The sequence below is a fragment of the Streptomyces sp. NPDC021096 genome (assembly GCF_040641275.1).
Lineage (GTDB): Bacteria > Actinomycetota > Actinomycetes > Streptomycetales > Streptomycetaceae > Streptomyces.
Genome location: NZ_JBFADG010000005.1, coordinates 114,704 through 170,539, shown reverse-complemented (window position 1 = coordinate 170,539; position 55,836 = coordinate 114,704). Strand labels below are relative to the sequence as shown.

52 protein-coding genes and 2 pseudogenes (2 of these 54 only partly in view) are annotated in these 55,836 nt (G+C 71.3%); 29 read left to right on the top strand and 25 right to left on the bottom strand.

Translation table 11 applies throughout. The features are described 5' to 3' along the window. From AB0G59_RS11190 to AB0G59_RS11150, 9 genes are all read left to right on the top strand, one after another. Positions 1 to 325, top strand: the 3' end of a protein-coding gene (locus AB0G59_RS11190; RefSeq protein WP_360910285.1) for an aspartate/glutamate racemase family protein. Its footprint begins 464 nt before the window's first position; only the last 325 of its 789 coding nucleotides appear in the window; its start codon lies off the left edge, out of view; its stop codon occupies positions 323 to 325. Between the two features lie 141 nt (positions 326 to 466). Continuing rightward, positions 467 to 988 carry a hypothetical protein gene (locus AB0G59_RS11185; protein ID WP_071963248.1) on the top strand — a complete coding sequence of 174 codons (522 nt, stop codon included), beginning with the start codon at positions 467 to 469 and terminating at the stop codon, positions 986 to 988. A gap of 81 nt (positions 989 to 1,069) precedes the next feature. Beyond that, positions 1,070 to 1,549 carry an NUDIX domain-containing protein gene (locus AB0G59_RS11180; protein ID WP_360910283.1) on the top strand — a complete coding sequence of 160 codons (480 nt, stop codon included), beginning with the start codon at positions 1,070 to 1,072 and terminating at the stop codon, positions 1,547 to 1,549. A 278-nt stretch (positions 1,550 to 1,827) separates the two neighbouring features. Continuing rightward, entirely contained in the window at positions 1,828 to 3,552 is a 1,725-nt protein-coding gene (locus AB0G59_RS11175; RefSeq protein ID WP_360910484.1) for an MFS transporter, read from the top strand. 258 nt (positions 3,553 to 3,810) lie between these two features. Continuing rightward, positions 3,811 to 4,710, top strand: coding sequence for an LLM class flavin-dependent oxidoreductase (locus tag AB0G59_RS11170; protein ID WP_360910281.1), 900 nt, complete (start codon positions 3,811 to 3,813; stop codon positions 4,708 to 4,710). Between the two features lie 101 nt (positions 4,711 to 4,811). Beyond that, on the top strand, positions 4,812 to 7,016 hold the full coding sequence (locus tag AB0G59_RS11165; protein WP_360910279.1) for a bifunctional SDR family oxidoreductase/aminotransferase class I/II-fold pyridoxal phosphate-dependent enzyme: 2,205 nt from the start codon (positions 4,812 to 4,814) through the stop codon (positions 7,014 to 7,016). A 16-nt stretch (positions 7,017 to 7,032) separates the two neighbouring features. Next, positions 7,033 to 7,470 (top strand): NUDIX domain-containing protein, encoded by a 438-nt coding sequence (locus AB0G59_RS11160; protein ID WP_360910277.1) that lies wholly within the window; start codon positions 7,033 to 7,035, stop codon positions 7,468 to 7,470. Between the two features lie 9 nt (positions 7,471 to 7,479). Further along, positions 7,480 to 8,241 carry an inositol monophosphatase family protein gene (locus AB0G59_RS11155; RefSeq protein ID WP_360910275.1) on the top strand — a complete coding sequence of 254 codons (762 nt, stop codon included), beginning with the start codon at positions 7,480 to 7,482 and terminating at the stop codon, positions 8,239 to 8,241. Positions 8,242 to 8,254: 13 nt separating this feature from the next. Beyond that, entirely contained in the window at positions 8,255 to 9,490 is a 1,236-nt protein-coding gene (locus tag AB0G59_RS11150) for an MFS transporter (protein WP_360910273.1), read from the top strand. 102 nt (positions 9,491 to 9,592) lie between these two features. On the opposite strand, the gene AB0G59_RS11145 is transcribed toward AB0G59_RS11150, so the two are convergent. Both AB0G59_RS11145 and AB0G59_RS11140 read right to left on the bottom strand, forming a co-directional pair. Further along, positions 9,593 to 10,363, bottom strand: a complete 771-nt coding sequence (locus tag AB0G59_RS11145) for a hypothetical protein (protein ID WP_360910271.1) — start codon at positions 10,361 to 10,363, stop codon at positions 9,593 to 9,595. Positions 10,364 to 11,003: 640 nt separating this feature from the next. Next, positions 11,004 to 12,887 (bottom strand): NHL repeat-containing protein, encoded by a 1,884-nt coding sequence (locus AB0G59_RS11140; protein WP_360910269.1) that lies wholly within the window; start codon positions 12,885 to 12,887, stop codon positions 11,004 to 11,006. A 279-nt stretch (positions 12,888 to 13,166) separates the two neighbouring features. Between AB0G59_RS11140 and AB0G59_RS11135 the strand changes: the two genes are divergently transcribed. The 7 genes from AB0G59_RS11135 to AB0G59_RS11105 all read left to right on the top strand — a co-directional run bounded on the left by AB0G59_RS11135 (position 13,167) and on the right by AB0G59_RS11105 (position 21,540). Continuing rightward, a complete protein-coding gene (locus AB0G59_RS11135; protein WP_360910267.1) occupies positions 13,167 to 14,096 on the top strand; it encodes a polysaccharide deacetylase in 930 nt (309 codons plus the stop codon). A 418-nt stretch (positions 14,097 to 14,514) separates the two neighbouring features. After that, complete coding sequence (locus AB0G59_RS11130) at positions 14,515 to 16,032, top strand: MFS transporter (protein WP_360910265.1); 1,518 nt, start codon at positions 14,515 to 14,517, stop codon at positions 16,030 to 16,032. A 310-nt stretch (positions 16,033 to 16,342) separates the two neighbouring features. Further along, positions 16,343 to 17,440, top strand: coding sequence for a pyridoxal-phosphate dependent enzyme (locus AB0G59_RS11125; protein ID WP_360910263.1), 1,098 nt, complete (start codon positions 16,343 to 16,345; stop codon positions 17,438 to 17,440). Continuing rightward, positions 17,440 to 18,366 (top strand): diiron oxygenase, encoded by a 927-nt coding sequence (locus AB0G59_RS11120; RefSeq protein ID WP_360910261.1) that lies wholly within the window; start codon positions 17,440 to 17,442, stop codon positions 18,364 to 18,366. Before AB0G59_RS11125 ends, AB0G59_RS11120 begins: the two co-directional genes overlap by 1 nt. An 89-nt stretch (positions 18,367 to 18,455) precedes the next feature. Further along, positions 18,456 to 19,415, top strand: a complete 960-nt coding sequence (locus tag AB0G59_RS11115) for an ornithine carbamoyltransferase (protein ID WP_360910259.1) — start codon at positions 18,456 to 18,458, stop codon at positions 19,413 to 19,415. Positions 19,416 to 19,468: 53 nt separating this feature from the next. After that, a complete protein-coding gene (locus AB0G59_RS11110; protein WP_360910257.1) occupies positions 19,469 to 20,392 on the top strand; it encodes a methyltransferase domain-containing protein in 924 nt (307 codons plus the stop codon). Positions 20,393 to 20,412: 20 nt separating this feature from the next. Continuing rightward, a complete protein-coding gene (locus AB0G59_RS11105) occupies positions 20,413 to 21,540 on the top strand; it encodes a hypothetical protein (RefSeq protein WP_360910255.1) in 1,128 nt (375 codons plus the stop codon). Here the strand turns inward: AB0G59_RS11105 and thpD are convergent. The 4 genes from thpD to AB0G59_RS11085 all read right to left on the bottom strand — a co-directional run bounded on the left by thpD (position 21,497) and on the right by AB0G59_RS11085 (position 25,159). Beyond that, entirely contained in the window at positions 21,497 to 22,435 is a 939-nt protein-coding gene (gene thpD / locus AB0G59_RS11100; RefSeq protein WP_360910252.1) for an ectoine hydroxylase, read from the bottom strand. The two genes, AB0G59_RS11105 and thpD, sit on opposite strands and share 44 nt — an antisense overlap. A 137-nt stretch (positions 22,436 to 22,572) precedes the next feature. Beyond that, a complete protein-coding gene (locus tag AB0G59_RS11095; RefSeq protein WP_360910249.1) occupies positions 22,573 to 23,487 on the bottom strand; it encodes an amino acid ABC transporter permease in 915 nt (304 codons plus the stop codon). Then, the gene (locus AB0G59_RS11090; RefSeq protein ID WP_360910247.1) at positions 23,484 to 24,131 is read right to left on the bottom strand and encodes an amino acid ABC transporter permease; all 648 of its coding nucleotides are present in this window, start codon (positions 24,129 to 24,131) and stop codon (positions 23,484 to 23,486) included. The genes AB0G59_RS11095 and AB0G59_RS11090 overlap by 4 nt, the downstream gene beginning before the upstream one ends. A 113-nt stretch (positions 24,132 to 24,244) precedes the next feature. Continuing rightward, positions 24,245 to 25,159, bottom strand: coding sequence for a glutamate ABC transporter substrate-binding protein (locus tag AB0G59_RS11085; protein WP_360910245.1), 915 nt, complete (start codon positions 25,157 to 25,159; stop codon positions 24,245 to 24,247). Between the two features lie 146 nt (positions 25,160 to 25,305). Here AB0G59_RS11085 and AB0G59_RS11080 point away from each other — a divergent pair, with 146 nt between their 5' ends. After that, positions 25,306 to 26,721: an NADP-dependent succinic semialdehyde dehydrogenase gene (locus AB0G59_RS11080; RefSeq protein ID WP_360910243.1), complete on the top strand. Its 1,416-nt coding sequence runs from the start codon at positions 25,306 to 25,308 to the stop codon at positions 26,719 to 26,721. Between the two features lie 12 nt (positions 26,722 to 26,733). Here AB0G59_RS11080 and dhaK read toward each other — a convergent pair whose 3' ends face one another. Together dhaK and AB0G59_RS11070 are read right to left on the bottom strand one after the other, a co-directional pair. Continuing rightward, positions 26,734 to 27,726, bottom strand: coding sequence for a dihydroxyacetone kinase subunit DhaK (gene dhaK / locus AB0G59_RS11075; protein WP_071964473.1), 993 nt, complete (start codon positions 27,724 to 27,726; stop codon positions 26,734 to 26,736). A 298-nt stretch (positions 27,727 to 28,024) separates the two neighbouring features. Next, positions 28,025 to 28,696, bottom strand: coding sequence for a hypothetical protein (locus tag AB0G59_RS11070; RefSeq protein ID WP_360910241.1), 672 nt, complete (start codon positions 28,694 to 28,696; stop codon positions 28,025 to 28,027). A 220-nt stretch (positions 28,697 to 28,916) separates the two neighbouring features. Between AB0G59_RS11070 and AB0G59_RS11065 the strand changes: the two are divergent. Further along, positions 28,917 to 30,025: pseudogene (locus AB0G59_RS11065) on the top strand (IS630 family transposase). 768 nt (positions 30,026 to 30,793) lie between these two features. On the opposite strand, the gene AB0G59_RS11060 reads toward AB0G59_RS11065, so the two are convergent. Continuing rightward, complete coding sequence (locus AB0G59_RS11060; protein WP_360910239.1) at positions 30,794 to 31,981, bottom strand: nucleotide disphospho-sugar-binding domain-containing protein; 1,188 nt, start codon at positions 31,979 to 31,981, stop codon at positions 30,794 to 30,796. A 166-nt stretch (positions 31,982 to 32,147) separates the two neighbouring features. Between AB0G59_RS11060 and AB0G59_RS11055 the strand changes: the two genes are divergently transcribed. After that, on the top strand, positions 32,148 to 32,585 hold the full coding sequence (locus AB0G59_RS11055) for a cupin domain-containing protein (RefSeq protein ID WP_360910237.1): 438 nt from the start codon (positions 32,148 to 32,150) through the stop codon (positions 32,583 to 32,585). 25 nt (positions 32,586 to 32,610) lie between these two features. Here the strand turns inward: AB0G59_RS11055 and AB0G59_RS11050 are convergent, their stop codons facing one another. Then, the gene (locus AB0G59_RS11050) at positions 32,611 to 33,600 is read right to left on the bottom strand and encodes a Gfo/Idh/MocA family oxidoreductase (protein WP_360910235.1); all 990 of its coding nucleotides are present in this window, start codon (positions 33,598 to 33,600) and stop codon (positions 32,611 to 32,613) included. Beyond that, a complete protein-coding gene (locus AB0G59_RS11045) occupies positions 33,597 to 34,952 on the bottom strand; it encodes an NDP-hexose 2,3-dehydratase family protein (RefSeq protein WP_360910233.1) in 1,356 nt (451 codons plus the stop codon). The genes AB0G59_RS11050 and AB0G59_RS11045 overlap by 4 nt, the downstream gene beginning before the upstream one ends. A gap of 203 nt (positions 34,953 to 35,155) precedes the next feature. On the opposite strand from AB0G59_RS11045, the gene rfbB reads away from it, so the two are divergent. Further along, positions 35,156 to 36,145: a dTDP-glucose 4,6-dehydratase gene (rfbB, locus tag AB0G59_RS11040; protein ID WP_360910231.1), complete on the top strand. Its 990-nt coding sequence runs from the start codon at positions 35,156 to 35,158 to the stop codon at positions 36,143 to 36,145. 80 nt (positions 36,146 to 36,225) lie between these two features. Here the strand turns inward: rfbB and AB0G59_RS11035 are convergent, their stop codons facing one another. The 12 genes and pseudogenes from AB0G59_RS11035 to AB0G59_RS10980 form a co-directional block, all read right to left on the bottom strand. Continuing rightward, complete coding sequence (locus AB0G59_RS11035; protein ID WP_360910229.1) at positions 36,226 to 37,308, bottom strand: NAD-dependent epimerase/dehydratase family protein; 1,083 nt, start codon at positions 37,306 to 37,308, stop codon at positions 36,226 to 36,228. Then, positions 37,278 to 38,033, bottom strand: a complete 756-nt coding sequence (locus AB0G59_RS11030; RefSeq protein ID WP_360910227.1) for a class I SAM-dependent methyltransferase — start codon at positions 38,031 to 38,033, stop codon at positions 37,278 to 37,280. Before AB0G59_RS11030 ends, AB0G59_RS11035 begins: the two co-directional genes overlap by 31 nt. 190 nt (positions 38,034 to 38,223) lie before the next feature. Next, positions 38,224 to 39,132 carry an amidohydrolase family protein gene (locus tag AB0G59_RS11025; protein WP_360910225.1) on the bottom strand — a complete coding sequence of 303 codons (909 nt, stop codon included), beginning with the start codon at positions 39,130 to 39,132 and terminating at the stop codon, positions 38,224 to 38,226. Between the two features lie 29 nt (positions 39,133 to 39,161). After that, the gene (locus AB0G59_RS11020; RefSeq protein WP_360910223.1) at positions 39,162 to 39,470 is read right to left on the bottom strand and encodes an antibiotic biosynthesis monooxygenase; all 309 of its coding nucleotides are present in this window, start codon (positions 39,468 to 39,470) and stop codon (positions 39,162 to 39,164) included. Continuing rightward, entirely contained in the window at positions 39,467 to 39,787 is a 321-nt protein-coding gene (locus AB0G59_RS11015; protein ID WP_360910221.1) for an antibiotic biosynthesis monooxygenase family protein, read from the bottom strand. The genes AB0G59_RS11020 and AB0G59_RS11015 overlap by 4 nt, the downstream gene beginning before the upstream one ends. 1 nt (position 39,788) lies before the next feature. Then, positions 39,789 to 40,520, bottom strand: coding sequence for an SDR family NAD(P)-dependent oxidoreductase (locus AB0G59_RS11010; RefSeq protein WP_360910219.1), 732 nt, complete (start codon positions 40,518 to 40,520; stop codon positions 39,789 to 39,791). 33 nt (positions 40,521 to 40,553) lie between these two features. Beyond that, a complete protein-coding gene (locus AB0G59_RS11005; RefSeq protein ID WP_360910217.1) occupies positions 40,554 to 41,015 on the bottom strand; it encodes a DUF1772 domain-containing protein in 462 nt (153 codons plus the stop codon). Then, positions 41,016 to 41,489, bottom strand: coding sequence for an SRPBCC family protein (locus tag AB0G59_RS11000; RefSeq protein ID WP_360910482.1), 474 nt, complete (start codon positions 41,487 to 41,489; stop codon positions 41,016 to 41,018). It abuts the gene before it with no gap. 9 nt (positions 41,490 to 41,498) lie between these two features. After that, positions 41,499 to 41,735 (bottom strand): annotated as a pseudogene (locus AB0G59_RS10995) (acyl carrier protein); the annotation flags it as partial. A 12-nt stretch (positions 41,736 to 41,747) separates the two neighbouring features. Further along, positions 41,748 to 42,932, bottom strand: coding sequence for a ketosynthase chain-length factor (locus AB0G59_RS10990; RefSeq protein ID WP_360910481.1), 1,185 nt, complete (start codon positions 42,930 to 42,932; stop codon positions 41,748 to 41,750). After that, the gene (locus AB0G59_RS10985; protein ID WP_360910215.1) at positions 42,932 to 44,206 is read right to left on the bottom strand and encodes a beta-ketoacyl-[acyl-carrier-protein] synthase family protein; all 1,275 of its coding nucleotides are present in this window, start codon (positions 44,204 to 44,206) and stop codon (positions 42,932 to 42,934) included. Before AB0G59_RS10985 ends, AB0G59_RS10990 begins: the two co-directional genes overlap by 1 nt. Positions 44,207 to 44,273: 67 nt before the next feature. Continuing rightward, positions 44,274 to 44,597 (bottom strand): TcmI family type II polyketide cyclase, encoded by a 324-nt coding sequence (locus AB0G59_RS10980; protein ID WP_360910213.1) that lies wholly within the window; start codon positions 44,595 to 44,597, stop codon positions 44,274 to 44,276. A 186-nt stretch (positions 44,598 to 44,783) separates the two neighbouring features. Here AB0G59_RS10980 and AB0G59_RS10975 point away from each other — a divergent pair, with 186 nt between their 5' ends. The 3 genes from AB0G59_RS10975 (at position 44,784) to AB0G59_RS10965 (ending at position 47,760) form a co-directional block, all read left to right on the top strand. Further along, positions 44,784 to 45,926, top strand: coding sequence for a cytochrome P450 (locus tag AB0G59_RS10975; protein ID WP_360910210.1), 1,143 nt, complete (start codon positions 44,784 to 44,786; stop codon positions 45,924 to 45,926). 25 nt (positions 45,927 to 45,951) lie between these two features. Next, a complete protein-coding gene (locus AB0G59_RS10970; RefSeq protein ID WP_360910208.1) occupies positions 45,952 to 47,139 on the top strand; it encodes a cytochrome P450 in 1,188 nt (395 codons plus the stop codon). Positions 47,140 to 47,262: 123 nt separating this feature from the next. Continuing rightward, the gene (locus tag AB0G59_RS10965; RefSeq protein WP_360910206.1) at positions 47,263 to 47,760 is read left to right on the top strand and encodes a pyridoxamine 5'-phosphate oxidase family protein; all 498 of its coding nucleotides are present in this window, start codon (positions 47,263 to 47,265) and stop codon (positions 47,758 to 47,760) included. Between the two features lie 79 nt (positions 47,761 to 47,839). Here AB0G59_RS10965 and AB0G59_RS10960 read toward each other — a convergent pair whose 3' ends face one another. Then, complete coding sequence (locus tag AB0G59_RS10960) at positions 47,840 to 48,862, bottom strand: LLM class flavin-dependent oxidoreductase (RefSeq protein ID WP_360910204.1); 1,023 nt, start codon at positions 48,860 to 48,862, stop codon at positions 47,840 to 47,842. Positions 48,863 to 49,067: 205 nt separating this feature from the next. On the opposite strand from AB0G59_RS10960, the gene AB0G59_RS10955 reads away from it, so the two are divergent. The 6 genes from AB0G59_RS10955 to AB0G59_RS10930 are packed head-to-tail and all read left to right on the top strand — an operon-like array spanning position 49,068 to position 55,217. Then, positions 49,068 to 50,297, top strand: coding sequence for a nucleotide disphospho-sugar-binding domain-containing protein (locus tag AB0G59_RS10955; protein ID WP_360910202.1), 1,230 nt, complete (start codon positions 49,068 to 49,070; stop codon positions 50,295 to 50,297). Beyond that, complete coding sequence (locus AB0G59_RS10950; protein WP_360910200.1) at positions 50,297 to 51,496, top strand: nucleotide disphospho-sugar-binding domain-containing protein; 1,200 nt, start codon at positions 50,297 to 50,299, stop codon at positions 51,494 to 51,496. Before AB0G59_RS10955 ends, AB0G59_RS10950 begins: the two co-directional genes overlap by 1 nt. A gap of 58 nt (positions 51,497 to 51,554) precedes the next feature. Further along, positions 51,555 to 52,616, top strand: coding sequence for a ketoacyl-ACP synthase III family protein (locus AB0G59_RS10945; RefSeq protein ID WP_360910198.1), 1,062 nt, complete (start codon positions 51,555 to 51,557; stop codon positions 52,614 to 52,616). Between the two features lie 49 nt (positions 52,617 to 52,665). Further along, positions 52,666 to 53,121: a DUF1772 domain-containing protein gene (locus tag AB0G59_RS10940; protein ID WP_360910196.1), complete on the top strand. Its 456-nt coding sequence runs from the start codon at positions 52,666 to 52,668 to the stop codon at positions 53,119 to 53,121. Positions 53,122 to 53,161: 40 nt separating this feature from the next. After that, positions 53,162 to 54,196 (top strand): methyltransferase, encoded by a 1,035-nt coding sequence (locus AB0G59_RS10935; protein ID WP_360910194.1) that lies wholly within the window; start codon positions 53,162 to 53,164, stop codon positions 54,194 to 54,196. 31 nt (positions 54,197 to 54,227) lie between these two features. Then, positions 54,228 to 55,217, top strand: a complete 990-nt coding sequence (locus AB0G59_RS10930; protein ID WP_360910192.1) for a medium chain dehydrogenase/reductase family protein — start codon at positions 54,228 to 54,230, stop codon at positions 55,215 to 55,217. Positions 55,218 to 55,358: 141 nt separating this feature from the next. On the opposite strand, the gene AB0G59_RS10925 is transcribed toward AB0G59_RS10930, so the two are convergent. Next, positions 55,359 to 55,836 carry the 3' portion of an NAD(P)/FAD-dependent oxidoreductase gene (locus tag AB0G59_RS10925; protein ID WP_360910190.1) on the bottom strand. It continues 731 nt past the right edge of the window, so 478 of the gene's 1,209 nt are visible here — the last part of the coding sequence; its start codon lies beyond the right edge, outside the window; it ends in the stop codon at positions 55,359 to 55,361.

The following is a 55,836-nucleotide window of genomic DNA, read 5'->3' as shown; positions in this document are numbered from 1 at the left end:
CGAGATCGCTGTGAAGGCGGCGGCCGCCGCCACCCCCCGCCACGTAAGGGGCGTCGTCCTGGGTTGCACCCATTACGAGCTCGTCGCGGAGCGCATCCGCGCGGCCGTCCAGGACCCCTCGCAGCCGCCCATCGAGCTCTACCACTCCGCCACGGCCGTCGCCGCCCAGGCGCTGCGCCGCATCGGCGCCTACCCCGCCCCCGACGCCGAGCCGTCGGGCAGCCTGACCGTTCTCTTCGGCGGCCGCGAGACGGAGCTGGAGCCGGCCTCGCTGACCTACGCCGAGGGCCGTTCGCTCCCCGCCGTCGGCGCCGCGCGCCCCTGACGCACCTCGTCCGGGTCGGTCTGCCGCGCACCCCTGCCGCGGTGGCGGAACGTGAGTAGGCTGCCCGGTATGAGGGACCACTCCGAGGGCCCGCGGGGTCACGAGGGCTCACAGAACTCCGAAAGCGACCAGCAGGGCGCGATGCCGCCAGCCGTCTGGACCGGCCGAGCGACCAACCGGGCGCAGTGGCTGCTGGCCGGCGCCGGCGCCGCCTGCCTGGCACTCGGCATCGAGCTGGCCGTCGACAGCACCTGGACCTCCGGCCTCGCCCCCCTGCTGATGGCGGTCGTCGGCTGCGTCGCGGCCGGACTGCTGATGCTCTACGGCACCCTCGCCTTCGTGCACGTCGCCGTCCGCGTCGACAAGGACACCCTCGAGGTCCGCTGCGGCCACATCGGCGTTCCCCGTACGCGCATTCCGCTCAGCCACGTCGTCGGCGCCGACTTCGACCCGCGCGTCACCCCGCGCCAGTGGGGCGGCTGGGGCTACCGCTGGCGTCCGGAGAAGGGCACGGCCGTGGTCGTACGCCGTGGCGAGGGCCTGGTGGTCCGGCTCGGCGACGGCCGTACGTTCACGGTCACGGTGGACGACGCCGAAGCGGCCGTCCGCGTGATCCGCGCGCGCCTGCGCCTGCTCGGCGGCGGCCGCGCCGCCTCCGCCTGACCGAGCCCGCCCGGGGGCCCTCGCGGCCCTGCTTCCCCGGGCTCGTCATTCCTCCTGCCCGGGTCCCATTAGGCTCGCCGCATGCCGATTCCCGACTTCATCCGCGATCTGCGCGCCATCGCGGGCAGCCAACTCCTCTGGATGCCCGGCGTCAGCGCCATCGTCCTCGACGACGAGGACCGGGTCCTGCTCGGCCGCCGCGCCGACACCGGAGGCTGGTCGATCATCGGCGGCATCCCCGAGCCCGGTGAACAGCCCGCCGCGGCGATCGTGCGCGAGGTCTTCGAGGAGACGGCGGTCCGCTGTGTCCCGCAGAAGGTCCTGCTGGTGGAGGCCCTGAAGCAGATCACCTACCCCAACGGTGACGTCTGCCAGTTCATGGACATCTGCTTCCTGTGCCGCGCGGTGGGCGGCGAGGCGCGCGTCAACGACGACGAGTCGCTGGAGGTGGGCTGGTTCGAGGTGGACGCGCTGCCGGAGATGGAGGACTTCGCGGTGACCCGCATCAAGCAGGCCGCGGCCGGCGGACCCACCTGGTTCGACGGCATCGGCGAGAGCTGAGCCGGCGCCGACGCACCTGCCGGGCGGCCATATTGGATGGCCCACCCAATAGTTTCCTTGTACACATTGCGTGTTAGCGTCGAGGACCGCCTTCGGCACGGCCTGCCGTGCCGGGCTCGTGGGGCGGTGACGACGGTGTCGGGGAAGGCAGGGGGAGAGCCGCAGTGACGACTCTGAACGAGGGCGCCGCCGAGGAGAGCGACTTATCCTTACGGCGCCCGCCGGCGACGGCGGGCCGCGAGGAGCGGCCCGGCAGCCGGCGCGAACGGGTCCGGGCCCTGGCGCTGCACCCCGTGCTCGCCTCGCTGGCCCTGGCGGCGGTCCTGCACCTGGTGTGGGTGCTGCTGATCGCCAACAGCGGCGGTGACCTCGCCGCGCAGGACGCGTGGGCGGAATTCGCGCTCCAGCACCCGGACTCGGCGTACAACCTCGCCTGGTACGGCGGGATGCACCCGGTCTCGTACAGCGTCATCTCACCGTTCGTGATGGCGGCCGTCGGGGTCCGCACGACCATGGTGATCGTGGGCACGCTCTCCGCCGGGCTGCTGGCCGTGCTCCTGATGCGCAGTCACGCCGTGCGCCGACCGCTCTGGCCCTCCCTGTACGGCGCGTTCGCGCTGTTCTGCAACGCGGTCTCGGGCCGGGTCACGTTCGGGCTCGGCCTCATGTTCGGGCTCGCGGCCGTGGCCGTGATCTTCTCCTGGCCGGCGAAGCGGCGCTCGCGCAGATGGTCGCACCGACTTCCCCGGGCCGGGCTCGCCGCCCTGCTCTCGGCGCTCGCGACCGCCTCGAGCCCGGTGGCGGGCCTGTACGTCGGGATCGTGGCCGCGGCGCTGTGGCTGACCGGGCGGCGCCCCGCCGCCTACGCCCTCGGAGTCTCGCCGGTCCTCGTGGTCGGCCTCTCGTCCTGGCTCTTCCCCTTCTCGGGCACCATGCCGATGGACCTCACGATGGTGATCCTGCCCGTCCTGAGCTCCCTGGCGGCCCTGGCCTTCGCGCCGCAGCAGTGGCGTACGGTGCGGTTCACCTCCGTCCTCTACGCGGTCGGAGTGGTACTGGTCTGGCTGATCCCCTCGCAGATCGGCTCCAACATGACCCGCTTCGGCCTGATCTTCGGCGGGGTGGTGCTGGTCGCCGCACTGCCGGCGGTCAAGGTCCCGTCCCCCGCCCGGATGCCCACCACCGGCCGATGGCGGACCGTACTGGCCCTGTCCGTCGTGGTGGTGACGGTGTGGCAGGGCGCGCAGGCCGCCAACGACGTCATCAAGACCACGCCCTCCGCGTCATGGGCACGCGAACTCGCACCGTTGCTGGACCAGTTGGACCGGGTGAAGGCGGATCGCGGCCGGGTCGAGGTGGTCCCGGTGCGCAGCCACCGCGAGGCTTCTGCGCTCGCCCCGTACGTCAATCTGGCACGCGGCTGGAACCGCCAGGCCGACATGGAACGCAACCCGGTCTTCTACGACCGCGACAAGCCGCTGTCGCCGGCCGGCTATCACCAGTGGCTGCGCCACTGGGCGGTGCAGTACGTCGTACTGCCCAAGGGCGACCCCGACGGCGCGGGCGAGGCGGAGGCCGAGCTGGTGGCGCGCGGACTGCCCTATCTGGACCGCTTGTGGTCCGACGCCAACTGGAAGCTCTACAAGGTCCACGACCCCGTGCCGCTGGCAGAGCCCGAGGCCACGGTGACGCGGGTGCGGGCCGAGGAGGTGATCCTCCAGGTGCACAAGCCGGGCCGGGTGCTCATCCGCATCCCGTACTCGCCCTGGCTCGGCCTGATCGACAGCCGGGGCAACAACGTGAAACGGCCGCAGAAACCCGACAAGGGCGCACCCGCCGTCAACGTACAGGGCTGTCTGACCAAGGCCGCTCAAGAGGCGAACGAGGGCCAGTCGCACGGTGAATGGACGGTGCTGCAAGCGCCGCGCGCCGGCGAGTACCGGATCGGGGCGCGCTACAAGCTGCCGCGCGGCACGCCCTGCCCCGACGAGCTGACGGAGTAGGACCGGAGCCGGGCCCCTGGTGGTCCGTAGCCGTCCGCAATAGCGCGGTGCCGGCCTTCCGCGCGGCGGAATTCATGCCGCGGCGGACGGTCCATTTCGCCCTGCCGTCGCACCGAATTCATCCTGAAAACCCGATGGCGCCACGTGTCCCATGTCACGCCGTCGGATTACGTAAAGAGTCGTTCCCTTCGGTCCGAGTTCCTGCCTAGGATCTTCACCCGGCCGTGCCCCTATTCCCTGGAAAGGTTAATTCGGTCCATGCCTCAGGAAAGCCGTAGCTCCAAGCGCATAGGCGTGATGTTCCACCGGGACCTCCCCCCTGAGGAACTGGTTCCGTTCGCGCGCGAAATCGATGCGTCAGGAGCCGACGACATATGGGTGGTCGAGGACCTGGGCTGGTCGGGATCCATAGCCGCCGCGGCCACCGTGCTGAGCACGACCGAGCGGATCCGGGTCTGCATCGGCATCGTGCCCGCCCCGCTGCGCAACCCCGCCCTGCTGGCCATGGAACTGGCCACGCTGGCCAGGCTCCACCCCGGCAGACTGCTCGTCGGCATCGGTCACGGCGTGCAGGAGTGGATGGCGCAGGTCGGCGTCAAGGCGGCGTCGCCGCTGGCGCTCCTCGAGGAGACCATCGTGGCCGTGCGCGGCCTCCTCGCAGGGGAGACGGTGCGCATGGACGGCCGCGCCGTGCACATCGACGGCGTGAGCCTGGTGCACCCGCCGGCCGTCGTGCCGGCCATCGTGGCCGGGGTCGTCAAGCCGAAGTCCCTCGAACTGTCCGGGCGGGCCGCGGACGGGACCATCATCATCGAGGGCCGCAGGCCGCAGGACGTGCGCGAGGCGTGGGCCTACATCGAGCGCGGCCGGGCGGCCGCCGACGAGGCGCGGGCGCACGAACTCATCGCGATCACCCATCTCTACGTCGACGACGACCCGGCGCGCACCCAGGAGGTGATGCGGCCGTACATCGACGAATTCGCCGAGTTCCTCGGGGTGGAAAAGGCGGATGTCAACGTGGCGGCCGGAACGCCCGAGTCGGTCGCGGAAACCGTCGAGGCGTTCTGGGACGCCGGTGCGACCACGGTGATGTTCCATCCGGTCGGTGACGACCCGGTGCGCAGCGTCAAGCGCGCCCTCGCGGCGCTCGGCCGCTAGGAAGAAGCAACCCCCGGAAGAAGCAACCCCCCGGAATAGGCAAACCCCACTGCTGCCGCAGGGCGGCGAATCACCCCCACCGAGACCTTGGAGAGTGCGGTATGACTGGCTTATCGACGGCGAATTCCTCGGAGCGTTCGGAAAGCGTGCTGGTCACCGGCGCCGGCGGATATCTGGGTGCGGTGCTCGTCCCGCTGCTGCTGGAATCGGGATACCGGGTGACCGCGGTCGACACGTACTACTTCGGCACCGACGTGCTGAAGCCGGTGCTCGACCACCCCGGGCTGAACCTGGTCCACGCCGACGTACGCGACCTCGACCCCTCGCTCCTGGACGGCGTCGACGCCGTCGTCGCCCTGGCCGCCCTCAGCAACGACCCCGCCGGCGACCTCCACCCCGGCTGGACGGAGGCGGTCAACCGCGACGCGGTGATCGAACTGGCCGAGGCCGCACGGGAACGCGGGGTCGGCCGCTTCCTCTTCGCCTCCTCGTGCAGCGTCTACGGCCCCGCCGGCGACGAGCAGCGGACCGAGGACGACGCCGTCAGCCCGCTGACCGTGTACGCACGGACCAAGCTGGAGGCGGAGAAGGCCCTGATCGCCCTGGCGACGGAGACGTTCCACCCGGTGTCGCTGCGCAAGGCCACCCTCTTCGGCCTCTCGCCTCGCATGCGCTTCGACCTGGTCGTCAACATCATGACGATGTCCGCCGCGACCAAGGGCTCCTTGCAGGTCCACGGCAACGGCGAGCAGTGGCGCCCCCTCCTCCACGTCGCGGACGCCGCTCGGGCCTATCTGCGGTGCCTCGGTCTGCCGCAGGAACGGATCGCCGGCGGCCGGGTGTTCAACGTGGCCGGCTCCAACTACCGGGTGAGCGACATCGCTCAGCAGGTGGTGGAGGCCTTCGACGACGTGGAACTGCGCTTCGTCCCCGACCAGGTCGACCGGCGCAGCTACCAGGTCTCCGGGCAGCGGTTCGAGCGGGCGACCGGATTCACCCCGCTCTACACCACGCGCGACGGCGTCCTGGAGATCCAGAAGGCGCTCGCCGACGGCGTGTTCCCGGACGCCGGCGACTCCCGCTACCACACCGTCAGGGCCCTGCAGGAGGTACTGGCGAAGCCCGCGCACCTCGGCGGGGAGCCCGTGCGCCGCTCCTTCCTCCCCCTGGCGCTGCCCGACCTGGGCACGGCGGAGGAGAACGAGGTCCTCGACACGCTGCGGTCCGGCTGGCTGACCACGGGACCCAAGACCAAGCGCTTCGAGGAGCTGTGCGCGTCCTACCTCGGGGTCAAGCACGCGGTCGCCCTCAACTCCTGCACGGGCGCCCTGCACGTGGCGCTCGCGGCCGCCGGGGTGGGCCCCGGTGACGAGGTGATCACCACCCCGGTCTCCTGGCCCGCGACCGCGAACGTCGTCATCCACCTCGGCGCGACCCCGGTCTTCGTCGACGTCGAAGCCGACACCCTGAACATCGACGCCTCTCTCATCGAGGCCGCCATCACCCCGCGCACCAAGGTCATCCTGCCCGTCCACATGACGGGCCAGCCGTGCGACATGACGGCGATCAACGCCATCGCGGAGCGGCACGGACTGACCGTGATCGAGGACGCGGCGCACGCCCTGGGCGCCGAGCACCGCGGCGTCAAGGTCGGCAAGCTCAGCACGGCCGCCGCGTTCAGCTTCTACCCCACCAAGAACATGACCACCATCGAGGGCGGTCTGCTCGTCACGGACGACGACGAGCTGGCGGACCAGGCCAGGGTGCTCAGCCTGCACGGCATCACCAAGGACGCCTGGAAGCGCATGGCGAGCGACGGCTCTCCGCACTGGCAGCTCGTCCAGCCCGGCTACAAATACAACATGACCGACGTGCAGGCGTCGGTCGGCCTCCACCAACTGCCCAAGCTGGAGGGGTTCATCGCCGTACGCGAGCGCTACGTACACCGCTACGACGAGGCGTTCGCCGATCTGACCTGCCTGCGCCCGCTCGCCAGGCGGTCCGACTCCCGCCATGTCCACCACCTGTACGTGCTCGAGCTGCGCACCGACCGGCTGACGATCACCCGTGACGAGTTCATGGCCGCCCTGAAGGCCGAGGGCATCGGCACCGGAGTCCACTTCGTCTCGATGCATCTGCAGCCCTACTACCGCGACGAGCTGGGCTTGCGGCCCGACGACCTGCCGGTGGCCAAGGCCATGTCGGAGCGCATCCTCTCGCTGCCGCTCTTCCCGAAGATGACTCCCGCCGACGTCGAGAGCGTCATCGCGGCCGTCCGCAAGACGGCCCTCGCCGTCCAGCGCTGAAGGGCGGGCGACCGACATGCCCGAGCCGACCAACGGCACCAACATCATCCTGGTGAACGACCGTGGCGAGGTCCTGCTGTACCTGCGCGACGACAAGCCGTCCATCCCCTTCCCGAACCGGTGGTGTTTGCCCGGCGGCCATCTGGAAGCAGGGGAAAGCCCCGGGGAATGCATACGGAGGGAGATCGAGGAGGAGCTGGGCGTCGCCCTCGACCCGGCCGACGTCCACCCGCACTGCTCCGTCGTCCGTTCCTACGGCACCGAGCACACCTTCTGGGCGAAGGCGGCGTTCGACCTCGACGACATCGTTTTGACGGAGGGGCAGGACATCGCCTGGTTCACCCCTGCCCAGGCGGCCGGCCACGAGCTGGCGTACGAGGACAACGCCATCCTGCGGGAGTTCCGCGCACAGCACGCGGAGCTCTTCGCCCAGCACGTGCACGGCGCCGGATAGGGGCCCGCGATGGACGACTTCATGGCGGACGTCGCACGCCGCGCCGGCGCGCTCCTGTCCGGCCTCTTCCACAGCGGCGCCTACCGGCAGGAGAGCAAGTCCGGCTGGGACCTGGTCACGGAGGCGGACGTCCGCTCCGAGCGGCTCATCGTCGCGGCCGTCCGGGAACGCTTCCCCGGCCACGGCATCCTGGCGGAGGAGAGCGGAGCCCAAGGGGACTGCGACGAGCACCTGTGGCTGATCGACCCCCTCGACGGGACGCTCAACTTCGCCCGTGGGTACGGACCGTGGGGCGTGAGCATCGCCTACGCCCACCGTGGCGAGGTCCGGCTGGGGATGTTCTACGACCCCGGGACGGACGAGCTGTACCACGCGCGGCTCGGCGAGGGCGCGTATCTCAACGGCTCCCCCCTGCGCACCAGCGGGGAGGAGCGGCTGAGCGCGGCCGTCGTCGTGTGCTCCGCCTCCCACGAACCCTGGCAGGAGGAGGCCCAGCGGATCGCGCTGACGCTGTGGCCCTCCACCCGTTCCCTGCGGATGACCGGGTGCGGGGCCGGCGCCCTGTGCGCGCTGGCCGCGGGCCGGGTGGACGCGATGGTCGAAGTGGACGGCGGCCCCTGGGACTACGCGGCCGGGGCGCTCATGGTGCGCGAGGCCGGGGGAGCGGCGACCACGGTGGACGGGACCGCGATGGCCGCCCGGTCCCGGACGGTCGTCGCGGCGGCGACGGACCGGCTGCACACGTCACTGACCGACGCCTTGCGGCACTGAGGGAAGGGGTGCCATGGGTACGGCCCTCGGCGCGGGAGGACAGGGCTGCTCAGCGGGGCGACTGCGGCGGGCGCGATGGGCCATCGCGCTGGTGTTCGCCGTCCACGGCGCGGTCACCGGCAGCTTCGCCACCCGCGTCCCCTGGATCCAGGACCACACGGGCGTCAGCGCCGGAGAACTTGGGATCGCGCTCGCCGCTCCGGCGATCGGCGCCTCGGTGGCGATGCCGCTGGCGGGGCGGATCACCCACCGCTTCGGTGCGCTGGCGGCGCTGCGCGGGCTGCTCGTCCTGTGGTGCCTCTCGCTCGCCCTGCCCGCCTTCTGTCCCGGCCTGTACGCGCTGTGCCTCGCCCTGTTCGCGTACGGCGCCACCTCCGGGATGGCGGACGTCGCGATGAACGCGCTCGGGGTCGAGACCGAGCAGCGCCTCGGCCGTTCGATCATGTCCGGTCTGCACGGTATGTGGAGCGTGGGGGTCCTGGCCGGGTCCGCGGTGGGCACGGCCGCCGCGCACGCGGACGTCGACGCCCGGCTGCATCTGCCCCTCGTCTCGGCCGTCCTCACCGTGCTCGGCGTCCTCGTCTGCCAGGGGGTGCTGGACCTGCGGAGCGCTCCGGACGAGCAGCCGCCGCCGCGCTTCGCCCTGCCGCCGCGGTCGGCGCTGGCCATCGGTGCGGTCGGGTTCTGCGCGATCTTCGCGGAGGGGGCGAGCCTGGACTGGTCGGCGGTCTATCTGCGGGACGTGGCGGGCACTTCGCCCGGGGCCGCCGCGGTCTCCACCACCGCGTTCGCCTGCACCATGGCCGTGGCCCGGCTGGCCGGCGACCGGCTGGTGGAACGCTTCGGGCCGGTACGTGCCGTACGCGCGGGCGGCCTGCTCGCGGTGCTCGGCGGGGCGGTGGTGGTGACGGCCGTGCACCCGGCCGCGGTGGTGGGCGGGTTCGGGCTGATGGGGCTGGGCGTCGCACTCGTCGTGCCGCTGGCCTTCGCGGCCGCCGGGCGGAGGGGGCCCGTGCCCAGCCAGTCGATCGCGGGCGTGGCGACCATCGTCTACACCGCGGGGCTGATCGCCCCGTCGGCGGTGGGCTCGATCGCGCAGGCGACCTCGCTGACGGTGTCGTTCGGCCTGGTCACCGTGCTGGCGAGCGCGCTGGTCGCCGCCGCGGGCGTCCTGGGGCCCGCACAGGGGCAGCCCGGATCGGCCGCGGCCCGGCCGGCACGCGTGGGGCGCCGGGGCGGGCGGCGGTGACCGCGGCACGAGGCGCGGCGGCCGGTCCGCTCCACCGGGCAGCACAGACCGAACCCCCCGTCCCGGCCGAGGGGCCGGGACGGGGGGCGGGGTTCAGTGGGATCAGCCGAGCTTGGCCAGCTGGGCGTCGATGACGGCCTTCGGCAGCTCCGCCTTGCCCATGACGCTCTGCGCGTAGAAGGACGCGAGCGTGCTTCCCTTGCGGACCACGACCAGGTGGGCCGTGCCGGCCGTGCCCTCCAGCTCGGTGCTGAGGGTGAAGGAGACGGCCTCGTCCCCACCGCTGAAGGTGGCCGGGGCGACCTTGGTGACCTTCGGCAGGTCCCCGCTGGCGTTCGTGCTGAAGCCACCGGCGCAGGCCGTGCCCGCCGCGCGCACCTTGGCGAGCGAGTCCGCGGCACCCTTGTCGTCGTACGAGCCGAGCACGTCGGCCGTGATCGTGCCGGCGAACATGGCCTGGGCGGCCTTCATCTTCTCCTCGGGCGAGGCGTTCTCGGCCGGCTTCTGGGGAACGGACATGATCTTGAGCGCCGTGGACGCGGCGGGCGTGCCCACGGGCCGGAGCGTCATGAGGTCGAGGACCGGCTTGCACTCGGCCTTGTCGGCGTTCACGTTCTTCACCGAGGCCATGTCCGCCTCGGTGGCCTTGCCGACCTTGTGGTCCTTCAGGTCGCTCTCGGTCAGGGCGCGCTTGTCGAGCTCGGCCTGGGAGAGGGCCTTGCCGGCGGGCGCGGCCGCCGCGCTCTCCTTGCCCTTGTCCTTGCCCTCGGGCTTGGCGTCGGCGGCCTTGTCGGAGCCGCAGGCGCTGACGAGCAGGGCCAGCGAGAGCGCGGAAGCGGCGACGGCGGTACGGCGGACGGTGTTGCGGCGCATGGGAAAGGCTTTCTTCTGGTCGGTGAACAACGTCTTCTGCGCGCAGTTCACTCAGCCGTGACAACGCCGATTCCGTTGGGAGCACCGAAAATACGGCCTTTACCCGCCCTTTGATCAAGGGAGAGGGCTTTTTGTCATGATCGTGACTTCCATGCAATCCCGGATCCATCCAATCGAGATGCATTCGGCTACAACCTTCGCCGAAGTGACGGAGGCCACCCTGCGGTGTCCGGGCACCAGGGTCATCGGGGCCGGCTCGCAGTGCCGCAGCACCGGTTCGTAGGAGGGCAGCGGCTTGCCCTGGTCGTACGCCCTGACCGGCGGCATGGGCGGTGCGTCGGCCCGGGCCGGGGGAGTCGTGGCCGTGAAGGTCGCGAACGTGACGGCGGACACCAGGAGGGCGCGGCGTGCCGTCACCCTCCTGGCCCTCCTGTGTTTCGCCGCCGAGTGTCTGGGGCGCTTTCTCCGGGACAAGGCACTCTCCTGTCATGTGGTGACGCATCGACTTGTCGCCTGTCGTATGGTGCCTATTCATCATCTTCCGGGGCATATAAGCGGGCGAATGGGCAGAGCGAATGCATCCGCCATTTGATGACAAGTCGACAGAAGAGGGTGCCCAGCAGTCCGATCGGCCTTCCGGTCAGTGCGCCCCGGCCGTCACCACCGTCGCCACCAGAGGCACCGGTGCCAGGCCGCCGACCTCGGCCGAGCCGTCCTCGTACCGGCCCGGCGCCGCGTCCGGCAGGGCCCGCAGCGGCAGTGTGCACACCAGCCGGCCGCTGTCGGCCGCGACCGTGTTGATGTGGGGGTTGGCCCATACGACGAGCGTCCTGCCGCTGTCCTCCATCCGGTATCCCACCCGCTTGGCGACCGTGCCGCCGAGCGCGTGCGGGTAGCGGAACAGCGGCCGGCCGTCGAAGGCGAAGCCGGTCGGGGCGGTGAAGCGCTGAGCGATCCGCCCGGGGTTGACCGGCCGGCCCGCGGGGGCGAGGTAGGCGACGTCGAGGACCGCCGCCGCACCGGGCGCGGCCTGGGGGACGTTCTCCTGCAGGACGGTCAGCGCCTGCTCGTCGGAGACCGGCAGCGGGGTGGCCACCACGACGGAGAGGGCGAGCTCCGTGCGGTGCGCCGCCGGGCCCTTCCCCCGGAGCACCGTGAGCGTGGCGTCGTAGCGCCCGGGCGGTGTGGTCTCGGGCGCCCGCACCCGGAAGACCCCGTCGGCCGTGGCGCCGGCCGGACCCGCCTCCGGCCCCGGATACGTACGCCGCAGGGGCCCTCGCGTGCCGTCCGCCGCGCCGACCAGGCCCTCGGGCAGGGCGAGTTCGACGGTCAGCCCCTCCGTGGCCGCGGCGGCCCCGATCCTCGCGCCCAGGGCGAACTCGTGGTTGCGCTGCACGGTCGCCGGGGTGACCGGCTCGAGAGGCACCTCCTGCGCGCCGCCGCCCGTGCGGGCCGGGTCCGACAGGCCCGCGACCGTGAAGATCCGGCGCACCCGGTGGCTGTCGCACTCGGCCACGAGGAGGTCGTCGCCGGCCACCGCGACCGCGCGCGGGAAGTACAGCTCCGCGCCGAGCGCCCGCCCGCCGTCCTCGTCGTGCTCCGGGGCGCTGCCGCCCGCCACCGTGGAGATCAGGCCGTCCGGCGTGACCACGCGCACCCGCTGGTTGAGGGAGTCGGCGATGTACAGCCGCCCGGCCGCGTCGAGGTCGACGCCGCGCGGCTGGTCCAGGCGGGTCCGGGCGGCGGGCCCGCCGTCACCGTCGTAGCCGGGCAGGCCCGTGCCGGCGATCGTGGTGATCACGCCGTCGGGGGACACCGCGCGGACCCGGTGGGTCCAGCAGTCGGCGATGTAGAGGACGCCGTCGCCGCCGACCGCCACGTCGATGGGGTTGCGCAGCGCGGAGGCGGTCGCCTCGACGCCGTCGCCGCCGAAGCCGGGTTCGCCGGTGCCGGCGACGGTGGTGATGGTGCCGTCGGGGGCGATGCGGCGCACCCGGTGGCCCTTCCACTCCGCCACGTACAGGTTTCCCGCGCCGTCGAGGGCCAGGCCGCGCGGCTCGGCGAAGCGGGCCAGGAGGGCGGGCCCGCCGTCGCCGCCGTGGCCCGCGAAGCCCGTGCCCGCGACGGTGGTGATGACGCCGTCGGGGGAGATCCGACGGATGCGGTGATTCCAGTAGTCGGCGAGATACAGGCCGCCCTCGGCGTCGACGACGAGGCCCCCGGGCTCGTGGACCAGGGCCTCGACGGCCGGTCCGCCGTCGCCGCCGAAGCCGGGCTTGCCGGTGCCGGCGACGGTGGTGATGGTGCCGTCGGGGGCGATGCGGCGTATCCGGTGGCCCTTCCACTCCGCCACGTACACGCCTTTGGCGGCGTCCGCCGCCAGGGCCCGCGGCTGGTCGAGGCCCGCGCGGGACGCGGGCCCGCCGTCGCCGTCGGAACGGGCCTCGCCCGTGCCCGCGATGGTGGTGATGATGCGTACGCCGGTGGGCGCGGCACCCGCGCCCGGACCGTCGATGGCCGTCATGGTCGACCCTCCTCGTGGGGCGGCCGCTGCGGGGACGCACCCAAGGGATCGCCGCGGCGTCGCGGCGGGCCGGGCGCGCGTCGAATTCCGGCCGCGTCGCCCCACGTTAGGCTCCGGCGCCGCGCGGCCGACAGGCCGTCAGGAACGGGCGACGGGACTTCCGGCCAACGTCGGGGTGGCGCGTTCACCCCCGTGACCGTCGACTGACGGGCTGTCAGGATGGCGGGGCCCGGCGCCGCCGGCCCGTGCGTGAGCGAGCCCGAGAGCGAGGAGTCGACCATGGCCGCACCCGACCGTCGCGAACCCTCGCCGCAGCGCCACCCCTGGCAGTGGGAGGAGCGCGAGTGGCGCGGGCACGTCGACCGCGTCCGGGCGGGCCGCAGCCTCAAGCCCGACGGATGGCCGCAGGGCGCCCGGGCGGCCGTGGCGCTGTCCTTCGACACCGACCACGAGACCATCCCGCTGCGCGACGGCCAGACCGGCCCCGGCAAGCTCTCGCAAGGCGAGTACGGCGCCCGCAGGGGAGTGCCGCGCGTGCTCGCGCTGCTGGAGCGGCGCTCCATCCCCGCCACCTTCTTCATGCCGGCCGTCTCCGCCCTGATGCGCCCTCAGGAAGCCCGCGGCTATACGGAGCGCGGCCACGAGGTCGGCATCCACGGCTGGATCCACGAACGCAACATGGAGCTCGAACCCAAGGACGAGCGCGACCTCGCCTTCCGGTGCGCGGACACCCTGGAACGGCTCAGCGGCACGCGACCCGTCGGAATACGCACCCCCTCCTGGGACTTCAGCGACCACACCCTGGACATCAGCCGCGAACTCGGCCTGCTCTACGACTCCTCGCTGATGGCCGACGACGACCCTTACGAAATCCTCGCCGACGGGGAACCAACCGGCATCGTCGAACTCCCACCGGAGTGGATCCGAGACGACGACATCTACTTCGAGATGGACCGGTACTCGCCGCTGCGCCCGCACGGCATGCCGCGCCAAGTCATCGGCGGAATATGGCGTGATGAGTTCGACCTCGCCTATGCGGAGGGCGGGCTCTTCCAGTTGACGATGCATCCGCATGTCATCGGGCACCGCTCGCGCATCGTGGTCCTGGACGAACTGCTGGAGCACATCGCCGGCCACGACGGCATCTGGTTCGCCACGCACGCGGAAGTCGCCCGGTACGTAAAGGAGTGCTCGGAGGCCAGTTCGTAAGCACGGTCGTTCCAGCGCTCGAAGAAACAACCGGAAGCAATTCGGTGCCGACGCTTCGAGCCCCGTGGTGATACCGCACGTCTTCCCGCACTGTTGGGAAACAGGTTGCTTTGCTAAAGTGTCCTCTGCTCATCTTCCGAGAGCAATCGGGGGTCAGTGAGGATGCACCGCAAAAGCATATGATCGACCGCCCACTCAAAAGTCAGCGTGTGCGGCCGTTCCTGCGAACGGACAAGCGAGCCGACGAGCTGGATACCGGGGCGCTCTGACCCTTGATCAGGCTTCTGATCAGGAAGAAGCCTGAGGTCGACCCGGTCGCCGTCCCCGCCGCTTGGCGCACCGTCAAACCCCCCGGTCGTATGGCGCGCCCTTGGTTCCAGGGTGCTCTCGCCTGCCCGGGCTGGATCCAGGAACGCGCATGAGAAACATTCGGGCGACCCGCGACTTCTCCCTCGCATTGCGATTGCTATTGTTCAACCAGTTTGGAATCGACATCGGGTTCTATCTCCTGATGCCGTTTCTGGCGGCATACCTGGAACAAGGTCTGGGAATGTCGGCCGCGCTTGTCGGCCTGGTGCTCGGAGCGCGGAATCTCAGCCAGCAGGGCCTGTTCATCCTGGGCGGCTCCGCGGCCGACCGGCTGGGCCCGCGCGTGGTGATCATCACCGGGTGCGCGCTACGGACCGTGGGCTTCGCCCTCTTCGCCTTCGGGAGCTCGCTGTGGCTGCTGCTGTGCGCCTCCGTGCTCACCGGCCTGGCGGCGGCCCTGTTCTACCCGGCCGTACGCACCTACGTCGCGCTGGAGTCGGGCGAACGCAAGGCCGAGGCCTTCGCGCTCCTCAACGTCTACGCCACCAGCGGCTCCCTCATCGGACTCCTCCTGGGCAGCGTGCTGTTCCTCGCCGACTTCCGGCTGTGCGCCCTGGTGGCCGCCGCGGTCTTCGGGCTGCTGACCATCGCCCAGGCCATGGTCCTGCCCACGCGCGGGGCTCCGCCGCGCGGCCCCTCCGCCACGGTCCTGGCGGACTGGCGCGAAGCGTGCTGCAACCGCAGGTTCCTGCTGTTCTCCCTCGCCACCACCGGCATGTTCACCATGGAGAACCAGCTCTACCTGCTCCTGCCGGAAGGGGCGCTGGACGCCTCGGGCTGGAAGGGCGCGGCAGGCGTGCTGCTGGCCGCGGGGGCCATCGCCAACATGATGTTCCAGCTGCGCATCACCAGAGCCCTGGAACGCAACGGCGGCGGCACCCGGTGGGTGAGCTCGGGGCTCGTCATCATGGGGGTGAGCTTCCTGCCGCCCCTGCTGGTGTGCGGCAGTGAGCCGCCGGGCAGCACGAGCGAGGCGATGGCGCGGACGCTCGTCATGGTGACCGGATCGGTCATGCTCTTCTTCGGCATCATGGTGGCTCACCCGACGGCGATGGAGCTGATCCCGCAGTTCGGCCGCGAGAGCCTGACCGGTACGTACTTCGGGCTCTTCTACGTCTTCTCCGGCATCGCCGCCACCGGCGGCAACGCCGTGGTCGGCCGGGCCATGGACATCGGCAAGCAGGCCGGCCTCTACTGGCTGCCCTGGGTGTGCTGCCTGTCCTTCGGGCTGGCCTCGGCGGGCGCGGTGGCCATGCTCTACCGTGCCCGGATGCTGCCCGGCGTGCCCGTGCCGTCCAGCACACCCGTGGCCGAGGGCCCCGTGGTGGGCACGGCGACGATGGGCAAGGTGATGGGCACCGCCGTCGTCAAGCGGGCCGCGGCCCCCGTCGTCCCGATGGCCCCCGCGACGCCGGGGACCCCCTCGGCGGCGAAGGGCCCCCAGCGCCCCACCCCCGCCCTGGAGTCGACGGCCAACGCGAGCGAAGGCATCAGGCCCCCGGACACGGCCCGGCTGCCCGGCCCGGCCAGAGCCACCGACGACACCTCCGACCAGCCACCCCGCTGACGGCGGCGGGCCGCGGGGCGAGCGGTGCCGGACGCGTCCGGCACCGCTCGCCCTCGCCCTCCCGGGAGATCCGGCCACGGAAAAGACCGCGCACCGCGCGGTCGCCGGACTCCCGGGCCGTCGGCGGAAGGCGCTGACTTCCCTTCCAGGGCAGGCAATTATGCGGCTGTCATGGAATCCTCCCCGGTGAACCTGGCGCGTTCACTACCTTGCAGTAGGTGCGGCCCGCCCCATAAATTCGAAGATCCGGGGGCAGGTTTCCCGGGTCGGCGAAGGGGCCGGTGCCGGGCAGTCTCGGGGAGGCGTCTTGGTGGGCCTTGCGACCGGACCCGCGAATCCGCCAAGGGAAGGCGGATCTCCGGTGCCGCTCACCCCGGTTGTCGCTTTACACCTGTCCGTCGACGGATATCCGACCGTCCTGTGGCTCAAATTGGAGTCACACAATCCGCACGGATCCGTAAAGGGCCGTACCGCGCTCGCCCTGTGGCAGGATGTCGCCGACCGGGTGGACCCGGAATTCGGCATCATCGAATCGACCTCGGGCAATCTCGGCCTCGCCCTCGCCGCCGTCGCGGCGACCAACGGGGTGCCGTTCACCGCCGTCGTGGACCCCCGGAGCAGCGCGTCCCTCGTGGACGCCGTACGCGCGCTCGACGGACGCGTGGTCACCGTCGACGAGCCCGACGGCGCCGGCGGCTACCTGCTCAGCAGGCTCGCCCTGATCCGGGAACGGCTGTCCGTCCAGCCCCGGCTGGTCTGGCCCGATCAGTACGCCAACCCGGCCAACCCCGCGGTGCACGCCCGCGAGACCGCCCCCGAGCTACGCGCGCAGATACCGGAGGGGCCGACGAGCGTGCTGGTGGCGGTCTCCACGGGCGGCACCCTGGCGGGCTTCCGCGACTACGCGCTCGCGGCCCGGCCCGACTGGGAGCTGGTCGGCGTCGACGTCGTCGGCTCGGCGGCCCTCGGCGCCGGCTCCGGGCGGCGCGTCCTGTCCGGCATCGGCGCCAGCCGCCGCTCGGCGTTCCTGCCCGACGGCCACCGCCCCACCGTCTGGGTCACGCCCCAGGAGGCGGTCAGCGCCTGCCTGTGGCTCGCGGAGTCCACCGGCGTGGGCGTCGGCGGCAGTTCGGGCGCGCTGATCGCGACGGCCCTGCGGCTCTTCAGGGCCTCCTCCCGGCGCACCAGCGTGGCGTGCCTGTGCCCCGACGGCGCCGACCGCTACCTCGACAGCGTGTACTCCGCCTCCTGGAGGGACCGCCAGGGCCTGGCGCCCGTGGACGTGGGCCGAGGCGTCGAGATCGTCGCCGTGCACCATCCGCCGCGCGACCCCGCCGCCTCGGGCGCGGCCTGGTCCGCGGCCCGCAGAGCGCCCGCACCCGGCGAACCCCCGAAGGGACGGTCGTGATGACCGCGGCCGAACCCCGTCGCGAGTGGGACGAACGCGCCGGCGTACGCTCCTGCCCGCGCCGCGTCCTCGGCGACGAACTGGAGCGCGGACAGCTGTTCTTCCCGCCCGCGCTCGTCCCCTACCTCGACCATCCGCTGGTACGGGCCCTGCCCGCCGACCGGCGGCGGGCCCTGCTCGCCCGGCACCTCTACCACTACCTCGGATTCACCGCGCAGTTCGAGACCCGGGTGGTCAACCGGGCCACCGACCGCATCGCCGGCGGCCGCAGCGGACTGCGGGCCTCCACCGCGACCCGCCTCGACGCCTACCGCATCTACGTCGACGAGGGGTACCACTCCCTCTACAGCCTCGACGTCATCGACCAGGTCTCCCGGGCGTCCGGAATCCCGCCCGCCCCCTACGACTTCGGGCCCTTCCTGGCCCGGCTGGACGCGGTGGGGGAGCGGGCCCTGCCGGACGAGGGCCCGCTGGCCCAGCTCCTGCAGGTCGTGGTCTTCGAAACGCTGATCACGTCGATCCTCAACGACGTGCCCAAGGACGCCGGCGTCCTGACGGTCGTCCGCGACATCGTCCGCGACCACGCGCGGGACGAGGGCTGGCACCACGCCTTCTTCTCCGCGCTCTTCCGCGAGCTGTGGGCCCAGCAGCCCGCACCCCTGCGGGCCCGCGTCGCCCGCTGCCTGCCCGGCCTGATCCGCTCCAGCCTGCTGCCCGACCTGCGCCCGGTGCGGGCCTCGCTGGCCGCCGCCGGCCTCGGCCCGGCCGCGGTGGCCGACGTCGTGGCGGACTCCTATCCGGCGCGGCGGGTCGACGAGGACGTCAGGAGGGCTTCCCGGCACGCTGTACGGCTGTTCGAGGAGACCGGGGTGCTGGACGTGCCCGGAGGCCGGGACGCCTTCGCCACGGCCGAGTTGCTGCGCTGACGAGCGGTCCGGGGCCGGCCGCGGCCGGCCCGCCACGGGGTGCGGCCAGGAGCCGGGCCCTCCACCCGACCCGAGGAGTGAGGTTTTCGATGGGCGACACCCCCATCCCGCGAGGCCCCGGCCAGGAGTACGGCCTGTTCTCGCTGGCCGAGCTGCCACCCCCGCTCATCACGGGCCTCACCGCGCGCTCGGTCGAGCTCTTCCACGACGCCAGGGCCCACGACCGCCCCCTGGACGGCCAGGTGGCGGGCGTGCTGTTCACCAGATCCTCGACCCGTACCCGTACCGCCTTCACCGTCGGCGCCATCCGGCTGGGCGCGGCCCCCGTCGCCTTCGGCCCCGGCGATCTGCAGCTGAACACCGGGGAGTCGCTCGCCGACACCGGGCGGGTCCTCGGCTCGATGCTCGACCTCCTCATAGCCCGCACCGCCGGCCCCCTCGACGAACTGCGGCAGCTCTCCCGCCAGGGCGGGCTGCCCGTCGTCAACGCGATGGCGGCGCAGGAGCACCCCAGCCAGGGCGTGTGCGACCTCGCCACCCTCGCCCTCACCTTCGGCGACCTCACCGGTATCCGGGTGCTCTACGTCGGCGAGGGCAACAACACCGCCGTCGCCCTCGCGCACGGCCTCGCCGCCGTCCCCGGCGCCCACGTCACCTTCGCCACCCCGCCCGGATACGGCCTGCCACGGGACGAACTGCGCACGGCCGAGCGCCGGGCGGGCACGGTCGGCGCGGTCGTCGAGGAGGTCCACGCCCTCGAGCCCGCCCCCAGCGACGTGGACGTCGTCTACACCACCCGCTGGCAGACCACCGGCACGCTCAAGCACGACCCCGACTGGAGGGAGGCCTTCCGGCCCTTCCACGTCGATGAGGCGCTGCTGGACCGCTGGCCCCGGGCGTCGTTCATGCACGACCTGCCCGCCCACCGGGGCGACGAGGTCGCCGGCCGCGTCCTGGACGGCCCCCGGTCGCTGGCCTGGACCCAGGCGGCCATGAAGCTGTCCAGCGCGATGGCGGTGCTGGAGTGGGCCGCCGCGCCGCACGGCTGACACCCCCGAGCCCGCCCGACCGAGCCCATACCACTTCACCGACAGGGGTCCTCATGCCGAACGTCTCCCGTGTCCTGTCCTACGCGCACCTGACCGGGACCGACCTCGTCCCGCCCAGCTGCCCGCAGGTCTTCTTCGAACCGGCCGACACCGAGATCGGGGTGTGGGTGGCCCAGGACCTGTTCACCGAGGGCTGCTCCGTCCTCGACCTGGGATCGGGCAGCGGTGCGGCGGCCGCAGCGATGGCCCGCGCCGGGGCCGCCCGCGTCCACGGGGTCGACTCGGGCGCGGAGACGGTGGCCTGGGCGAGCGAGCACTACGCCTCCCGCAACGGCGACGGCCGCGTCACCGTGGCCCGCGGCGACTTCGCGCGCATGACCACCGGGGAACTGCTGGCCACCGCCCCCGCCCCGCTGCCCCGGCCGCTGGTGGTCACCAGCAACCCGCCCTACGTCCCGCTCACCCCGCAGGCCGACGTGCGGCGCCGCTCCATCAGCGGGGGCCCCGACGGACTGAAGTGGGCTCCGGCGATCATCGGGCACGGCCGTGCGCTCCGCAGCGACCTGGGGCTGACGATCGGCAGCTACTCCACGCCCCGCAAGGCCGTACAGCTGCTGGAGGCGGCCGGCTACCGCGTGCACGCCGTCACGCTCTGCCCGCTGCCGCTGGGCGAGTTCACCCTGGCCAACATGGAGCAGGTGCTCGCTTTGGAAGAGGCGGGCGAGGCGGTCCTGTGGCGCCCGGGCGACGGCGTGCCCGCCTACTTCATCGTGGGCCTGGCCTGCCGCTGGACGGGGCCGGGCACGGCCACCGCGCACGACAGGCTCTCCGGGGACGGGCTGCTCGGGCTGCTGCGCATCGCCGCCCGCTCACGCACCTCCCGCCTGGAGGCCCTGGACGGACCGCGCCCGGACGGCTGGAGAGGCCCCCTGCGGGTCCTGGACCTGCCGGCGGCCGCGGTCCGCCACCACTGGTGAGCCGAAGGAGACGAGGACACGTGAACGACGACGCAGCGCATCCGGCGCTCCCGGCGCTCGTCTCGCCCGTCAGCGTCACCGCCGGCGCGGTGCTGCACAGCGCCGACTTCATCCGCCCCCGGCTGCTGGCCTCGGGCCACGACCGCGTCGTGCTGTACGCGGGCGTCCAGATCAACGGCACCCCCCACCTGGGGACCAACGTCATGCAGACCGCCGCCTTCCTGCTCGCGCGGGCGGCGCGGGAACGCTTCGGGGTGCGGGTCCTCGTACGCTTCGGGGCCCTGGACAACGCCCCGTACGAGACCCGCCGCTGCCCGGAGACCGGCAGCCTCTACGAGCGCTCCTTCGGGTACGTCCTCGGCGCGGCCCACGTCGGGGAACTGGTCGGGCGGTACTACGGCGGGCTCTTCGACGAGCTGTCCGCGGCCACGGGCGTCCCGTACGAGGTGGAGACGTACACGGACCAGCAGTCGGGGCGTGGCTTCCGGGAGGAGTTCCTGGCGTCGCTGGAGCTGATGGACCGGCTGCGCTGGGTGCTCGCGCCCTCCAGCGGCACGGTGCCGGTCAGCTTTCCGTGCCCGCGCTGCGGCTGGTCGCAGAAGCACGGCGAGCAGACCGAGCTGCTCTCGGCCGGTGCCCGGGAGGCCCACTTCGCGGCGGTCTGCCTCGAGCACGGCAAGTACCGGGTGGAGGTCGCGCCGGGGACGGAGGCGTTCATAGGGCTGACGACCCTGCACCGCAACCTCGTCAAGGAACGGGTGGCCGACCGCGAGGACGCGCTGCCCGTGATCGTCAAGGGGGCGGACTGGGCGCCGGGCTGCCGCCTCGTGGACGAGGCGTTCCTGTGCTACCCGGGCGCCCTGCCGCCGCCGCGGGTCTTCACACCGGTGGTGCTCTCCGACTCCGGCGCCAAGCTGTCCAAGACCCTCATCCGCCAGGGCACGGCCGACCTGTCGGAGGCGACCGAGCCCTGGATGCTGGACGCCTCGGCGTGGCCCGGCCCGCAGCGGGAGTACGCGCGGATGCTGCTCGGCCTCGTGGCGCGCATGCTCTCCGAACCGCGCCACTTCGAGCGCGGCTATACGACGCGGGAGGTGGCCCGCCTCATCGGCCGCCGGGCCCCGAATCCGTCCGGGGGACCGGGATGACGTCGCGGTTGGCCAGATAGCGGGGGCGCGGCCGGGGGGCCGCGTAGGGGACGCCGAGGGGGTTGCGCACGCTGTTGTAGACCACGAAGAGGTTGGTGCGCGGGAAGGGCGAGACGTTTCCGCTGGAGGCGTGGAGGCAGTTGCAGTCGAACATGACGGCCGAACCGGGCGCCCCCGTGAACTGCCGGATGCCGTGCCGCTCGGCCAGGGCCGTCACACCCGCCCGGTCGGCCGAGCCGGCCGGCAGGTTCTTCCCCAGCAACGACAGCTTGTGGTAGTCGGCGGGCGTTTCGCCGACCGAGGGGACGAACGTCCGGTGCGAACCCGGAATGATCATCAGGGGGCCGTTGAACGGCATGTTCTTCGTGAGCGCGATGGACAGGCTCAGCGCCCGGGGCGCGGGCATGCCGTCCTCGGAATGCCAGGTCTCGAAGTCGGAATGCCAGCCGAACGGCGAACCCCCGAAGGCCGCTTTGTAGTTCACCCGGCTCTGGTGGACGTACACCTCCGAACCGAGGATCTGGCGCGCCAGCGAGGCGAGCGGATCGGAGCGGATGACGGCGCCGAACACCTCGGACAGCTCGTGCACTTCGAAGAGCGAACGGATGCCGTCGGAGTCGGGCTCCATCACCATGCGCTCGGTGCCGCGCAGGGAACTGTCGGCGGTCATCCGCCCGATTTCCGCCCGGCATCGCGCGACCTGCTCCTCGCTGAGCAGCGCGTCGAAGGAGAGGAAGCCGTCGCGCTCGTACGCCGCCAGCCGCCCGGCGTCCAGCGGCCCGTCCGTGCCGTCTCCCCAGACGACGGGGTGGCTTCGCTCGACCGGGACCGACTCGGTGACATAGCGGGTGGGATAGGGGTCGTGCGCGGTGCCGGGCGCGGGGGAGGAGGACATCGCCGCAACTCCTGAAGTATCGGGGATACCGGGACGAAGGGCTGTGAAATTTCCGAGGACACCGTGGAAATCCGCTGCATGGCTTCCCGTGCGGACGGTCCCGAAAACGCGGCCGCCTTGCGCGCGGGGGGTTTCGGTCAAGGTCGCGGAACCGGGCGGATCCGTATCCCGTTACGGCGCCGCCTGCCACGCCGCGCCAGCCACCTGGCGCAGGCGGACAGCGCCAGGCACATCCCGATGTACATCGGGCCGACGACGAGGAGAACGGGTATGTAGGGATAGCCGGAAGGCGTCGCCGTGTTCTGGGCCAGGAGCTTTCCCGCGTAGAGGAGTTCCTCGTAGGTGATGATGAAACCGAGCGAGGTGTCCTTGAGGGTCACCACGATCTGGCTGACGATCGCGGGCAGCATCGACCGTACGGCCTGGGGCAGGACGACCGTCAGCATCACCTGGGTCTTGCGCAGCCCCAGGGCGTACGCCGCCTCCCGCTGCCCCCGGGGCACGGCCAGCGCCCCGGCCCGCAGGATCTCCGCCTGCACGGACCCGTTGTACAGCGCGATGCCGATGACCAGGGCCCACAGGGTGGGGCTGGCGAAGTTGTCCGCGAGCCAGTTGCCCGTACGGCCCAGCTCCGTCCGCAGGAAGCGCCCGACGGTGGCGACGCAGGACCGCAGCCAGCCCGTGTTGTACAGCGCGAAGATCATGATGAGCAGCGGCATGGCCCGGAAGAACTCCACCAGCGCCGTCGTGGGCCAGCGCAGCAGACGGTGCTCCGAGAGCCGTCCGCAGGCGAGCAACAGGCCCAGCAGCATCGAGAGCACCACGGCCAGGGAGAACGCCTTGAGCGTCTCCAGCGCGCCGATCAGGATCCGCCGCTGCACCCCCTCGTAGGCGAACGCCTCCCACATCGCCGGCGTGAACTGCCCGGCGTCGCGCAGCCGCACGATCACATAGCCGGCCAGGGCGGCGATGCCCAGGACCGCCAGGACCCCTATGAGGGCATGGCGGCGGCGGGCGCGTGGGCCCGGGGTGTCGAAGAGGACGGAGCTCACCGCGATACCGCCAGCCGGTGCTCGAGGATCCGGAAGAGGCCGCTGATGGTGAGGATGAGCAGGAGGTAGGCGACGGAGACCCACAGGAAGACCGTCAGGATGGCGTAGCCCCGCTCGACGAGGGACTTCTCCACGCTGAACAGCTCGTAGACGCTGAAGCCGCCGGCGAGGGCCGAGTTCTTGGTGAGCGTGATCATCAGGCTGCCGACGGGCGGGACGACGGCCCGGCCGGCCTGCGGCAGCACGACCAGACGGGCCGTCTGGGAGAAGGACATGCCCAGGCTGCGCGCCGCCTCCGCCTGGCCGACGTCGACGGTGTTGACGCCCGACCGGAGCGCCTCGCAGACGAACGCGGAGGTGTAGACGCCCAGGGTCAGTACGGCGAGCGTGAAGTAGCTCAGCCCGGACAGCCCCACCATCGGCAGGCCCAGGGTGACGCCGAAGAACAGCAGCGTCAGGGGCGTGTTGCACAGCACGGTCACCCCGGCGGCACCGAACGCGCGCAGCGGAGGGACGGGGCAGACCCGGAAGAGGGCCAGGACGGTGCCCAGGCTCAGGGCGAGCAGCGCGCTGAGCCCGGTCAGGGCCACGGTACCGAGGAAACCTCTGCGGAAGAGGCCGACGTTGTCGAGCAGTACGTGCACGGTCGCCTCCGTGGCCTCGGCGGGCCCGCGTGCCGGCCCGGGCGGGTGGGTACTTCCGGGTGGGTACTTCGGGGGCGGGAGGTGACCGCGCGGGAAGCCGCGGTCCCGCCGGGTCAGTACCGGATCACCTCCGGCGGGGCGGGGGCGGGCGCGCCGGACCGGCCGAGGGTGGCGTCGTAGGCCCTGAGCCAGTCGCCGTTGCGGCGGTGGCGCTCCAGCGCGTCGTTGACCGCGTCGCGCAGGGCCTTGTCGCCGCGGGTCAGCCCTACGCCGTAGGGCTCCCGGGAGAAGGGCCTGCCGAGGACGCGCAGTCTGCCGCCGTTCTGCGCGGCGTACCCCTTCAGTATGGTGTCGTCGCTGGTCACCGCGTCCGTCTCACCACTGATCAGGTCCTGGACGCACTGGGCGTAGCTGTCGTGCCCGCTCACCCGGGCGCCGTAGGCGGGGTCCTCGATGCGGTGGAAGGGCGTGGAGCCGGTGACCGAGCACACCCGCCTGCCCTTGAGGTCGCCGGGGCCGCGGATGTTCTTCTCGCCCTGTCTGACCAGCAGGTCCTGTCCGGCGACGTAGTACGGCCCGGCGAAGGAGACGTGCTTCTTGCGCTCGTCGTTGATGGTGTACGCGGCGACGTAGAAGTCGACGTCCCCCTTGGCGATGGCCGTTTCGCGGCCCTGCGGGGAGACGGTCTTCCAGGTGATCCGCCCCGGCCCGAACCCGAGGTCGGCCGCGACCATCTTCGCGATCTCGATGTCGAAGCCGAAGCGACGGCCGGTGACGGGGTCCTCGAAGCCCAGGAACGGATGGTCGGACTTCACCCCGATCACGATCCGGTGGGCGGCCCTGGCGTGCCGCAGGGCGGGCGACCCGCTGACGGTCACATCCGGGTTGACCGGATAGGCTATCCGGTGCTCCCCGTCCCCGATCAGGGCGGCGACGCTGCCCGGGGGAACGCCCTGACGGCCGCAGGAGACCAGTGAGGCCAGTGCGAACAGTGCGACGGTCGCGACCAGTGGACTCCTCGGCCTCATTCCGCTCCAGGTGAGAGCATCCGGACCCTAAGGTGACCACCAGAATACCGAGCGTGGCGTGGCGCGCTACCGGTAGTGCAGGCCAGTGCCGGCCGCGGAAGGTCATACGTCTTGCGCGGCGGGGCCCGGCGCCGCAGAGTCGATGCATGGCCATCGCAACGGTGAACCCAGCGAACGGCGAGACGCTCAAGACCTTCGACGCGCTCGGCCCGGAGGAGATCGAGCGACGCCTGGCCACCGCTGCGGCGGCCTTCCGGAGCTACCGCACGACGGACTTCGCCGAACGGGCGCGGCTGCTCGGCCGGGCCGCCGACCTCCTGGACGACGACCAGGACGACATCGCCCGCACGATGACGACCGAGATGGGCAAGCCGCTCGCCGCGGCGCGGGCGGAGACGGCGAAGTGCGCGAAGGCGATGCGCTGGTACGCCGGCAACGCGGAGCGGCTGCTGGCCGACGAGGTGCCGCCGGCGGCGGAGGTGAAGGACTCCGGGGCGGCGCACGCCCGCGTGCACTACCGCCCGATGGGGGTGATCCTCGCCGTCATGCCGTGGAACTTCCCCTTGTGGCAGGTGGTGCGCTTCGCGGCGCCCGCCCTCATGGCCGGCAACGTCGGCCTGCTCAAGCACGCCTCGAACGTGCCGCAGACCGCGCTGTACCTCGAGGACCTCTTCCGCAGGGCGGGCTTCCCCGAAGGCTGCTTCCAGACCCTGCTGGTGGGCTCCGGGGCGGTCGAGTCCGTCCTGCGCGACCCCAGGGTCGTCGCGGCGACCCTCACCGGGAGCGAACCGGCGGGCCGCTCGGTGGCGGCCGTGGCGGGCGACGAGGTCAAGAAGACGGTCCTGGAGCTGGGCGGCAGCGACCCCTACGTGGTGATGCCCTCGGCCGACCTCGCCCGCGCGGTGCGCACCGCCGTGACGGCCCGCGTCCAGAACAACGGCCAGTCCTGCATCGCGGCCAAGCGCTTCATCGTGCACGCCGACGTCTACGACACCTTCGCCGAGCGCTTCACCGCCCTGATGGCGGGGCTGACCGTCGGGGACCCCATGGCGGACTCCACGGACGTCGGCCCCCTCGCCACGGAACGGGGCCGCGCCGACCTGGAGGAGCTCGTCGACGACGCCGTCCGCCGCGGCGCGACCGCCCTGTGCGGCGGCCGCCGCCCCACCGACCCCGCCGAGCTGACCCGGGGCTGGTACTACGAACCCACCGTCCTGACCGGCATCACCCCGGACATGCGCATCCACCACGAGGAGGCCTTCGGCCCCGTGGCCTCGCTGTACCGCGTGCGCGACCTGGACGAGGCCATCGAGCTGGCCAACGACTCGCCCTTCGGCCTCAGTTCCAACGTCTGGACGCGCGACGAGGCCGAACAACGCCGCTTCGTACGGGACATGGAGGCCGGCGGCGTCTTCTTCAACGGCATGACGGCCTCCCACCCGGCGCTGCCCTTCGGCGGAGTGAAGCGGTCGGGCTACGGCCGGGAGCTGTCGGGCCACGGCATTCGTGAGTTCTGCAACGTCACGACGGTCTGGCACGGGGCGGAGCCGGGCGGGGGGTGAGGGCCCCGGGGGTCACCGCCCCCACCGCAGCCCGGGGGTCTGCACGGGGGCGTCGTACAGGCGCAGCAGTTCGTCGTCGACCTGGCACAGGGTCACCGAGGCGCCCGCCATGTCGAGCGAGGTCACGTAGTTGCCCACGAGCGAACGCGCGACCGGCACGCCGCGCTCGCGCAGCACGCGGTGCACCTCGGCGGTGAAGCCGTAGAGCTCGAGCAGCGGCGTCCCGCCGGCCCCGTTGACCAGCACCAGCACCGGCCCGCTCGGCCGCAGGTCCTCCAGCACCGCGTGCACGGCGAAGTCGGCGATCTCCCCCGACGTCATCATGGCCCGCCGCTCCCGGCCGGGCTCGCCGTGGATGCCGACCCCCAACTCCAGCTCGCCGGCGGGCAGGTCGAAGGTGGGGCCGCCCTTGGCCGGGGTGGTGCACGAGGCGAGGGCGACCCCGAAGCTGCGCGAGGCCTCGTTCACCCGCCGCGCGATGGCCTCCACCCGCTCCAGCGGCGCACCGCCCTCGGCGGCGGCGCCGGCGATCTTCTCCACGAAGAGGGTGGCCCCGGTGCCGCGCCGCCCCGCGGTGTAGAGGCTGTCGGTCACGGCGACGTCGTCGTTGACGAGCACGCTGGCGACCTGGATGCCCTCGTCCTCGGCGAGCTCGGCGGCCATGTTGAAGTTGAGCACGTCGCCCGTGTAGTTCTTCACGATGAACAGCACACCGGCGCCGCTGTCGACGGCGGCCGCGGCACGCACCATCTGATCCGGAACGGGCGAGGTGAACACCTCCCCGGGACACGCCGCATCCAACATCCCCGCCCCCACGAACCCCCCGTGCAACGGCTCATGCCCGGACCCCCCACCCGACACCAACCCCACCTTCCCCGCCACAGGCGCGTCCCGCCGCACCACGACACGCCGCTCCACATCGACCGACAGCTCGGGGTGGGCGGCGGCCATGCCACGCAGGGCGTCGGCTACGACGGTTTCGGGGACGTTGATGAGCATTTTCACGGGGGGCTCCTCGGATGATGGGCGGGCTCGGCGATGTGCTGCGTTTTCGCAGGTCAGGTGTGCTGGCGCGAAAGATTGATCTTGGCGGTCGGCGACGGTCTCTGGCGGTACTGATGCTGACCTGATGCTGACTTTACTGACGCATAATCAGTTTTGCGGGTAGGTCACTGAGAGTGATGGGGGATGTGGTAGTCGAGAGTGACCGCAAGCGGAGGTCGGCCGGGATGGCTCGTGCCGGGTGTGCCGGCAGGCTGTGGCAGCCAGCCCCATAGAGGTAGGTCGCAGACATGCCCATGGGCTACCCGATCAAGGCGTCGGAGTATGCAGCGCCACCGTAGTGAGGTGCTCCCGGCTGAGCGTGGGCGCGGGCTGTTGTCGCCGGTGCCCACGTTGTGCTTATGAATGCAGGATGGCTTCGACCGCGGCGTTCTTCGAGGGCCGGTCGGGTCCACAGGATCTCGCCCAGTGCCGTCGCGGCTGAGGTCATGCGGTCGCGCTGGTCTGCCCCAGCCGGATCGAGCACCGTGGGGGTGCCCACGCCGCGTGTGAGGGCCGGCATGGGAATGCCGGCGATCCGCCCCAGGATGGGAGTGCCATAGCGGGCCAGTTGCTCGAGGAGCACGGATCGGCTGGACAGGTCGAGGAGGAGCGTGCGGTCGTAGAGCCGCCGCGCTTGGTCCAGGGTGTCGTTGAGGGTGTCGACTCCGGAGGCGTGGGTGCCGCCCCAGATCTCCCCGGGGGTGGGGTTGATTCTCAACCGTGTCCACGGCGGCGCAGCGGTGGGGACGGGTTCGGTTGCCCACCGGACAGAATTGTTCTGCCGGAAGAACGTGCCTTGGTGGCTTGAGCGTTCGATCGACAGGACGGCGCAGTGATGTCCCTGTGCGGCCCAGACGGCGGCCATGTGCAAGCCGATGGCCCGGAGTTCTTCCGCATGCACGTTGTTGGGGACATGCTCGAGAGGGGTCAAAGCCGCTACGCGGCCGTCGCTAACGAACTCGTGCACGGTTGGCCGTGGGTGTCGTGGACCGCAGACGTACCCATCCTCAGGCTGCGTGTGCGAGGGGCCTGGTTGCGCTTTGCTGATGAGAGACCAGGGCGGCGACGGCTCGGACGGTCTCGGGCAGTTGTTCCCGGCGGCCGCGGTGGCGGGCTAGTGTCCTGAGTCAGTGATCCGTCGTTGATTGGGCATGGGGCGTCCTGGGCCGAAGCTGGCTGAGTTGGTGTTATCGGAGCACCAGCGACAGGTGCTGCAGGGATGGGTGCGGGCGCCTTCGACACCGCAGGCTCTGGCTCTGCGCTCGAGGATCGTGCTGGCCTGCGCGGAGCTCGATCCCGACGGCCTGCCGCGTTCGGCGAGTGCGGTCGGCCGCGAGCTCGGGGTCACGACCGAGACGGTCTCCAAATGGCGGGCTCGGTTCGTCCGGCACCGGCTCGACGGCCTGGGGGATGCTCCCCGGCCGGGGCGGACCCGCACGGTCAGCGACGGCCAGGTCGCCGCCGTTGTGAAGGCCACGCTGGAGACGAAGCCGAAGGACGCGACGCACTGGTCGACACGGTCGATGGCGGCTAAGACGGGCTTGTCACAGTCGACTGTCTCGCGCATCTGGCGGGCCTTCGGTCTCCAGCCACACCGGACTGAGACGTTCAAGCTGTCCACCGATCCGTTCTTCATCGACAAGGTCCACGACGTGGTCGGGCTCTATCTCGACCCGCCTGAGCGGGCCCTGGTCCTGTGTGTCGATGAGAAGTCGCAGATCCAGCCCTGGACCGGTCCCAGCCTGTCCTGCCGATGATGCCCGGGGTGCCAGAGCGGGCCAGTCACGACTACCTGCGGGCCGGCACGACCACCCTCTTCGCCGCACTCGACGCGGCCACGGGCAAGGTCATCGGCTCACTCCACCGCTGGCACCGGGCAGCCGAGTTCAGGAAGTTCCTGGCCAAGCTCGACCGCGAGATTCCCGCCGGTCTGGACGTGCATCTGATCTGCGACAACTACGTGACCCACAAGACTGAGTCGGTCAGGAGGTGGCTGCTGGCGCATCCGCGCTTCCAGCTGCACTTCACTCCGACGGGATCGTCCTGGCTGAACCTGGTCGAGCGGTGGTTCGCCGAGCTGACCAACAAGAAACTCCGCCGCGGCGTCCACCGCTCCGTCCAGGCCTTCGAGCGCGACATACGGAATTGGATCGCCAGCTGGAACGACAACCCCCGCCCCTACGTATGGACCAAGACTGCCGATCAGATCCTCGAATCCCTCGCCGCGTACTGCCGACGGATCACTGACTCAGGACACTAGGGACCGTCCGGTTGGTCTCAGCCCTGGTGGATGAGCGCGGGGCCGCCGAGCGTGCGCGTGTCGTAGGGGTAGGCCAGGGGCCCCACTCGTCGGCCTCGAGCGCGTCGATCGCGATCAGCGCGTCGGACGCGTTCTCGCAGCGCGGGTGCCGCACGGCGAAGGCGGCGATGCGGGCGCGCAGGGTGGGCAGCCAGGCGGCTATGAGCCGCGGGTCGCCGTCGTACCACCAGGTGAACTTCAGCTCTTCCCAAAGGAGTTCGGTGGCCCAGCCGAAGGCGAGGCGGACCGCTCCGGCGTCCGCTTCGGGACCGGTGAGCCCGGCGATGTGGTCCAGCCATGGCTACAGGCCGCCTGTCGCATGGGCGATCCCCTCGGTCAGATCGGTGATCTCCCAGTGCGGCCGGCTGTCGGTCACGGCGATGCGCAACAGCGCCCGGAAGGCGCGCTCGGCCGCGGGCCAGTCCGCGAGTCGGGCACCGCGCAGGCCGAGGCACCCCAGCTCCGGGTGGCCGCTGTTGGGTGAGGCCGGTGCAAGGCAGTGTTGTGAGGTGACTTGTCCTGCAATGCGCGATGCGTAGTCCAGGTTGTATTCGGAGCCAGGGCGTGCATTCGCGCCTCGACGCGTCGGAGGTGCCCGCGGCCAGGGCATCGGTGGTGCCCTCGCGGGGTCAGCTCAACGGCATACCCCACCGCGTCGGGCTCCCGAGGCGCAGCCCCACGAAGGACCGTGGACTTGAGTGAGGTGCCCGCTCAGGACAACGGGGATGTTCAACTCCCGAAGTTTGTCCATGCGCCGGTGGCGTGCCGGAAGTCGTGTGCGAGTTGGGTGGTGACTGCGGCCGGTGTGGGGAGCGCCAAGTGGTCCTGGTGCAAGCGGTCCGCGCACTCCTGATGGCCGTCCAGGTTGTCGAAGAACTCGTCGAGTGCGTCGGCCAGGCCGGCGTCGTCGAGGTCGTCGGGCCACAGCCGGCGCCCACTGCCGGTGGCCTCCACCTGACTGGCGTTGACGATGGCATCGGCCGCCCAGGCCAGGATGAGTTGCGGGACGCCGTAGCTCACCGCGGCCATGGTGGTGCCCGCACCGCCTTGATGGATGATCGCTGCGCAGCTCGGCAGCAGCAGGTGCAAGGCGACCGGGCCGACGTGGATGACATTGTCGGGCAGGGAAGTGAAGCTGTCGCGTTGGTCGTCGAGTACCGCGACGACAACCTCGATGTCGCGGCCGGCCAGCGCCGCCACGATCCGGGGTGCCAGAAATGCCCGTTGCCAGCCGAGTTGGTGCAGTGAACCGCCCCAGGTGACGACGATGCGCGGTCGCTGTGCCGGTGTGCGCAGTCGGTGCGGCAGCTTGGCGGGCCCGTTGTAGGGGACGTACCGCATGCCCTGACGGGGCAGGTCGGCGGCAACCTGCAGCTGCGGCGGGCACGGGTCCAGTGTCAGGTCCCCGAATGCGTTGCTCGCCTCCAACTCCCGCCGCGTTGTCAGCCCGCCGAGGAGGTCTTCCTCGGTCCGGTCGGGATCCGTGATCGAGGCGAGGAAGTCGGTCGCCCAGAGAAGGCGCAGCGCGGGGATGCCGAAGTCTCGCGCGATACCGGGGCCGAGGTAGGCCATCGGCTCGTAGACGACGAAGTCCGGGCGCCAGTGCTCCGCGAATCGATAGGTGTCCTCGGCGATGGCGACCGCACAGTCGGTCGCCGCCTGCACGGCAGCCGCGCCCCGGTGCTCGATTGCCGACCGCTCCAGGGAATCTTGCTGGTGTGCCCGGCGGAGTCGGTCCTTGACGTCCACGTCCTCGCCGACCGGGAGCGCGACCAGGCCGGCCTGGGTGATCGTCGGGGCGAATGCGGGCTGCGCGGCGACGACCACCTCGTGACCTGCCGCACGCAGCGCCCATCCGAAGGGCGTCATGGGATACAGATGCGACCCCCAGGGCCAAGTGATGAACAAGGCGCGCATCGTTGTTTCCCTCCTCTGTGCCGCCGTCTGCGGCCAGCCTTCGCCGCCGGACTCCGGAATGGCTGGTGTCCGGCTGGTCGGCGAGGCCCCCAGTTCCTTCCCAGCGGTGTTCGACCGGGCCGTCCGATGCTGAGGCGACCGAGCTACGCGACCGGGAGGAACTGCGGTGTCACAGGCCAACCGTGCCACGGTGGAAAAGGTCCCATTCAGCGATGTGCCGGCGAATCGTCGCAGGGGTGGTGAGATCAGGATTGGGCTGAGCCCGAGGACCGTCGGCTCGGTGTCGGGGTTCATGGGCACGGTGACCCTTGAACCGGGCGACTATGTTTCCGAGCACTACCACCCGTATTCCGAGGAGTTCCTCTACCTGGTCCGGGGGAACTTGGTCGTGACGGTCGACGGTGTGGACATCGATCTCGCCCCTGACGAGGCGGTCATGGTGCCGATCGGCGCACGGCACCGGCTGGTCAACCACGGCAGCGAGACGGCGCTTGCCGTGCTCCATCTCAGCCCGTTGGCGCCGGAACCCAGGCTTGGCCATGTGGACACCGAGCCCCAGCCCAACGCGGACGAACCGACTCTGCACGTCGGGGGCAGCGACTGATCCTGTGGGAACGGGGTCGCTGTGATCACAGCTCCAGTGCCTGGACGCGAACGTGGTCGACGAGCCTGGCCTGTTCCAGGAAGTCGGTCTGGCCGTACCGCTGGTGCCGCGCACCGCGGGTCTGGGCGACGAATTCCGAGATGGTCGTCATGAACTGGTCCTCGGCAGGGACCACGACCTCACGTTCGTGTTCCGGGCGTACCAGTTGGATCACCGGACTGAACGTCGCGGGCGGCGTGTACGCACGGTCCACCGACAGCGAGCCCTCGCTGCCCGACAGCCGGTAACTGCACCGGTAGGCATGCTCGAAACCGAAGGTCACGTGAGCAGCGGGGCCGGACGGTGAGGCGAGCAGAGCGTGGCCCGCGACATCCACGCCGCGCGCCGGGTCCGTCTTCCGCGTGGCACCCGCAACGGTCAGCCCGGCGCCGAGGAACCGGGTCGCGGCATACAGCGGGTACACACCGACGTCCAGCAGCGCACCGCCGCCCAGGTCGCCGTCGTATCGCACATCCGTCGCGGGTAGGGGCGGAATGGTGAAACACGCTTCGACGCCGCGCAATTCGCCGATCTCTCCCGCCGTGACCAATTCGGATACGGCCGCGTGCAGCCGGTGGCGGGCGGCGGTGAGATTCTCCTGCAGGGTGAGTCCGAGCAGGTTCGCGGTGGCAGTGAGGGCGAGGGTATCCGCGTGGCGGGTGGTCAGCGGCTTTTCCGCGAGTATGTGTTTGCCGGCGGCCAGTGCCGCCGCGATCCATTCGGCGTGCAGGCCGGTCGGCACGGGAATGTAGACGGCGTCGATGTCATCGCGTCGCAACAATTCCTGATAGCCACAGGCGACCGGTATCCCGAAGCGGGCCGCATGGTGTTCGGCTTTGCCCTGTGTGCGGGAGGCCAGTGCGACGAGCCGCGCGGTGGGGGCGGCGAGGAGGGCCGGAATGGTCCGGCGCACGGCGATATCGGCGCAGCCGAGCACGCCGAAGCGCAGGGGCGCCTGCCCGTCGTCCTCGGTCATCGGTCGGACCCCACGGCCTGGAGGCAGGCCAAAAGGCTGCGGGCCTCGACATTGATGTAGTAGCTGTGTCGCAACAGGGCCTTCAGCTGGTGGACGCTTGCCCAGCAGAAATCCGGTGGCAGTTCCACCGGGAAGTCTTCGCCTGCTTCGATGAGCATGTAGCGGTTCTCGGAGTGGTAGAAGCGCCCGCCTTCCTCGGTGAGGACGGAGTCGAACAGGACGCGGTCCGCACCGGCGCCGAGGACATAGTCCAGGAAACGCGGCGGGTGACGCGGGAAGTTCGAGGGAGTGCACTGCACGGTCGGGCCCAGTTCCGCGGCATCCTGTACGCCTGCCTGGAACCGCGCCTGAACCGCCAGGTGGGTCACCCCGTCGAACTTCTTGACGACGAAGGCCGAGACGCCCTGCCCATGGGGAAAGAGCATCGGCTGGTCCCATTCGACGACTTCCCGGCCGGCGGTGGTGACGGAGACGCCGATGATGTCGAAGTACAGCCCCGAATCGTGTGTGATCCGCTCCGGACCGTATTGCCATCCCTTGATGTCCCGCAGGGAAGTCTGCCGGGTCGTGACTTCGTGCCTGCTCTTGACCTCGGTGAACCACCGGAGCAGGTGGGTGGTGTCGGGCTCGTCGCGGTCCCCGTCCGGCAGACACGACAGCACCGAGCGGGTGTCCATGTTGATCAGCTGCTCGACCCTCAGCAGCCGCCGCAGATCGCGGACGTCTGTCCAGCGGTAGCCGTCGTCGACCGCGATGTCCTCCTCGACCAGGACAATCATATTGCGATTACGCTTGCGCAGGAACCACGAGCCTTGTTCGGACTGCAGAACATCGACCAGGACGGTGTGGTGCTGCGGATCCGTGAAGTACTCGAGATAGCGGGTAGCGCTCCCGTTGTGCGCCCGGGTGTAGTTGCTGCGAGTCGCCTGAACAGTCGGCGACAACTGCATCATCTTCGCGTTGCCCGGTTCCATCTTCGCCTGTATCAGGCATTGCAGGGCGCCGTGGTGTTTCCGGACCAGAAGTCCGAGGATGCCGATCTCCGGCTGGCAGATGATCGGCTGGCTCCACTCGGGAACGGTGCCGTGGGTCGTGCGGGTGTGCAGCCCCTCGATCGTGAAGAATCGTCCGCTGCTGTGCCTGATGTTTCCGCTCGACGCGTCCAGGTGCCAGGACCGCATCTGCGCCAGCGGGATTCGGTCGACCGAGCACGAGGTGGCGTGCACCCGCCTTTCGAACCAGGCAAGGAACTCCTGATCGACTCCGGAGTCGACCAGTCCCGGCCATCGTTGGAGCACGTCAATATCCGCGGTCTGCCGCGTGGCCGAGCCGTCTCCGCGATATCGGCGCATCGGTGTGCCTCCGCTCCTCAAGTCAAGGCCCTCGACGGTCCACGGTCCGCCACCGTGCTCGTGGATGACTGGGGCGCGATTGGGGGGGCCGCGCCGTAAAGAGTTTCGACAGGGTTCGGGCCGGTGATGTTCAACGGATTTGCCTCCCAATGCAGTTGTGCCAGTCGCCCTGGCCGGACGTCGTCGCATAAACTGTTGCCCTTATGCGGATACTCGTCACCGGCGGAGCCGGCTTCATAGGGGCGCAGTTCGTACGGGCAGCACTGCTTGGTGAGTTGCCCTCGGGAACGGGCGCTCGGATCACGGTCCTGGACAATCTGACGTACTCGGGCAACGAGGCGAATCTGGCGCCGGTCGCCGGGCACCAGGGCCTGGCCTTCGTGCGCGGCGACATCCGCGACCCGGCGACCGTGGACGCGGTGATGGCCGGTCAGGACGCGGTGGTGCACTTCGCCGCCGAATCGCACGTGGATCGCTCGATCGTGGACGCCTCGCCGTTCGTGACCACCAATGTGCTGGGTACGCAGGTCTTGCTGAACGCCGCGCTGCGGCACAAGGTGGGCCGGTTCGTCCATGTCTCGACCGACGAGGTCTACGGCTCGATCGCCGAGGGCTCATGGACGGACGACGCACCGCTGGCGCCCAACTCCCCGTATGCCGCGTCCAAGGCGAGCTCGGACCTCTTGGTGCTGGCCTACCACCGCACCCACGGCCTGGACGTGACGGTGACGCGCTGCTCCAACAACTACGGCCGTTATCAGTTCCCGGAGAAGATGATCCCCCTCTTCGCTACTCGGCTGCTGGACGGTCACAGCGTGCCGCTGTACGGGGACGGCAGTCATGTCCGCGACTGGCTGCACGTCTCCGACCACTGCCGCGGTATCGACCTGGTGCTGCGCCGCGGCCGGCCGGGCGAGGTCTACCACATCGGGGGCGGCACCGAGCTGTCCAATCGGGAACTGACCGAGCGGCTGCTGGCGGCCTGCGGGGCGGGCCCGGACCGCATCCGACACGTCGCGGACCGCAAGGGCCACGATCTGCGGTACTCCCTGGACATCTCGAAGATCAGGGACGAGCTGGGGTACGAGCCGCTGACCGGCTTCGACGAGGGGCTGGCCGACACGGTGGCCTGGTACCGCGACAACCGGGAGTGGTGGGAGCCGCTGACCGCCCGGGCGGAACTTCCGGTATGACGTACGACCGGCCGGAGGCCACCTGACGTGGTCTCCGGCCGGTCGGCCCGACTGCCCGTCGAGAGGGCGCCGCGACGGCGTCAGGTCGGCAGCCCGGCCATCGGGGCCGTCGCGAACTCCTTCATCCCTTCCTCGAAGCTGATCCGGGGCCGCCACCCGAGCTCACGGATGATCCGGTCGGGCGAGGCCACGATGTGCCGGACGTCGCCGATCCGGTACCTCCCGGAGACCGCCGGCATCGGCGCCCCTGCCGCCCTGGCGAGGGCGTGGGCGACGTCGCCGATGGTGTGCGGGGTGCCGCTGGCCACGTTGAATGCCCGGTGCCCGGTGCCCGTCCACCGCTCAGCGGCCAGGCTGGCCTCGGCGACGTCCTCGACGTGCACGAAGTCGCGCATGGGCCCGCCGTCCTCGTAGACCACGGGTGCCTCTCCCCGCGCGACGGCGCTGCGGAAGACCGCCGCTACGCCCGAGTAGGGGCTTTGGTAGGGGATGTCCGGCCCGTACACATTGTGGTACCGCAGAGAGACGGCCTGGCCTCCGGTCTCGTTGGCCCAGACGCCCACCAGGTACTCCTGGGCGAGCTTGGTCACCGCGTAGATGTTGCGGGGCGGGTCGAGCGGGTCGGTCTCGCTGACCGCGCTGGACACCAGCTCGGTGCCGCATTCCGGGCAGCGCGGTTCGAACCGCCCCGCGTCCAGATCCTCTCGACTGCGCCGACGTGGCAGCACCCGGCCGTGTACGGGGCAGTCGTAGCGGCTGTCGCCGTAGATCGCCACCGAACCGGCCAGCACCAACCGCCGCGTCCCGGCCTCGGCCATGGCGACGAGCAGGTTCGCCGTTCCCAGGTCGTTGCAGCCGACGTGGTGGCGGGCGTCGAGGATCTCCCGTCCCCGGCCGATCACGGCCGCGTGGTGGCTGACCAGGTCGACGCCGCGCAAGGCGGTCTCGACGGTTTCCCGGTCGCGCACGTCTCCCCGGACGAATTCCACGCCGTCGGGCAGCGGTGGGGGAACGCGCTGCCGGTGTGTGTCGCTCAGCAGCGCGTCCAGGACCCGTACCTCGTGCCCAGCCCTGGTGTAGGCCGCGACCACACGGCGCCCGATGAACCCGGCTCCTCCGGTCACCAGCACCTTCACGGGCGGGGCCCACCGTTGACTCGGCATGCGAAGCCCATGAAGTACCGCTCCCTGCGGACCTCCAGCACCTCGTCGAAGACCGAGCGCAGCACGGCCACGGCCTCGTTGCTGGGGGTGAGCTGGGTGCGATAGGCGCCGGTCTTGAGCCGGCCCGCCGAGGCGCGAATGATCAGCGCAGTGCCCAGGAACGAGGCGGTGCGCGCCAGATGGGGCGCGACGCCGTACCGCTTGCGCTGGAACTCGTGGAAGTTGTCGCCGGTCCACAGGTTGCCGATGAAGACGCCGCCGGGCTTCACCATGGAGCGGAGCCGGGTCAGCACCTGCCGGAGGTCTCCCAGGTGGTGGATGGCGTCCAGGCACTGCACCAGGTCCGCCTGTTCCAGGCCGTTGTCGGCCCAGAAGTCGCCCTCCACCAGCCTGAGGTCGTCGCGCCGCACCCGCTGCGCCGTGCGTGCCAGGCCCTCGGCGGAGATGTCGATCGCGGTGATCTCGACGGCGGGCGTCAGCTTTGCGGCCATCGCGGTGAACTCACCCGTGCCACAGGCGACTTCGAGAACCGACTTGGCGTCCTGCCCATGGGTGCGGAGCAGATCGGCGATCGTCTCCTTCTGGGTCAGGAACTCGGGTCGCAACTGTACGTGCTGCTCGGCCGCGGCGCGGTCCCAGAAACGTCCGGCCCAGTACTCCCGGCCGTCCGGGGGGAAGCCCTCCAGCAGCGCTCTGCCGCCTCGAGCCATCAGTTCTGCCAGCATGTCCGTCCTCCCGGAGCAGTAGATCGACACGAAGAGCGTCAGACGCCCACCTCGAGGGGTGGTCCAGCCGTGGTAGTCCACGCGGCCATGGCAGCGCAGGCGTCCGGCCTCACCGGGCGCGGACGGCGCATGACGGAGGCCCGGCACACGGTTGTGGTCGGTATGCCGGGCCCCCGCGGGTCCGCCCGCCTTACGACGCCCCGAACAGGCGTAGCGCGTTGTCGCGTTCGACCAGTCGGCGGGCGTCCGCCGGTAGCGTGTCCAGCGCCTGGGCGCACGACGCGACGGGCTCGGCCGGTGCGGCACACCAGTCCGTCCCGAACAGGATCCGCTCCGGCCCGGCGACCGCCAGCAGCAGGCTCAGCGCGGACGGGCCCACCAGGGCGGTGTCGTAGTGGAAGCGCCGCAACGCGGACCTGAGCCGGGCCGGTTCGATGTCGTAGAACGCCTCGCCGAGCACCTCGATCCGCTCGGCCGCGTACGGCAGGAAGCCGCCGCCGTGTGCCAGGACGAAGGAGATGTTCGGGTACCGCTCCAGTGCGCCGGACCTGATGAGACCTATGGCGCCGCGGGTGGTGTCGAGCAGGAAGTCGGCCAGGACGGGGGGCGCCGCCTCGACCGGTCCGCCCGGCAACGTCATCGGATGCACGAGCACCACGGCGTGGCGGCGGTCCAGCTCGGCGAGGAGTGGTTCGAACAGCTCGTCGCCCAGGTAGTGGGATCCCGCATGCGGCACCAGGACGACCCCGTCGGCGGCGAGTTCGTCGTAGACGAAGTCGAGTTGGTCGAGTGCCTCGTCGACGAAGGGCATGGGCAACGCGGCGAGCAACCCGAACCTGCCGGGGTGGTCGGCCGCCAGTGCGGCGACGGCCTCGTTGGCCCGGCGGGTGAACGCGGACGCCTGCCTGGCGTCGCGGAACAGGTCCCCCGGGATCGGGTTGGACACCACGGCACGTTCGATGCCGTGGGCCTCCATCACCTCGAAGGTGCTCTCCAGGGACCAGGGGAGGACGAACCGGGCGCCGTTCTCCCTCATGAGCGTGGCGATCTCCGGCGTGATCGCGTGGTGGTGCACATCGATGCGGCGCGGAGCGCTCATCGTCTACCTCCTGTGGCCGTCGGCCGGTGTCAGTACTCCGCCCGGACCTCGTACAGGCCGAACACCGATCCGGCTTCCCGGTTCTGGTACGGCCGCAGCGGCGCCGTCGCGCCGCGGTGGTCTGGCCCGCTCTCCCACGCGCGGAAGGCGTCCGCGTCCCGCCACTCGCTCAGTACGGCCCACTCCTCCGGCGCGGCGAGGCCCTGGAGCAGCTCGTTGCGGAGCAGGCCGGGGGTGCCCTCCAGCTCGCGGCTGACGCGGTGGTAGAGGTCCTCGACGCGGTTCTCCTCCCCGGGGGCGACCCGTAGGTGGAGCAGGACCCGCACGCTCCCCTTCATGCGGCACCGCCCTTGCCGGTGAGGCGGTACAGCGTCCGCATGGTCGTCATCTCTCCCGCGGAGCGGTACGGCGCCAGGGATCTGCGGTGTTCTTGGTGGCCGGCGCTGCGTTCGTAGGCGAGGAAGGCTTCCTTGCTGACCCAGTCGCTCACGATGTAGTAGGTGCCGTCCCCCTCGCCGCGGGACAGATCCTGGCCGGTGTTGCCCGGGTTGTCGGCGATGCGGGCCGCGCCGGCCAGCCATGCCTCCTCGAATTCCTTCTCCATGCCGGGCTGTATGTCCATCCGCAGGGTGACGCGGTAGAGCGGTTCCGCCATCTCAGATGCCTCCGTCCACACTGACGGTGGCGCCGGTCATGTAGGACGCCAGGTCGCTGGCGAGGAACAGCACCACGTGGGCGAGCTCTTCGGGCGTGCCCAACCGCCCCAGAGAGGTCATCGTCCGGTACCGGGTGCGCACCTCCTCGGACAGCTCCACCTCGGTCTGGATGACGCCCGGGGACAGGACGTTGACGCGGATGCCACGGGGTCCGAGCTCCTTGGCCAGCGAGCGGGTAAGGCCGATCAGCCCGGCCTTGGCCGCGGTGTAGTGGGCGCGGTGGTGGATGCCCGCCAGCGCCGAGCCCGAGCCGACGTTGATGACCGAGGCGCCGGGGCCGAGCAGTCCGACGGCCCGGTGGACGACGTCGTAGGCGGCGGTCAGGTTGGTGTCGAGGATCTCCCGCCAGCCGTCCATGCCGAGGTCCTCGATGGGGACGTGGGTGATGCGGCCGGCGTTGTTGACCACGACGTCGAGTCCGCCGAGGCGTTCCCGGCAGGCTTCGACGAGCCGCTGGACGTCTTCGGTCCTGCTGACGTCGGCCGTGACGAAGTGATGGTTGCCCGGCGTGTCCTCGAGCTCGCGCGCGAGGGCGGCGGCGGCCTCGCCGCCGGTGCGGGAACACGTGACTACGCTGGCGCCGGCCTGCGCTAACGCGCGGGTGATGGCGGCGCCGATGCCACGCGTTCCGCCGGTGACGAGGACGCGCTTTCCGGTCAGGGATATCTGCATGGTGTGTCTTCCCCTCCTGGGGAGCAGTGGGGCTCAGCCGAGCCGGACGGTGGCCACGATGTTGGTCGCGAAGGCGAGCAGCGCGACCGCGGTTCGGGTGGTGTTCCAGGCCCGCCACCTGCGCCGGGGATCGGTCTCGGCCCAGTCGGGGGGCTGCGCGGCGGGGCTCAGGGACATGACGTACCGGTTGACCGGGACGTTCTTGGTGATGGAGATGCCCATCACGCACAGCAGCAGCCCGGCCGCGGTGGCGAACCCCACCCGGGCGGGGCCGTCCCCGGCGGTGATCGCGAGCAGCACGTCCAGCAGCACAGTCAGGCCGTTGGTCAGCGGCATGACGGGGTCGAAACGGGGCCGCAGGAAGTGCACCATCTGCACGTACCGCTCGTAGGGCAGACTCAGCATCATCGGCGCGAAGCCGATGACGGTCGCGGTCATGATCCCCGCCGCGATGCCGTTGGCGAGGAGGGCGAGAGGGGCCAGTACGGTGCTCATTCAGGACCGCTGGGCTCGCTGTTCGACAAGTTCCTTGATCCGCTCCATCTGGATGACGGTGTTGCGGTTCATCCGCTCCTCCATGGCCGCATCGTCGAGCGGGGCCCCCGGGTTCAGGTGGAAGTCCTGCACCCACCGCATGCGCACGCCCTCCGCGGTCGGGCGGTACTCCCAGAAGATCTCCATGTAGGCGAAGGGGCCGCGTTCCACGCGGTGTGCTCGGACCGTGCCCTGCTCCTTGTCCATCCGCCGCTCGGAGACCCAGCTCCACTGGGCGCCGTCGTCGTCGGGCACCGTCGTCAGCCGGAAGGTGATGGTGTCGCCGTCGTGTTGGAGGACTTCGGCCGACGCGTACTCGCTGAACAACGCGGGCCAGGACGGCACGTCGTTGGTCATCTCCCAGACCAGGTCGTAGGGGGCGGCGATGACGATGCTGTTGTCGACGTGGCCCGCGCTGGAGGCGCCGTTGGCCATGGCGATGACCTCGCGGGGCGTGCGCACCATCTCGATCACCCGGTCGGGGTCTTTCACCTGGTGCTCGGAGTCGAGCACCGCGGCGATCTCCAGCATGGTGAGCGAGTCGAAGCCCAGATCCTCGAAGGTCACGTCGATGATGTCGCCGTCGATGGCGTCGATGTCGCCCGCGGCCTTCCGTAGCACGCCCCGCAGGTCGTCGAAGGTGAACCCGGTCTTGGGGGTGGTTCCGAGGTCCGTTGACATTATTTCCTCCACTTATCGCAGTTCGCCGGTGAGCACGACGGCCGAGTTGTGGCCCCCGCGGCCGCGTGCCAGGACCAGTGCGGTCCGCAGGGCGGCGGGACGCGGCCGGTCCAGCACGAGGTCGATCCGGTAGCGCTCGGGGACGTCGGGGTCCCCGGTCGTCGGCGGGATCACCGAGTCGCGGAGAGCCAGCAGCGCGGTGGCGACGTCGAGGGCGCCGCCTCCGGCGTACAGCCGGCCGACCATGGTCTTCGGCACGGTGACGGGGACGCCGTACGGGCCGAAGACCGCCTCGATCGCCTCCGCCTCCCGTTGGTCGAGTTCGGGTACGGCGGCGCCGTCGGCGAAGACCACGTCGATGTCCGCAGGGGTCAACGCCGCCCGGTCAAGGGCCAGTTCGATCGCCCGGCGCAGCCCCGGCTCGCCGCCGCTGCCGGGTCTGGGGTCGAAGGTCGCCGCGTGGCCCACCAGGTACCCGTAGGGCCGGCGGCCCGGTGCGGGGCTGCCCTCGACGACGAACATCGCCCCGCCCTCGCCGGGGGCGTGCCCGTCGGCGTGCCGGTCGAAGGGGCGGAACGCCCGGTCGGGGTCCGTGTGGGGGGAGATCCGACCGTCGGCCCGCTGGCAGGCCAGGGCGTACGGGGACAGCGGGGCCTCCGTGCCGCCGGTGAGCACCACCCGGGCGCCTTGCTGAAGCACCCGCCCCGCCTGCGCCAACGCGTCGAGCCCAGCGGCCTGCTCGGTCACCACGACGCTGCAGGGGCCGCGCGCCCCGTGCCGGATGGAGACCTGACCGGTGGTCGCCGCGTAGAACCAGGCGATGGACTGGTAGGCGCTGACGTTGGCGGGGCCTCCGGTCCACAGCTTCCCGATCTCCCGCTGGCCGAACTCGTTGCCTCCGGAGGAGCTGCCGGTGACCACTCCGATCTCGTACTCCGGGACGGTGGCCAGATCGGTGCCGGAGTCCTGAAGGGCCAGGGCGGTCGCGGCCAGGCCGAACTGCGTCCACCGGTCGGTCCGTACGATCAGTTGCGCGGGCATGTACTGCGCCGCCTCGAAGCCGGTGACCACGCCGGCGACACCGTCCAGGACGGGTCCGATGGCGCTCTTGCCGTTCAACAGCTGTTCCCAGTACGCCTCGTGGCCGATGCCGAGGGGTGCGACCACGCCGATACCGGTCACCGCACAGGGGCGCATCACGTAGCCTCCGCTGTTTCGGGGCGGCCCAGTACCAGCGCGCTCTGGAACCCGCCGAATCCGCTGCCGACGCTGAGGACCACGTCGGTGGTGTGCTCACGTGCCACGCGCGGCACGTAGTCGAGGTCGCACTCGGGCTCCGACTCGGTGAGGTTGGCCGTGGGCGGCACCACCTGGTGCTCCAGGACGAGCGCGCACGCCGCGGCCTCCAACGCGCCGATGGCGCCAAGGGAGTGCCCGATCATCGACTTGATGGAGCTCACCGGCACCTCGTAGGCGTGCGCGCCCAGGCTGCGCTTGAAGGCCGCCGTCTCGTGCCGGTCGTTCTGCCGGGTTCCGGAGCCGTGGGCGTTGACGTAGCCCACATCGGACGGGTCCACGTGGGCCAGGTCGAGCGCCACGCGGATGGCCTCGCCGAGCTCCCGGCCGTCCGGTCGCAGTCCCGTCATGTGGTACGCGTTGCTACGCTGGGCGAAGCCGAGCACGCTGCCGTACACGTGCGCGCTCCGGCGCCGGGCGGCCCCCGCCTCCTCCAGGATCAGGACGGCCGCGCCCTCCCCCAGCACGAACCCGTCGCGGGTGCGGTCGAAGGGGCGGGAGGCGTGCTCCGGATCGTCGTTGCGGGCGGTGGTGGCCTTGATGGCGTCGAAGCAGGCCGCGGTGATCGGCGAGACGGGGGCCTCCGAGGCGCCCGCGATCACGACGTCCGCGACGCCGTCCTCGATGAGCTGTGCGGCCTTCCCCACCGCGTCCAGGCCCGACGTGCAGCCGGTGGACACGCACTCGACCTGGCCCTGGGCGCCGTGCTCCCACGCCACCTCGGCGGCGATCGAACTGGGCACGAGGTAGTCGTAGAGCTCGGGTACGCCCTGGCGCTGGTCGACCTGCCAGGAGCGGCCGTGGTCGCTCACCCGGAGGTAGTTCTCCTCCAGCCGCGTGGTGCAGCCGACCGCGCTCCCCATGACGACGCCGACCCGCTCGGGCGGCAGCTCGCCGAGCACCAGACCGCTGTCGGCCATCGCCTCGCGGGCCGAGACCAGCGCGAACTGCGTCACCCGGTCCAGCCGGGCGGCCCGGTCGGCGTCCAGCCCGGCGGCGACCGGGTCGAAGTCGCACTCGGCCGCGACACGGGAACGGAACCCGGAGGCGTCGAACAGGGAGATCGGCCGGGTCGCGGTGCGGCCCGCCGTCAGCAGGTCCCAGTAGGCCCTGACGCCCAAGGCGCCCGGCGAGACGACTCCGAGGCCGGTGATGACCGCCTTCCGTCCGGCCATCACGACATCCCCGTCCCGCACATGGTGGGCCGCCCGGAGCGGTTCCCGGGCCGGTGACGGACGCCGCTCATCGCGCCGACCACTCGTAGAAGGGCTGCGCCATCGCGTCACGCGGCTCGCGCCAGCCCGGGTCGTACGGCGTGACGAACTGGGCCAGATCGGCGCTGAGGTCCTGGAACCGCCTGGTCGATCGGGCCCTTTCCAGACCGGCACCGATGCCGTCTTCCGACTCGATCAGGTGGAAGTACAGGTCGTGGAAGCCGAAGAGCGTGCGACGGCTGACGCCCACGTCATGGGGGAGGTCGGTGGTATCGGAACTGGCGAACAGTTCCGCCACCCGCTGCCGGTGCACGGGCTCCAGCCGGGCGACGATGAGCGTCCGATGTGGCATGCCAACGGTCCTTTCCTGGTTCCTCCGCGAGGACCAACCCACCATTGGTTGCGTTAGTCGACTTTCGGTCCAGCGAAGTTGGTGCTCTTGGGACGGCGGCTGGGGGTACGAGCGGCACTTGACCGACTCCCGAGGCCGCCGGCCCAGGGTGAAGCCCGGCTTATCCGTGCGTCGGAAGGACGTCCCGTGACCGGCAGGACCCTGAGATATCCGTTCGCGTGGCAGTCCCCGTCCGAACAGCCGAAGGAACTCGCGGGACTTCACGACGAACCCGTCGTCACCGTCGTGCTGCCGAGCGGCGACGAGGCACTGCTCGTCACCCGGTACCACGACATCCGTGCGCTGCTGACCGACCCCCGGGTCAGCAAGAACAGGAACCGACCCGGCGTCGCCAGGATGACGCCCCACAAGGTCAAGGCGTTCCAGAGCCAGGTGTCCATGGATCCGCCCGCGCACCCCCGGATGCGGTCCCTGATCTCCAAGGCGTTCACACCGGCCCGGGTGGAGGCGCTGCGGCCGCGGATCCGGGAACTGGTCGACGAACTGCTCGACGCGATGGAGGCGGGGCCCCGGCCGGTGGACTTCGCCACGGCCTTCGCGTTCCCGCTGAGCATCCAGGTCATCTGCGAGCTGCTGGGCGTGCCGGCCGACGAGCGTGAGCAGTTCGCGCTGAAGCAGACCCCTCCGTGGGACTACATGACGGAGCTCATCGAACGGAAACGCGCCGCCCCGGGCGACGACCTGATCAGTGCGCTGATCGAGGTCCACGACGAGAAGGACGGCCGCCTGGACGCCACCGAGCTGCACTGGTGGTCCACGATGCTGCTGCTGGCCGGGTACGAAACCAGCGCGCACCAGCTGTGCAGCATGGTGGTGATGCTGACGTCCCACCCCGACCAACTCGCCAAGATCGCAGAGGATCCGGGGCTGGTGCCCGCCGCCGTCGAGGAACTGCTGCGCTGCCAGGTGGTGGGCACCTCACTGTCGATGCTGCGGTACGTCACCGACGACATCGAGGTCGGCGGTGTCACCATCCCGCGTGGCTCCAGCATCATCACCGCTCTGGAGGTCGCCAATCACGACCCGTCCGCCTTCCGCTGCCCGGCCCGCTTCGACGTCACCCGCTCCGGGGACGCACCGCAACTGACCTTCAGCGTCGGCCGGCACTTCTGCGTCGGGGCCTCGCTCGCCCGGGCCGAACTGCAGATCGCCCTCGCCTCATTGCTGCACCGCTTCCCGAACCTGCGGCTCGGCGTGCCGACGGACCACCTGGTGCGCACCGAGGACGCCTTCACCCAGGGCTTCCGTGAAGTCCCCGTGACCTGGTGAGCCCGTACCCGGAAAGGCCCCTGCCATGAGTGAACGATGCCCCTATCCCTTCCCACGCCCCACGGCGTTGGGCATCCCGGAGCGCCTCGCCGGGATCCACGACCAGCCGCTGGTGCCGGTCGTGCTGCCGAGCGGCGACGAGGCCGTCCTGCTGACCCGGTACCGGGACGTGCGGCAGGTGCTCACCGACGACCGCCTCAGCCGCAATCTGGACCGGCCGGACGCGGCCCGCATCAGCCGGCACAACAGCATGTTCCAGGACCCGCGTATCAACCCGGACCCGCCCGAGCACACGCGGGTGCGCAACCTGGTCGCCAAGGCTTTCAGCGCGGCCCGGGTACAGCGGCTCGAACCGCAGATACGCACCGTGGTCGATGAACTCCTCGACGCGATGGAACGCTCCGGCGGCCCGCTCGACCTCAACGAGGCACTCGCCTTCCCGCTGCCGGTGCGCGTCATCTGCAGCCTGCTCGGAGTACCCGACGAGGACGTGGCGCTGTTCCGGCACTGGACGTCGGCGTTCCTGTCCGTCAGCCACTTCCCGCCCGAGGAGATCCGGGCGGCGATGGCGGAGATGAGCCGCTATATCGCCGCCCACATCTCGCACCGCCGCGCGCACCCCGGCGACGACCTGGTCAGCGCGATGATCCGGGCTCACGACGAGGAGGGGCGGCTGAGCGAGTACGAACTGCAGTGGTGGTGCCGGCTGCTCCTGCTCGTCGGATACGAGACGACCGCGACGCAACTCGGCGGCGGCATCGCCATGTTGCTCAGCCACCCCGAGCAGCTGCGGCTGCTGCGGGCGGATCCGGCGCTCCTGCCGAACGCGATCGAGGAGCTGCTCCGCTGGAAGATCGTCGGCTCCTCCGTGTCGATGCTGCGGTACGCGACCGACGACATCGAGCTCGAGGACTGCGTGATCAGGAAGGGTACGAGCGTCATCCCCGCGGTCGACTGCGCCAACCAGGACCCCGACCGCTTCCCCGATGCCCGGACCTTCGACATCACCCGCTCCGACAACCCGCACCTCACCTTCAGCCTCGGCCCCCACTTCTGCATCGGCGCCTCGCTCGCCCGAGCGGAGCTCCGCATTGCCACGGAGGCTCTGCTGGCCCGTTTTCCGAACCTGCGGTTGGCGGTACCGGCCGAGGAGCTGAAGAGGGAGGAGGGGGCGTTGTTGGAGGGGTTCACCGAGATTCCGGTGAGCTGGTAGCACCCCGAAGGCATGCCCCGCCCGGTCGCCCTCGCCGACGTCGGAACCTGCCGGCGTCGGCCGTCACCCCACCCCGGCCAGGACGGTGCCCCCGGCTCGGCCGGCCCATTCAGCGGAGGTCAGATGTCCCCGTCCGAAGCAACGTCCCCGGCGGCGCGGCAGGCTCCGGCCGGCCGCCCCGGCCTGCCCGCCCCGAGGTCGATCGCGCAACGCCGCGCCGACACCGAGCGGCTGCTGGCACAGGAGCGGCACCTCTGGATCGCCAGCAAGGGGCCCCACCCGCACATGGTCCCGCTCTCCTACGTCTTCGACGGCGGCGTGATCACCATGCTCACCCGCCGGTCGGGTCGTACCGGCCGGAACCTGGCTGCCAACGGTCTGGCCCGGGCGGCGTTCGGCTCGGCGACCGACGTGGTGCTGATCGACGGCACCATGGAACTGACCGATCCGGCTGACGCCCCGGCCGAGGTCCGGGCTCGCCACGCCCGTCTCCCGCTCGATCCCGACCGCGTGGAAGGCGCCGTGAGCGTGTGCCTGACACCGCGCCGCATCCAGGCATGGCGGAACTTCGGGGAGATGCGGGACCGCGTCATCATGAACGATGGCGTCTGGCTCGACTGAACCTCGCGGACGTCCCGTGCCGCGGGTGCGTGGGCCCGCCGCACCAGCCGGTGACCAGGCCCACCCCCGCGCCCGCGGTTCAGACCGTGCCGCCCGCGGCCGCCACGCCCGCCATCGCCTCCGCCGCCCCCCGCACCACCGCGAGCTGCCCCGCCAGTGTGCGGCTGAGCACCGTGAGCCCCAGCGTCGTGACCCCCGCCGCGGCGTATTCGGCGACCCGTGGCGCGATGCGGTCCACCGGGCCGATCAGGGCGGTGCGGTCCATGAAGGCGAACGGGACGGCTTTGGCCGCACCCGCCCGGTCGCCCGCCGCGCAGCGGGCGTGGATCTCCTCGGCGGCCTCGCCGAAGCCCATTTCGGTGGCGAGCGCGAAGTAGATACCGCGTTCCTTGCTGGCCAGGCCGATGAAGTTCGCGTAGTAGCCGCGCAGTGAGTCGGCGGCCTGTTCCGGGTCGTCGGCGATGGCGATCGGGACCGAGGGGACGACCTCGAAACCGTCCAGGGTGCCCCGTACCTCGCGCACGTGCTCCAGGGATTCGGCGATCCGCCCCGGCGAGCTGAAGACACCGACCCAGCCGTCCGCGATCTCCGCGGCCAGTCGCAGACTGCGGGGGCGGACGCCGGCCAGGTAGACGGGAAGGTCGGCGCGGACCGGCGCGGCGGCGAGATGGGCCGCCTCGTCGGCCCCTTCGGGCGGCAGCGGGTAGTGGCGGCCGGGATGGCGGACGGGCTCACCGCGCAGCGCCATCCGTACCACCGTCACGTACTCGCGCAGGCGGCTCAGCGGCTCGGTGAATGGCACGCCGTACCAGCCCAGGGAGACGTCGGGGTTGGACACCCCGAGACCGAGCCGGAACCGCCCGCCGGACACGCTGTCGAGGGTGGCCGCGGTGAGCGCGGTCATCACGGGGGTGCGGGCGGGCACCTGCATCACTCCGGACGCCAGCGCGATCCGCCGCGTGCGCGCCGCCACCGCACCCAGCACCGTGGGGGCGTCCGAGCGGAACCCCTCCGGTACGAGGGCCATGCCGTATCCCAGCCGCTCGGCCTCCTCCGCTACGTCGCAGGCGGTCTCGTGGGACAGGAAGACTCCCAGCTCCATGGCTGAACTCCTTGATCGGATGCCCGCATCCTCACCGCGCGCCCTGGAGGACGGGCGGAGCCGTGGTCGACGCGGGAGGGCGGCATGGTGTCCCGTTCCAGGCGTGCTACACCGCGACCCGAACGATCCCCGAGCAGCGGGCCGCAGGATGGGGCCCGGGGCCGACCCGGCCCGGGGAAAGGCCCGATCAGAGAAGGTTTCTGCCATGCGCGTGCTGTTCGCCAGTTGGGCGTGGGCCTCGCACTACATGCCGCTCGCGCCCCTGGTCTGGGCGCTCCAGGCGGCGGGCCACGAGGTCCGCGTCGCCAGCCAGCCGGCGCTGACCGGGGTGATCAACGACTCCGGCGCGGCTGCCGTGCCCGTCGGCCCGGATCTGGACCACGGGGAGGTACGGGGCCGGCAGATGGCGGGGATGACGTTCTCGGACGTTCCCCGGGTGCCGACAGCCGGGTCCTCCATGGCGGGCTGGCCGCCCGAGCGGCTGCGCCGGGTGCGGCAGGTGTTCGGGACCTTCGCGGCGTACTCCGACGCGATGCTGGACGACCTCGCCACGTTCGCCCGGTCCTGGCGGCCCGACCTGGTGGTGTACGACCCCACCACCTACGCGGGCCCGCTCGTCGCGGCGGCGCTCGGTGTGCCCGCGGTGCGGCACGTGCACGGCATCGACGTCACCTACCAGGCCCGGGACATCGTCCCGGATCTGATCAGGGACATGGCCGGGCGCCTGGGGGTGGGCGAGGTGGACGTCCTCGGACACGCGACCGTCGACCCGTGCCCGCCGAGCCTGCAGATCCCCTCGGACGTGCGCCGGATCGCCGTCCGCTACATCCCCTACAACGGCCCTGCGGTGCTTCCGCGGTGGTTGCGAACCCGGCCCACGCGGCCCCGGGTCTGCGTGACGTGGGGGACGTCGACCAGCCGTATCACGGGACCGGAGACGTTCATGCCGGCGCGGCTCGTCCGGGCGCTGGCGGAGCTGGACGTCGACGTCGTGATGGCCCTGACCGGCGGGGACGCGGACCGTCTCGGCGACGTCCCGGAGCAGGTGCGGGTGGTGGACTCGCTCGCCCTGCACCTGGTGCTGCCCGAATGCGCCGCGATCGTCCACCAGGGCGGCAACGGCACCGCCCTGACGGCCGCGGTGCACGGGGTGCCGCAGCTCGTCCTCCCGCAGATCCCGGACCAGATCTTCCAAGCGGAGCGGGTGCTGGCGGCGGGAGCCGGGGACGTGCTGCGTCCCGGGGAGTTCAGCGAGGCCGAGACGGCCAGGAGGCTCGACGCGGTCCTCACCGCCGACAGGTACCGCGGCCGTGCGCGGGCGCTGCGCGAGGAGATGCGGGACCAACCCGCGCCGGCCGAGGCGGTCGCCCGGCTTGAAGAGCTGGCTGCCGGGCGGTGCTCGCCGGCTGCCCGGAGACTGAAGGAGGCAGACTGATGCGTGCGTTGTTCCTCACCTGGGCCTGGGGGTCGCACTACTACCCCATGGTGCCGTTCGGCTGGGCGCTGCGCGCCGCGGGCCACGAGGTCATGGTCGCCAGCCAGCCCTCGTTCGCCAAGACCATCACTCAGGCCGGGCTGCCCGCGCTGCCGGTCGGCGACGACATCGACCTCAAAGCCCGCATCGCCATACCCGGAAGGAAGCGCCCGGCGAGCCGGGACGAGGGCGACCAGGGGCGTGCCTCGGCAGCCAGGCGCGGGCTGCGGGACATCGGCTGGACGGCGGCGCCCGCCGAGAGCGCGGCGGCGATGGCGGTCGACACCTACCGGTTCGCCGAAAGCTGGAAGCCCGATGTCGTCGTGTACGAGCCGATGGCCTACCTCGGCCCCGGCCTCGCTCACGATCTGGGCGTGCCCGCGCTGCGCCTGCTGTGGGCCACCGACTTCGCCGCCTCCCTCGTCCAGCGCAACCCGGACATGCTCACCCGCCTCGACGGGCAGCTCGCCCAGGACATGGCAAGGTCGTTCGGCGATGTGACGCTGGATCCGTGCCCGCCGTCGCTGCAGCTCACCGACGACGACGTGGTGCGCAGACCGATGCGGTACGTGCCCTACAACGGCCCCGCCGTGCTGCCCACCACCCTGCGCACGCCCCCCACCCGGCCACGGATCGCCGTCACCTGGGGTGGTTCGCTTTTCGACCTGGGCTGGCATGACGGCATCCTCGGCCCCCGCGTCGTACGCGCCCTCGCCGGACACGACGTCGAGATCGTGATCGCCACCAGCGAGGCCCAACGGCACCTCTACACCGACCTGCCGGGCAACGTCACCCACATCGGCCCCATCGCCCTGCACCTGCTCCTGCCCTCCTGCGACGCCATCATCCACCAGGGCGGAGCCGGCACCACCATGACCGCGATGACCACGGCCACCCCCCAACTCATCATGCCCTGGGCCCCCGACGCCCTCGTCAACGCCGAGCAGATCGAGAAGGCCGGCGCCGGACGGTACCAGTCCACCCTCGACCTCGACGACGCCGCGCTGCGCGCCACCGTGGACGCCTTCCTCGCCGATCTGCCCGTCCACCAGGAGGCCGCCGACCTCCTGCACGCCGAACACCTCGACATGCCCACCCCCGCCGACGTCGCTCGCCACATCGAAGAGATCGTCCCGGTGGACGGCGACTCGCGCCCCTGACCGGCGTACCCCCCCCAACCATCCGCGGTGACTCCCGCAGTACGAAAGGCAGCGAGCGATGTGGTGGAACGACATCTATGTCAGTGCCAGCGCGGCGTGGCTCGGGCGCCGGGAGGACGTCCGGGACGCGGTCGCCGAAGGCCGCTACGACGCGGCGGATGCGGTCAGGGACGACTACCTCGCCATCCGGGTCTCGGACGACGTCCACCCGCCGGACATGGCGGTGGCGGCCGCCCGGCTGGCCATGGAACGGTCCGCGGTCCCCGCCGGCGACGTCGCCCTCCTCGCGCACGCGAGCGTCAGTTTCCAGGGCCGGGACCACTGGGTCCCCGCGTCGTACATCCAGTCGCGTACGGTCGCCGGAAGCGCGACGGCCCTGGACATCCGGCAGTCCTCCAACGGCGGCCTGGCCGCCCTCGACCTGGCCGCGTCCTGGCTGGCGGCACGGCCCGAGTCCCGGGCGGCGCTGGTCACCACGGCGGACCGGTACGGCCTCCCGGAGTTCGACCGCTACCGGTCCGACAGCAGCCTGCCGCGGGGCGACGGCGCCACGGCGGTGGTCCTGTCCCGGGGCGCGCGGGCGGCCACGACGGCGGTCGCCCGGCTGCTGTCCACCGTGTTGCTCGGCGACTCCACCCACGAGGGCGCGTACCGGGGCATGCGTCCCTGGGGCGAGAGCTACGGGGGTCGCGACGTACCGGTCGACCTGCGTGCGCGGACCTGGGAGTACCTGGCGACGGGGGCCACCGGCGAAGAGGTCGTGGCAACGCTGACCGCGGGGCAACAGAGAGCCCTCAAGCAGGCGTTGTCCGAGGCGGGGGTCGAGGCCGACGACGTGGCCCGGTTCGTCTTCCCCAACGGCCGGTGGTGGCACCGCGGCCTCGACCCGGACCGCACGACCTGGGAATGGGGCCGGCAGGTCGGCCACATGGGCGCGGGCGACCAGGCGGCCGGCTTCACCCACCTCGTGGAGACGCGAGCGCTGCGGGCCGGCGACCACGTGGTCCTGTCCGGCGCGGGGGTCGGCATGAACTTCGGCTGTGCCGTCCTGGAGATGCTGCGGACCCCGGACTGGGATCCGGTCGAGACCCCCCCGAGCCCTGACGGGCGGACACCATGACGTCGTCCTACCGCGACGACAACCAGCAGACGTGGGTGGAGGAGAGTCCGTGATCACCGTCCTGAGCGCGCTCGTGCTGGGCGCCAGCGGAATACTGGCCGGCGTGCTGGTCGCGGTGGCCCTGGGGGTGGTGCCCGCGTTCCGGGGGCTTCCTCCGGACCAGTACATCCGCGTGCACCGGCTCGCCGGGCAGTACTACGACCGCGTCATGCCGCCGCTGGTGATCGGCTCCACCGGGGTCGACATCGCCCTGGCGGTCCTCGCCGACGACGGTGGCCGCGTCATCCTGTTCTCGGCCGGCGCCGCCGCCCAGTTGGGGGTGAGCGTGGTGTCCCAGTTGGCCAACGTGCCGATCAACCGCAGGGTCAAGGGCACCGATCCACTCCGCGTCGGCCTTGACTGGGACGATCCGCGGGACCGCTGGGCGCGCTGGCATCTGGTGCGCACGGTGCTGGCGCTGTGCGCCGTGCTGGCCAACGCCGCCGCCGTGGCGATCCACCCGTGAAGCCCCGTGTCCGTGTCCCCCCAACTGTGAGGTTCTGACGATGACCGAGCTCACCGAGTCCGTGCCGGATGCCGCCTCCGCCGCGGTCAAACGCCTGGCCAACGGGTTCTGCCACGCGAAACTGCTGCTGGCCGCCGAGGAACTCGGCGTCTTCGCCGATCTGCACCGTCATGGTCCGTCGACAGGAGAGGACATTGTGGAGCGGCTGCCGCTGCACACCCGTGGCGCGCGCGAACTCCTGCACGGACTCGTCCTGTTGGGGCTGCTGGAGCGGCGGGACGGCCACTACGCCAACAGCGCCGCGGCCACGGCGGCCCTGGTGCCGGGCGGGGCGGACTACATCGGCGGGTTCCTGCGGCGCGCCGACCGGATGCTGTACCCGGCGTGGCAGAACCTCGCCGAGGCCCTGGTCTCCGGCAGGCCGCAGGCGCCCGGCGCCGGGCCCGAGGCGTTCCGGACCATGCTGGGCGATCCGCGTCAGCGTGAGCAGTACCTGAGGATGATGGACTCGGCCAACGGGCTCGTGGCGGGCCACCTCGCCGACGCCCTCGACTGGGCAGCCCACGGGGACGTCGCCGACATCGGCGGTTGCCGTGGCAACCTCGTGGGGCAGTTGCTGAGGCGCCACACCACCTTGCGGGCCACGGTGTTCGACCTGCCGGAGCTCGCGGAGCCGTTCGCGGAGCACGTCACCGCGCTCGGTGTCGCCGACCGTGCCGGCTTCCGGGCCGGGGACTTCTTCAGCGATCCGCTGCCCGAGGCCGATGTGGTGATCCTGGGCCACGTGCTGCACAACTGGTCGGTGGCACAACGGGAGTTCCTCGTCGCAAAGGCGTACCGGGCGGTCAGGCCGGGTGGGGCGTTGCTGATCTACGACGCGATGCTCGATGAGGAACCCACCGACCTGGCTCGCGTCCTGGTGAGTCTCAACATGCTGCTGGTCACCGAGGAGGGCTCCGAGTACACGGCCGGTGAGGCCGCCGGGTGGCTGGGGGCGGCGGGCTGCGGCGACGTGCGGGTCGCTCCGCTCGGTCCGGCCGACACCCTGGTCGTCGGACGGAAGCCGGCCGCCTGAGGGCGCGGAGCAGAGAGGGGTTCGAGGCATCATGCTCGCGGCTTACTGTTCCCGGCCCGACTCCGGCGACCCGCTGGAAGCCCTGGTGGTCGGTGACTACCTGAGGCCACCGGTACCCGAGGGGTGGACGGTCGTCCGGATGCTCACCGCGTCGCTGAACATGCGGGAGATCACCGTGCTCGGCGGCCGTGCGGGCGCGGGACAGCGGTACCCGGTGATCCTGGGCAGTGACGGCTGCGGTGTGCTCGACGACGGCACCGAGGTGGTCGTGCACGCGTCCGTGGCGTCTCCCGGCTGGGCCGGGCCGGAGAGTCTGGACCCGGGGCGGACGGTCCTTTCCGAGCGGTACGACGGGACCTTCGCGGAGTTCGCGGTGGTGCCGTGCCGCAACGCGCTGCCGAAGCCGCCCGAGCTGTCGGCCGTCGACGCGGCGTGCCTGTCCACGGCCTGGCTGACCGCGTACCGCATGCTGTTCGTCACCGCGGGTGCCGTGTCCGGGCAGACGGTGCTGGTCCGGGGCCGGCGGCGGCTCGGTACCATCGCCTCGGCGGCGATCGTGCTCGCGCACGCGGCAGGCGTGCGCGTGTGGGTCGTGGGGGAGCCGGGGGACCGGGAACTGGCGTCGCGGCTCGGTGCGGACGTCTTCGTCACCGACCCCCGCCGGCTTCCCGCACCCGTGGACGCCGTCCTGGACGCCTCTGTCAGCGGGGTGGGCTGGCTGGACGACGTGGCCGCCGTACGCCCGCACGGGGCGGTGGTCTGCGCGGGCTACCGGGCCGGCGGCGAAACGCTCCCACCGAGTGCGGTGGACGCCATGCGGAAACTGGTGTTCCGGGAGATCCGGGTACTGGGCTCGGGCATGGGAACGGCCGCGGACCTCCGGGACCTGATGGGTTTCCTCGTCACCACCGGTGTACGGCCCACGGTGGCCGACGTACTCGACATCCGTGAGGTCGGCTGCGGTATGCGCGCCATGCTCACCGGGGCGACGACCGGAAAGCTCGTCTTCCGGATCTCGTGACCGGGCCGGTCGTCGCGGCCCGACGGACGCGGTGCACACCTCACCCGACGACGCCGCCCTGACAGGCGCCTCCGGTCGTTCGCCGGGGAGCGGCCACCTGCCGCTCCCCGGCGAACGCGACGGACAACGCGTGCGGGGTGGTCATGCGGATTGCCCGGCGCCGAGGAAGCGCTTGCTGCGCAGGATGCGTTCGGCGCCGGCCAGGGAGTCGCGGACGGCTTGGTAGCCGTATTCCCGCATGGCGGTTTCGTACTGGGCGATGGCCTGCGGGACGAGCTCGGGGAAGTCAGCGACCTCGGCGAGGTTGCGCGCCAGGGCGGCGGCGTCGCGCAGGGCGATGTTGGCGCCGACCCCGCCCACCGGGGTGGTGGCATGGACGGAGTCGCCGAGCAGGGTGACGCGGCCGGCCGGCCAGCTCGCTCCGGGGCGGCACGCCCGTATCGCCAGGGGGAAGGTCACCGCTTCCAGTGACTCGGCCAGCATCCGCCGCACGATCGGGCTCCATTGGGCGGTCATCTCACGGGCCTTGGCGTGCAGCCATTCCGGGGAGCCGCCGAAGAACTCCGCCGCGTCGACCCCGAACTGCTCGGCGGGGGCGATGAGGTTCCACTTGAGATAG

What these genes read in the sequence shown, in the direction of transcription:
- AB0G59_RS11120 (WP_360910261.1), top strand. Translation starts at nt 17,440, where the DNA reads ATGACCGCGGCCGAACCCCGTCGCGAGTGGGACGAACGCGCCGGCGTA.
- AB0G59_RS11170 (WP_360910281.1), top strand. Translation starts at nt 3,811, where the DNA reads ATGCCTCAGGAAAGCCGTAGCTCCAAGCGCATAGGCGTGATGTTCCAC.
- AB0G59_RS11030 (WP_360910227.1), bottom strand. Translation starts at nt 38,033, where the DNA reads ATGCTGGCAGAACTGATGGCTCGAGGCGGCAGAGCGCTGCTGGAGGGC.
- AB0G59_RS11045 (WP_360910233.1), bottom strand. Translation starts at nt 34,952, where the DNA reads ATGCGCCGATATCGCGGAGACGGCTCGGCCACGCGGCAGACCGCGGAT.
- AB0G59_RS11060 (WP_360910239.1), bottom strand. Translation starts at nt 31,981, where the DNA reads ATGCGCGCCTTGTTCATCACTTGGCCCTGGGGGTCGCATCTGTATCCC.
- AB0G59_RS11000 (WP_360910482.1), bottom strand. Translation starts at nt 41,489, where the DNA reads ATGGCCAACGGCGCCTCCAGCGCGGGCCACGTCGACAACAGCATCGTC.
- AB0G59_RS11145 (WP_360910271.1), bottom strand. Translation starts at nt 10,363, where the DNA reads ATGCGCCGCAACACCGTCCGCCGTACCGCCGTCGCCGCTTCCGCGCTC.
- AB0G59_RS11005 (WP_360910217.1), bottom strand. Translation starts at nt 41,015, where the DNA reads ATGAGCACCGTACTGGCCCCTCTCGCCCTCCTCGCCAACGGCATCGCG.
- AB0G59_RS10960 (WP_360910204.1), bottom strand. Translation starts at nt 48,862, where the DNA reads ATGGAGCTGGGAGTCTTCCTGTCCCACGAGACCGCCTGCGACGTAGCG.
- AB0G59_RS10945 (WP_360910198.1), top strand. Translation starts at nt 51,555, where the DNA reads ATGTGGTGGAACGACATCTATGTCAGTGCCAGCGCGGCGTGGCTCGGG.
- AB0G59_RS11020 (WP_360910223.1), bottom strand. Translation starts at nt 39,470, where the DNA reads ATGAAGGGGAGCGTGCGGGTCCTGCTCCACCTACGGGTCGCCCCCGGG.
- AB0G59_RS10980 (WP_360910213.1), bottom strand. Translation starts at nt 44,597, where the DNA reads ATGCCACATCGGACGCTCATCGTCGCCCGGCTGGAGCCCGTGCACCGG.
- AB0G59_RS10935 (WP_360910194.1), top strand. Translation starts at nt 53,162, where the DNA reads ATGACCGAGCTCACCGAGTCCGTGCCGGATGCCGCCTCCGCCGCGGTC.
- AB0G59_RS11150 (WP_360910273.1), top strand. Translation starts at nt 8,255, where the DNA reads ATGGGTACGGCCCTCGGCGCGGGAGGACAGGGCTGCTCAGCGGGGCGA.
- AB0G59_RS10985 (WP_360910215.1), bottom strand. Translation starts at nt 44,206, where the DNA reads ATGGCCGGACGGAAGGCGGTCATCACCGGCCTCGGAGTCGTCTCGCCG.
- AB0G59_RS11185 (WP_071963248.1), top strand. Translation starts at nt 467, where the DNA reads ATGCCGCCAGCCGTCTGGACCGGCCGAGCGACCAACCGGGCGCAGTGG.
- AB0G59_RS10970 (WP_360910208.1), top strand. Translation starts at nt 45,952, where the DNA reads ATGAGTGAACGATGCCCCTATCCCTTCCCACGCCCCACGGCGTTGGGC.
- AB0G59_RS11035 (WP_360910229.1), bottom strand. Translation starts at nt 37,308, where the DNA reads ATGCCGAGTCAACGGTGGGCCCCGCCCGTGAAGGTGCTGGTGACCGGA.
- AB0G59_RS11140 (WP_360910269.1), bottom strand. Translation starts at nt 12,887, where the DNA reads ATGACGGCCATCGACGGTCCGGGCGCGGGTGCCGCGCCCACCGGCGTA.
- AB0G59_RS11180 (WP_360910283.1), top strand. Translation starts at nt 1,070, where the DNA reads ATGCCGATTCCCGACTTCATCCGCGATCTGCGCGCCATCGCGGGCAGC.
- AB0G59_RS11130 (WP_360910265.1), top strand. Translation starts at nt 14,515, where the DNA reads ATGAGAAACATTCGGGCGACCCGCGACTTCTCCCTCGCATTGCGATTG.
- AB0G59_RS10955 (WP_360910202.1), top strand. Translation starts at nt 49,068, where the DNA reads ATGCGCGTGCTGTTCGCCAGTTGGGCGTGGGCCTCGCACTACATGCCG.
- AB0G59_RS11115 (WP_360910259.1), top strand. Translation starts at nt 18,456, where the DNA reads ATGGGCGACACCCCCATCCCGCGAGGCCCCGGCCAGGAGTACGGCCTG.
- AB0G59_RS11135 (WP_360910267.1), top strand. Translation starts at nt 13,167, where the DNA reads ATGGCCGCACCCGACCGTCGCGAACCCTCGCCGCAGCGCCACCCCTGG.
- AB0G59_RS10950 (WP_360910200.1), top strand. Translation starts at nt 50,297, where the DNA reads ATGCGTGCGTTGTTCCTCACCTGGGCCTGGGGGTCGCACTACTACCCC.
- AB0G59_RS10990 (WP_360910481.1), bottom strand. Translation starts at nt 42,932, where the DNA reads ATGCGCCCCTGTGCGGTGACCGGTATCGGCGTGGTCGCACCCCTCGGC.
- AB0G59_RS11160 (WP_360910277.1), top strand. Translation starts at nt 7,033, where the DNA reads ATGCCCGAGCCGACCAACGGCACCAACATCATCCTGGTGAACGACCGT.
- AB0G59_RS11110 (WP_360910257.1), top strand. Translation starts at nt 19,469, where the DNA reads ATGCCGAACGTCTCCCGTGTCCTGTCCTACGCGCACCTGACCGGGACC.
- AB0G59_RS11085 (WP_360910245.1), bottom strand. Translation starts at nt 25,159, where the DNA reads ATGAGGCCGAGGAGTCCACTGGTCGCGACCGTCGCACTGTTCGCACTG.
- AB0G59_RS10930 (WP_360910192.1), top strand. Translation starts at nt 54,228, where the DNA reads ATGCTCGCGGCTTACTGTTCCCGGCCCGACTCCGGCGACCCGCTGGAA.
- AB0G59_RS11165 (WP_360910279.1), top strand. Translation starts at nt 4,812, where the DNA reads ATGACTGGCTTATCGACGGCGAATTCCTCGGAGCGTTCGGAAAGCGTG.
- AB0G59_RS11015 (WP_360910221.1), bottom strand. Translation starts at nt 39,787, where the DNA reads ATGGCGGAACCGCTCTACCGCGTCACCCTGCGGATGGACATACAGCCC.
- AB0G59_RS11080 (WP_360910243.1), top strand. Translation starts at nt 25,306, where the DNA reads ATGGCCATCGCAACGGTGAACCCAGCGAACGGCGAGACGCTCAAGACC.
- AB0G59_RS11025 (WP_360910225.1), bottom strand. Translation starts at nt 39,132, where the DNA reads ATGAGCGCTCCGCGCCGCATCGATGTGCACCACCACGCGATCACGCCG.
- AB0G59_RS11155 (WP_360910275.1), top strand. Translation starts at nt 7,480, where the DNA reads ATGGACGACTTCATGGCGGACGTCGCACGCCGCGCCGGCGCGCTCCTG.
- AB0G59_RS10965 (WP_360910206.1), top strand. Translation starts at nt 47,263, where the DNA reads ATGTCCCCGTCCGAAGCAACGTCCCCGGCGGCGCGGCAGGCTCCGGCC.
- AB0G59_RS11010 (WP_360910219.1), bottom strand. Translation starts at nt 40,520, where the DNA reads ATGCAGATATCCCTGACCGGAAAGCGCGTCCTCGTCACCGGCGGAACG.
- rfbB (WP_360910231.1), top strand. Translation starts at nt 35,156, where the DNA reads ATGCGGATACTCGTCACCGGCGGAGCCGGCTTCATAGGGGCGCAGTTC.
- thpD (WP_360910252.1), bottom strand. Translation starts at nt 22,435, where the DNA reads ATGTCCTCCTCCCCCGCGCCCGGCACCGCGCACGACCCCTATCCCACC.
- AB0G59_RS11050 (WP_360910235.1), bottom strand. Translation starts at nt 33,600, where the DNA reads ATGACCGAGGACGACGGGCAGGCGCCCCTGCGCTTCGGCGTGCTCGGC.